This is a genomic window from Marinomonas fungiae, assembly GCF_001418205.1.
In the GTDB taxonomy this organism is placed as follows: Bacteria; Pseudomonadota; Gammaproteobacteria; order Pseudomonadales; family Marinomonadaceae; genus Marinomonas; species Marinomonas fungiae.
Genome location: NZ_LIQF01000017.1, coordinates 1 through 57,671, shown reverse-complemented (window position 1 = coordinate 57,671; position 57,671 = coordinate 1). Strand labels below are relative to the sequence as shown.

The window sequence follows — 57,671 nt, the reverse complement described above, 5'->3', positions numbered from 1 at the left end:
CTGTCACTGGCAAGCCCATGCCTAGGATCAAAGACGCTAGGGCGACTAACGCGAGCATGATAAATAAACTGCCGTTAGACCATTCTGAGACCATCAATGAGAAGGTATTACCAATCCCTGTCATCGCGACGACATTGACCACAAGACCGACTGCGACCAAGAGAATCGCTGTGGTGGCCATGTTACGAGAGCCTTGCGCTAGCGCATCGAGGATATCCTTTATCTTCATCGGATTCTTTGATAACCAAGAAGATACAATCACCGCAATAATGGAAATACCTGCTGCATAGGTTGGCGTGAAACCATAAATAAGCAAAGCCACCAAGACCGCCAGCGGTAATAAGAAGTGCCAGCCCTCTTTGAAAACTTCGCCAAAGCTACGTGTGTCTAGCTCAATAGCGTGTGCATGTGAGCGCATAGCTTCCACTCGCACATAGAATCCAACGGACATGAAATACAGCAAGGCAGGTAAGGTTGATACGGCGATGATTTCAACGTATGGGATTTGTGTGTAAGAGGCCATGATGAAGGCACCAGCTCCCATTACAGGTGGCATTAACTGTCCACCCGTCGAGGCGGCCGCTTCGACTCCGGCAGAAAAACGGGCAGGGAAGCCAGCCTTGCGCATCATAGGAATAGTGATAACACCGGTTGATACAGTGTTTGCAACGGACGAGCCGGACACGGACCCCATCAGCCCCGAACCTAAAACCGCAACAAAACCTGGACCTCCGACAAAGCGGCCCGCAGCACAGCGTGACAATTCAATAATGAAGTCGCCAGCGCCAGACTTAACCAGAAAAGCGCCAAATAGGATAAACATGAACACATAGGTCCAAGAAATACGGGCAATAGAGCCAAACATACCTTCGGACGAAAAGAACGAACGGAACATAACCGTTTCAAGACTTAGTCCCGCAAAACCAAAGATGCCGTTTATGTAAGGTCCCCACCAAAATACATAGGTAAGGGCGACCACAATCAAAGAGGGAATAAACCAGCCCGTCGTACGACGAGTCAGCTCAAGGGCAATCGCAATGGCGACAAAGGAAGCCACCCAATCACTGGTGATAAACGTCACACCGCGATCATACAAGGCGTCTTCAAATAAAATCAGATACACAGTACAGGCAATAGCGGCAACGCCTAAAGCAATATCCAGTGTCAATGCTAAACGCCGACCACCTGCGCTTGAGGCTTTGAAAGCGGGTACCATCAAGGCACAAATCAAAGCGAAGCCGCTGTAATGAATAGCGGATACCCATAGCTCTGAAAGCGTCCCTAAGGTGTTGAAATAAATGTGAGCTAAAGCAAACAATACCCCAGCCCAATATACTAATCGCCCTATCGATGAAGCTTCATCACGCTGTTCCAGCTCCAAACTCTTGAGCTTATCCTGCATTTCTTGGTCTTGGCTAACCTGAGTCTCAGACATAGTAAGGCCTATTACGTCATCACAATGCACATGCATCGATTATTAGAATCACTAAATCGCAATAGGGGCATTTATTCCCCTATTGCTTTGTAGGAAGTACTTTAATTACAGGGTTATGCTGACATTACTCTGCGATCAAGTGAGCAGGAATTGTTAAGCCTGCTTCTTTGTAGTAGCGTGCAGCACCTGGGTGAAGAGGTACTGGTAAGCCATCAATAGCCTTCTCAAGCGCCATGTCTTTGGTCGCCTTGTGGATGCCGTTTAGGAAAGGTAGGTTTTCGTAGATGGTCTTGGTTAGCTGGTAAACATCATCTTCAGACAAATCAGCATTTACTGCTAAAAAGTTAGGCTGCGCCATGGTGTGGATGGCCTTGGTTTGACCTGGGTAGGTGTTTGCCGGAATTTCAAAGCGAGTCCAAAGTTGGAAATTACCATTGGCTTGCTTGATCTGCTCATCGGTAAAGTCCAGCACGGTAATGTCGTCGCCTAATGCCGCATAAGCACGTGTGATAGCGCTGGTTGGTACGCCAGATGGGATGTTCATGCCATCAATCGTACCGTTTTGTAGCGCGTCAGCAGAGGCTGCATAGCCCATGTATGCCATGTCTAGCTTATCTACTGGTACGTTCATGTTATTTAGAATGGTTAAGCCAGAACCCTCAGTACCTGAGTTTTTGGTGCCGATAGAAAACTTTTCGCCAGCAAGATTGTTCATATCTGAAATCGTACCTGATTTCGCATAATCAGTACGGACAACGAATTGCTCAACGTTTTGCCATAACATGGAAATGGAGCGAAGGTTCTTTTGTGGGCCTTCTTTTTCCATACGGCCTGTACCGTCCCATGCCCAAGCGCCGTATAGACCTTGTAGGATAGAAAGTTGTGCTTCATTCTCGCGCATCAATTTGATGTTTTCACCAGAGCCTGCTGAGTTGATGGCTGAGATCGACATACCTGTTGTTGGCTCAAGCTTGACTTTAGTAAGAGTCGCCAAGGCAACGCCGACAGGGTAAAACGTACCACCAGTTGAGGCTGTCGCTAGCACGTAAGAACGATTGTCAGCGGCTTGCGCTAAACCAACAGAACCCACGGCAGTACCCATCACCAGTGCGGCACTCATTGCTTTAATTAATGTACGTTTGGTCATCTTCATTATGTGTTTCCTATCAGTATTGTTTTTATTGAATAAGAGAACTCTGAAAGAGCATCCTCGCTCTCAGATAACAGAGTATAGGCAAACACAATGCCAAGTGTATTAGTAAATGGTAGGAGACTGTTTTATAAGGATTTTTAAGAGTAAATAGATGTGTCGCCAAGGTACGAGTAAGCAAAAAATTGCTCATTGAGGCTTCTGATGATAAGCAATAAATTGCTCATTAAGATCGAAATCGGTGTAAAAGACGGTGCTTGAAGGCAGAAAAATCACCTATTAAGAGCCTGTCATAAAGGAATAAGCAATAGTTTGCCTATTCCCAAGGTTGTGAACTCAGTCAGTGTAGACGCAGAGGATTAATCTAAATAATCGGAGCGATTTAAGCCAAATTTCATCATCTTTTGGTTTAAGGTTCGACGTGGCAAGTCGAGCTCATCCATGACGGCTTTAATGTTGCCTTGGTGGCGCTCCAGAGCGCGTTTTATCACATCTTCCTCAAATGCTGCGACTTGAATGGCAAGGGGCAGAGGCTTGTGATCCACGTCTTCAAAGGCAATCAAGCTTTGTTGGCCGTTAATCAAATCGGCCAAGCCCACTCGATTATCGAGGGCGTAGCGAATCGCGATATTCTTCAATTCACGAACGTTCCCAGGCCAAAGGTGTGAACGAAGAATACGCTCATCCTGTGTGCTCAGCTGACGGCTGGTTTTGTCCCGCTCACTGGCGGCTTGATTGACATAATGCATAAATAACAGCGGCACATCTTCAGGGCGTTCACGCAATGGCGGTAAAAACAGTTGTGACACATTTAGACGGTAGTACAAATCTTGGCGAAAATTCTCATCTTCTCTAAGATCGGCCTTGGAGGCGGCAATCACTCGGATATTAACGGGAATGCTTTGGTTCGAACCGAGGCGCTCAATTTGTCCTTCTTGCAGGGCCCGTAAAATCTTGATCTGTAAATGTGCGGGCGTGCTTTCGATTTCATCTAAAAACAGCGTGCCGCCATCCGCGTGCTCAAACTTACCTATGCGGCGTTTGGCTGCACCGGTAAAGGCGCCTGCTTCATGGCCGAACAGCTCACTTTCAATCAGGTGTTCGGGAATGGCGCCGCAGTTGATGGGAACAAAGCGTTTATTTTTACGCTCACTGAATTCATGCAGACTCTGCGCAACCAGCTCCTTACCACTTCCGGTTTCACCGTAAATGATGACATTGGTGTCCATATCCGCGATCGACAGTAATTCCCGTTTCATACGCTGAATCGCAGGGGAAATACCGATCACCTTGGCATCCAAGCCCGAACGCGCAGCCAGATTGCTTTGCAGGCGCAGGTTTTCGATCATCAGGCTACGCTTTTCACAGGCACGTAATAGTGTCTCGACCAAACGTTCGGGTACGAAGGGCTTTTCAATAAAATCGTAGGCGCCTTCACGCATCGCTTGGATCGCCATGTCGATGTCACCATGGCCTGTAATTAAGATCACGGGCAAGTCTGGAATACGTTCATGGGCGACTTGCATCAGTTCTAGACCGCTCATGCCCGGCATTTTGACATCGGTTAACAGAATGCCACGAAAGTCTTCGCTCAAATAAGGTAAAGCTTGTTCAGCGCTGCTGGCACTAATGACTTCTAAGCCGGCCATTTGCAGCCACTTTTCAGTCGCTTGACGAATCATGGCTTCATCATCGACGAGTAAAACAGTGCCACGTGTTCCTAGTTGCATGGGGACTCTTCTGTAGTGTTTTTATCTAATTGTTTTGACGAATGCTTAGGAGGCATTCTCTGCACTTGGTAATAGGATGCAAAAGCGCGCGCCACCAAGAGGGCTATGGCTGGCTTCAATCGTACCATTTAAATCACGAATGATGGCGGCCACGATAGCGAGTCCTAAGCCAAGCCCACTGCCCATGGGTTTGGTGGTATAGAACGGCTCGAACAGATGCTCTAGCTGAGCATCATTGAGACCTGGACCATTATCATCCACCCGCAGTTCAATTTTACGATTCTCACGCAGCTGACTGGTAATTTGAATACGTTTGTCGGCTTGCTCGCTCAACGCATCACAGGCATTGCTGATTAAGTTTACCAAGACCTGCTCGAGACGCACATTATCCCCAAGCACATAGTGCTGATCATCCAGTTCATCACAATTAAGGGTGATATTCTCTTCCAATAGGCGAGCACGTAGCAGGGTCGTGGATTGATTGAGGGCAGTGGAAAGCTGAACGGGCTGGACCTGTTCGGGCTTTTTATAGGCAAAGGTTTTTAGCTGGGATGTGATGATTGCCATGCGTTCCGTGAGATCATCTAAAATAGTCAGGTTTTCTCTAACCATATCGGGTTCACTTAACAGCTGTTTGCTGATGGCAATGTAGGTGCGCATCGCTGTGAGCGGCTGGTTTAGCTCGTGCACGATCGCAGTCGACATACGTCCAAGTGCCGCCATTTTGCTGGTTTGGACAAGCTCTTGTTGCGCATTACGTAAGGCTTGAGTGCGCTCTTCCACTTTATGTTCTAAAGACTCATTTGCTAATAATAGGGCCTCACGAGTTTCTTGTTGCGATAAGTGCTTTAAATGGCGCTCGCGCAGGAACAGCAGAATGATGCCGAATATCCAAAGCCCAGCCATGGTAATCGCGGCTACTAAATCCGCGTAGCGTTCGTCTAGCCGTGCAGAGACCAGCGAGGTAAAAGTCCAGCCAAGATCATCAAGCCGTACTTGGTGGCTCATATAATGTTGCTGATTAAAGCTCCAAAGCGTTACATGAGCACCATTACTGAGGCTGATTGACTGTACTTTGGCGATGTCTTCAATCGACTGTTTTAGCCACTCTTGTGGACTCGCGATAAAAATTTGCGACCGATCATCGCTGATGGCGTACAGCTCATCCACTGGGGTATCAAGGATTAGGTTTTGCAAATCAATGCGCACGATCGCGGCGCCAATAAAATCAGAACGGTCATAAATGGGTGCGGATAAATAGTAAAACGCCTGTTGGTTCGGTTGATTATCGTAAAAGCGGCCTTCCTCACCTTGCGCTGCAAACTGAAATACGGGCAATTTTGCGAATTCATCAGGATGTAAGGCTTGTTGATCACGCCAGTTACTGTAGGCGACGGTATGACCGCTATCATCAACAATAAACAGTCCTGAAGCCCCGGCAACCAGACTGGTTTGCTCAAGATAGCGAGAGACTTTGGTCGCTTGCTTATCATCGACCTGATCTTGATCGGTCAATAATAATTGCACCACATCTTCATTTTGAGTCAGCAAAAATGGCAAGTAATGGTAGGCATTTAAGGCACCACGAACGCGGTGAATGGAAGCTAACAGGCGATCAGAGACCTCCCGATGGAGTGCTTGGTAGCCGAGGTCCTTAGTAAGCTTACCGGCTCCCAGACCAATTAAAATCGATGTTAAGCACCATGCGATACCTAGCCAGACGATTCGTTTATTGGTTTGTAGAGTCATGGGCATATCCTAAGGAATAAACTGTAAAGTACACAGCATACAATAGAACATGAGAAAGAAGCGTACCTTCTGACGCTCAAATTGATCGCATCAGAAGGTACGAAGAAGCGCTACTTAACGTGAGCTGTTTGTGGGGCTTTGTCCCAAGATACCTGCTCAGGCGCTTGTTGGCAGCCTTCACGGAAGAAGTAGGCGTTTTTAGGCTCAGCAAAAACAATCTCACCGCGTTTGACCGGATTACGGTCGTACTCCGCATGGCTTAAGTCGGCTTCCCAGATTTGTTCGGATTGCCATTCATAAGGCTCAAGCTCGACACGCACTTCGGGGCCGATGGGGTTCACCGCCACAACTTTCAGCGGCAAGTTTGCGACTGACGTCGCTTGGTTGTGTAATGCCAACTCATGAGAACGAATGTATAGCTGACCATTGCTAAGGGGAACATCACTGCTGGGGGCAGTGATCCACGCTTGTTCGTTGTTCAGGCGAGATTGCTCGAGCTTGCCGTCAAACACGTTCACATTGCCCAAGAAATCAAACACAAATCGGCTGTTTGGCTGAGCGTACAGTTGCGCAGGTTCGTCCACTTGCTCGATGTGGCCGTTGCTCATCACTACGACACGATCTGACAGCTCTAGCGCTTCTTCTTGATCGTGGGTCACGAAGACACTGGTAAAGCCAATTTCATCGTGCAGGCTGCGCAACCAGCGGCGTAGCTCTTTACGCACCTTGGCATCCAGTGCACCAAATGGCTCGTCAAGAAGCAGGACGTCCGGCTTAGTCGCAAGAGCACGAGCCAAGGCAATACGCTGCTTTTGGCCACCGGATAGCTGTGATGGATAACGGTTGGCTAGATGGCCTAGCTGCACCATTTCCAGTAAGTGCTTTACGCGACGTTGGATCTCGGTTTTGTTTGGACGCTGCTTGGCGTCCATGACTTCAAGGCCAAAGGCCACGTTGTCGGCTACCGTCATGTGACGGAACAGGGCGTAGTTTTGAAACACGAAGCCTACGTGACGGTCGCGCACGTGCAGGTTGGTCACATCACGCTCGCCAAATTGGATGCGCCCAGAGTCCGCCCCTTCAAGACCTGCGATGATGCGAAGTAGGGTGGTTTTGCCCGACCCCGATGGGCCTAATAGACCAATCATTTCACCTTCGTCGATGTTCAATGACAGCGGTGACAAAGCTTGGAATTGGCCGAATGTTTTGGAAATATTTTCTAAGCGAATACTCATGTTGTCACCTATTAATGTGTTGCTTCTGCTTTTTGAGCGCGCTCTTGGCGCCATTCAATAAAGGCTTTAAAAATCAAAGTAATTAAGGCAATTACTGCCAGCAAGGAGGCACTGGCAAAGGCGGCTGTGGCTTGGTAATCCTCGTACAACAGCTGAATGTGCAGTGGTAATGTGTTGGTTTCACCACGGATATTACCGGACACTACCGACACGGCGCCAAATTCTCCCACCGCACGAGCGTTAGTCAAAATAACGCCGTACAGTAACGCCCATTTAATATTCGGGAGGGTCACACGGCGGAACAACTGCCAGCCAGAAGCGCCCAAAATTACCGCCGCTTCTTCGTCTTCGCGGCCTTGCTGTTGCATCAATGGAATCAGCTCGCGAGCCACAAATGGGCACGTCACAAATACGGTCACCATGACGATGCCCGGCCATGCGAACATCAATTGAAGATCGTGCTCAAACAACCAAGCGCCAATCCAACCATTGTTGCCGTATAGCAAAAGGTACAAGAGACCTGCTACCACAGGGGAGACCGCAAACGGGATATCCATTAAAGTCATTAATAGCTTACGGCCGGGGAATTCAAAGCGCGTAACAGACCATGCTAACAGCACACCGAAGACCAAGTTAATGGGCACCGTCAGTAGTGCGACAAATAGGGTTAGACCAATCGCATGTAGCGTGTCAGGGTCACCTAAGCTGTCCCAATACACGGCTAAACCGTCGACAAAGGCTTGTTGAAAGATGCTGATCAAAGGTACTACCAACAGTACCGCCGTCATTACCAACGTGACGCCAATCAGTGTGTATTTTACCGCAGGGCTGTCGCCCACACGTTGTTGATGACGTTGTCCAGATGCCATGTTGTTTCCTCCGAATTAACGTCCATGAAGGCGTTTTAGGTAACGCGCTTGCCAAATATTGATTGCGAACAAGAGTAATAAAGAGGCCATCAGTACCACCGATGCAATAGCGCTGGCGGCAGGAAAGTCAAACTCTTGTAAACGTACAAAGATCATCAATGAGGTGATCTCACTGATATAAGGCATATTGCCTGCCACGAAAATAACCGCGCCGAATTCCCCCAAACTGCGAGTAAACGACAGCGCCACCCCAGTGACCAATGCTGGCCAAAGAGAGGGCAGAATAATGCGACGAAATACCGACCAATCTGATGCACCAAGGGTAATACCGGCTTCTTCTTCCTCAGGCGAAAGCTCTTCTAATACAGGCTGTACGGTGCGAACTACAAACGGAATACTGGTAAAGGACATGGCGACGACGATGCCAAGCGGTGTATAAGCGACTTTGATGCCCAGCTCTGCCAGCCATTGGCCGTACCAGCCGTTTTCGGCATACAGCGTAGCCAAAGTAATACCTGCCACCGCCGTTGGGAGGGCGAACGGCAGATCGACTAAGGCATCTAAAATACGTTTACCGGGAAACTCGTAACGCACCAAGACCCAAGCCAGTAATAAGCCAAACAAACCGTTAAAGATCGACGCGATCACCGCTGCCCAAATCGTGACCTTATAACTGGCCACAACGCGCTCGTCGGTAATGACATACCAGTAATCGGCCCAGCTCATACCAGCGGTCTGCATAATCAAACCGGTCATGGGAAGCAGCAAAATTAAGCTGATGAAAAACAATGAGCTGCCGAGGCTTAAACCAAAGCCGGGCAGCACTCGCTTATGGCGCGGCTTAGCGCTGGCAGCGCTTAACGTGGTGGACATGGTCATCGCTCCTTGGCGAAATCAGTCGAGTTTTTTCCAAGTCTTAGAAATGCAAACGCCGGACGCATAGCGTCCGGCGGAAAAGCTAACTAAGTCAGTTGATTAGCGACGCTGTAGCTGGTCTAACTGCTTGCCGTTAGCGAAGATATCCTGCATCGCTTGTGGCCAGCCACCGGCGATTTCTTCAACGGTTAATAGTTTCACTTCAGGGAAGCGATCCGCTACTTCAGCCTTTACTGTGTCGTTATGGACGCGGTAGTTAAAGCTTGCTAGAAGACGCTGAGACTCTTCGCTGTACAAGTAGCTTAGGTATTCAGTTGAGACATCAAAGGTACCGTTTTTCTTCGCGTTACGTTCAACCACTGCCACGGGGAATTCCGCTAGGATCGAAGTTTTTGGCACTACGACTTCGTAATCATCGACACCGTATTGCTGACGGATATTGTTCACTTCCGACTCGAAAGTAATCAGCACATCACCGATACCACGCTCAACAAATGTAGTGGTTGCGCCGCGACCGCCTGTGTCAAAAACAGACACGTTGGCTAGGAATGTTTTTAAGAAACCTTCTTGCGCATCCGTGTTGTCTTTACCGAACTGATCTTGAGCGTAGCCAAGTGCGGCTAAGTAAGTGTAACGACCGTTACCAGAGGTTTTGGGATTCGGGAACACGAGACCCACACCGTCTTTTGCCAAATCCCCCCAATCATGAATGTTCTTTGGATTGCCTTTGCGTACTAGAAACGCCGTTGTTGAGTAATATGGCGAGCTGTTGTTCGGCAGCTTCTCTTTCCAATCTTCAGGTACTAAGTTGCCTCGATCCGCCAGAATTTGCACGTCGGTAACTTGGTTAAACGTCACCACGTCTGCAGGCAAGCCTTGCAAGATTGAACGCGCTTGTTTTGAAGAGCCCGCGTGAGATTGCTTGATCTCAACGGTTTGGCCGGTTTTTTCTTCCCAGTGCTTTTGGAACACAGGGTTGTAGCTTGCGAACAACTCACGGGCAATGTCGTAAGAGGTGTTAAGAATGGTTTGATCGGCTGCAGAGGCATTCACTGCAGAGCCAAGTAGTAGCGCGCCAGCGACTGACTTGATCAGTTTAAGCTTTGATTTCATGGGAATACCTGTTGGTTGATACCAGTGATTGATTATTGAGCGATAGCTTAGTTAAAAGATTTAGTTATTACAAGTTTAAAAAATGAAAGATTTTGGAATAAGCGAAATAACGCTAATTTATGGTTATTCGAAGGCGTCATGACAGAAACCGATGACTAACTGACCTGTTTAAGCGGTACGCACCTAGTAAGCCCCTAATTCTTATTCTCATTCACCAAAACAACCGATCTTTACACTTCCTTAAGGAAGCCTGATATGCATCAAGCTATTATCCAGGCTTATAGCGATAATGCTTATCAGATTCACTTGTAAGGTTAGTTGTCATGGTGTTAGCCACTCTTCCTAAAGGCCAAGCGGCCACGGTTCATAAAGTCGACCATCCTCAGTTTGAAATGAAGCAGCAGCTAGAGGCCTTGGGCTTTGATGCTGGTGAGCCTGTGTTGTTGGTGAATATCGCCCCGTTTGGCGATCCATTACAGGTCAAGATTGGTCAAACTCTCGTCTCTATTCATCGTCGTGATGCACAGCACATTCATCTTTGCTCTCCCAACTGTCAGGATAATCATTAAATGTCGCTTCATATTACGTTGGTAGGCAATCCCAACACAGGCAAAACCACCTTGTTTAATAAGCTGGCAGGGACCCGCCAGAAAGTGGGGAATTGGTCAGGGGTAACCGTCGAGTGTAAAACCGGTTATTTTCAAGCTACAGATAAGGTGGCGATGACGGATTTACCCGGAATTTATAGCTTTGCTAACGAGACTGGCGGAGCGGATGAATGGGTGGCTCGGCGCTTTTTAAAAGGTGAGCAGTACGATGTCATTATTAATGTGGTGGATGCCACAAATCTTAAACGCAATCTGAAATTAACCGCAGAGTTAGCACGGCTTAATCGCCCGATGATAGTGGTGCTAACCATGACAGACCTTGCCGAAAGTATGGGGCAAAAGCTCGATTTAGCGCGACTAGCTTTTAACTTAGGCGTACCCGTGATTGATGGCCAAGCCTTGTCGATCAAAGCACTGCAGTCGGCAATTGAGATGCAAGCGCGTGAGCTACTGGAAGAGCCCTTTTATCAAGCCCCTCGACCTGCTAGGCAGTGGCTTGAGGGCGTGATTGAAACTCAGCCACCGCGCCGCACTATGACCGATAAAATTGATACGGTAGTGCTGAATCCTTGGCTAGGGATTCCGCTGTTTTTGTTTGCCATGTACGCGATGTTCGCGATTGCTATTGGCGTCGGGTCTTTGTTTATTGACCCGATTGATGCCCTAGCAGGTTATTGGTTTGTGACCTTGCCTAGCCACTGGTTAAGCGTATGGCACGCACCGGATTGGCTGATTACGATATTGGCGAATGGTATTGGTGGAGGCATTCAGCTGGTGGCGGGTTTTATCCCGGTGATTGGCTTTTTGTATCTGTGCCTTAGTATTCTCGAAGACAGTGGCTATATGGCACGGGCGGCCTTTATTGTTGACCGTTTGATGATGTCGATCGGTTTACCGGGTCAGGCGTTTATTCCGCTTTTATTGGGCTTTGGTTGTAATGTGCCGTCTATTATGGCGACCCGCAGTTTGACCAATACCCGTCAGCGTATGTTAACCATGGCCATGGCGCCGTTTATGTCCTGCGGTGCTCGTTTAGCAGTGTATGCCATGTTTGTAGCGGTGTTCTTCAAAGCAAATGCAGGTCTGATAGTGTTTGGTTTGTATCTAATGGGGATTGTTGTGGCTGTGGGGACTGCATGGCTGTTCCGCAAACAATTGTTTCATCATGTCCAAGCCAGTGTGTTAATGGAAATGCCCCATTATCACCGCCCCCGTTTAAATAACGTCGGCTTATCAAGCTGGCACAAAATTAAGGGCTTTGTCATGCGTGCTGGTAAGACCATTGTTATGGTCTCCGCTGTTCTCACCGTTTTGAACGCTGTCCCTTCATGGCGAGGCGTAGATGAGGGCGGCAAGGTGTCGGCGCTGGCGGAAGTGGGACAAGTGATTGCACCGGTGTTTGAGCCAATCGGTATGGGCGCTGAAAACTGGCCGGCGGCGGTTGGTGTATTTACGGGCGTATTAGCCAAAGAAGCGGTCGTAGGTACCATGGACGCCTTATACTCTTCTGCTGTAGCACTGTCTGCACCTGAGTACACCTCACCACTAGAGAATCTAAGTGAGGTTGGGCAAGTGCTATGGCGCAATCTGTCTGGCATTTGGGATACCGTTGCGGATCCATTAGGTTTGGCCTCTGTTGGCGACGCCACAAGCCAAACGGAGAGTGTCACGGAACAGCAGATGTTGACGTTATTTAGTGGCTGGCAAGGTGCTTTTGCATATTTGGTATTTATCCTGCTTTATACGCCTTGTGCCGCGACCATTGGAGCTTTGGTCAAAGAGGGTGGGATGCTGTGGACTGGGGTGATTGTGGCTTGGAGTACTTCTATTGCCTACATCGCAGCTTTGCTCACCTATCAACTGCTGACAATTTCAGCGCACTGGATTGCATCACTCGAATTTATCCTGGCAGGTCTCGTCACCCTGGTACTTTGGATTGTGTTATTGAAATACTGGATTCGTCCTCGGCTTGACCAATCCATTATTGCGATGGGGTAATCAAAGTTTGATATAGGTCTTCAGTCCGGTTTGTTACAGCACCACTGTTATCTAGGTTCGCTTATAGTGGTGTTTTAACAGGAGAGTATGATGAATTTATCCCCGCAAAAGCTGATTGTGCTGATGGCAGTGAAAGTGATTGTATTGACATTGATAACCTTCGGGATCGTGTTGTGGGCCTAGTGTCGTTCAGCTAAGTAGGCGGTTGGTCTCAACGATCTTTTTAAAGTAGCTCATTAAGTGTTTGTAGTTCTGTGCTTGATGCTCAAAGCATTCCTCTTGGCAGAGCTCAATATTGCTTCGTACTTCTGTTCCCGCTGAATTCTCGTGGAAGTGAATACTAAGTCTACGGCCGTCGCTGAACGCGATTTCGATTAGACGTAATAATTTTAAACGTCTAAAAACGCCACTAAAATCGAGCACCTCGCTGCCATCGAGTCGTTCAATACGGTAATAAAATGTTCCGCCTTCGTGGAGGTCTACCTCGGCTTTAGGGCAAAACCAATCAAAGGCGCCTGAATTCCATTGCTGTATGACCGAGGGAGTGGTCCAAGCTTCCCATACCGCTTCAAGTGGGGCTTGAATCTGTGCTGCAACGGTTATTTCCATGACGTAATCCTTATCTCGTAATCCATGAGAATTAAATTTATAGATGAGATAGAGGCATCTGTCGAGCGCGTTTACTCAAGATCTATGCAATGATTGTGAGAAGAGGGTGTAAATCCAATATAATTATAATTTATAGGAGGTTTTTGATAATAGTTCTTATTTTAGAGGCACTTAGTGCCTCTAAAATCGATAATGCCTTATTCCTTTGGGAGTGCGTAAGGGCCTTCCAGCAAGCCTTTCTGAGGTTGATAAATGGCTTGATTCGTTGCCATGCGAGATACTTCTTCTGTTTGATCCGAGATTGAGTTAGCAATCTGAGCTGCTACGGCCGAGATCAGATTGCCGACTAAGCTATTGCTGCTAGAGTCTGAACCGCGTACTGCGTTAACACTAGCATCCCAAAGCTGAACACCTGTCCTTGCATCGACGAGACGCATGCTTACGTTGACCACGGTATTGGACGAGATGATATTGTACTTCTGCCCCCAATCGTTGATCGTGGTGTATAACACTGCGTCGGCACCAATATGCTGATAAAGTTTATCAAGAGGAACTAGATTCATTTCCTCTGGTGTTGGCAAACCATTTTCCCTCATGAAGGTATCAATCACCGCGACAGGGAAAACATAATAGCCTTTGTTACCTAATGGTCGGGAAATTGTCGACAGATAGATATAAGGTGCGTTCACTTCAAGGGAGTTATTTGCAGGCGGAATAACGAGGATGGAACGGGGCTTCGCCGCGATCAAGGCATCATAGTTATAGGCGGGGGCTGTGGCACAACCAGTTAACCAAAGGCTTAGAAATAGTGTCAAAAGGGGCCAAGGCTTAAATAACCATGTCATTATTTCTTAGCTCCTTCTAGACGCTGTAGCATGCCGTCAATCAGTACGGTTGATTCAGGAAACAAATTCTTTTCAATGGCAAACTCGGACTTGGCTTGGGCTATATTGCCCTCCATGGCATACATATAGCCTAAATGGGCGTGTATCCCTGGGGCGATCCTAATGCCATTGGCCTCGGCTCGTTCGATATCTTCTGTTAATAGCGCGATTTGCGTGCCACTGTCGGCGCTTCCCGGCTCCATATACATACCATAGATTAGGGGCTCGTAATGACCCCAATAAAACGTAGGTTGAGTGGTACTGCAACCACTCACCAGAAGTGTCAGGCCTAGTGTGCCCAACACTTTGTGCAACATCGTTATACGCACCATAGAATCTCTTTGCCTAGTTATTGAACTTGCCAAACGCCGTTTTCAAGATCGCGTACCAGGTTATTTACGGCTTCGGTGATGGCATAGTTCAGTACTTTGCCGTTTAGGGTTGCATCGTAGCCAGCACTTGAGCCAAAGCCGACGACCTCACGATTGCTTAGCTCATATTCGCCTGCTGCTTGAGTGGCGTAAACGATCTCACCATTTTGCACATCGACAATGTTAATACTGACTTTCGCGTAGGCGGTCTGCGTTTTGCCTGAACCTAAAATGCCAAATAACTGTTTATCTCCAGTGACTTTACGACCAAATTCAGTGACATCGCCGCTAATGGTGTAGCGTGCTCCGGTCAGTTTTTGCGTCACACCGTTTAACTCGGCTTCACGCTGTAAGGTATCTAGGTTTTCACGATCAACAACTTTGAAACGGTTGGTTTGTTGTAAATGCGTTTTCAAAATGGTTTTGGCCTGACTTCCTAGCTTGTCAACGTCGCTGGAAAATAAACCTTGCATATAGGACGAACGGTTCTGGAAGTTACCGACCACCAACGTACTCTTTGTGCCGGTATAATCGGTGCGATAAGTCGCCACGGTTTCAGATTCAACGGCGCGGTGTGTTTGTGTCGCCGAGCAACCAGCAAGCGTTATAAGGGCTACTGCTGCCATGCCTAACAGAGCGATTTTTGAAGGTTTAAAGCGATTCTTAATCATGTGTAACTCCATTATTGGCATAGCTCAAAAGATCCATGCCAGATTCTTAATTGACTCTTTAAAGAGTTTATCCCTAGTCAACCAACTCCTCTAGATATTTTTATAAGTAATCATCAGGCCGTTGGTCACATGCGTATAATGCAGAATGAGCATTATATTTGCATTGATTGGTTAAAAAGTTGGGTTATGTTTGAGGGCTCATTGCATATCTAACATTTTCTGCTAGATGTTAGATCTCTAACGACACTTTTGCTTAGTTCGAAAGGGGAATGGAATCCGAAATTAGAAGTAGTATGGGGTTCTTTTAGCCAGTGGGTTTTGAGGGGCTTAGCTGAGCCATAAACTTTTTCTAAATATTATTGTAAGGATGACAACTGTGCTGACGTTTAAAAGGAAGTTATCTCTAGGTTTCGGCGTTTTAATCGCTTTATTAATGATCGTAGGTTCCATTGCTTTTAGTGGATTATCAAGCTCCTCGGGAGATTTTGATAGCTACCGACAATTGGCTCGCTCTACCAAAGCAGCTGCCGCAGTACAAAGTAATTTGTTGATGATGCGGATGCATGTTAAAGATTATCTTATTACGGCGGATGATTCGGATATTAAAGCGTTTCACGGCTATCTTGATGATACGCGAGAAGAGTTAGCAACGGCCAAAAAATCGCTACAAAAGTCAGAGTGGCTTCAACTTTTAGATCGCCAGTCAAATAACCTCGCTCTCTACGTAGAAAGTTTTGAGAAGGTCGTTGAGAATGATCGAAACTTTCAGCACACCTTAGATAATGTCCTTTCTGTGAAAGGGGCTGAACTCGAAAAAATTCTGACGAAGCTCTTACAAGCTGAAAAAAATGAAGGTGATGAGGAAGCGGTTTACAGTCTATCGATGGCGATGCGTAGTTTTCTTCTGGGGCGTTTATCTGTTTTAAAATTTGTCGAATCCGACTCAATTAAAGAGGTTGATCGAGTAAATCAAGAGCTTTCTGCAAGTAAGCAGCTTCTTGAAGTGCAAGCTAATTCAGCAATAGACGCCTCGATCAAAACTGAGATAAATCAAGCGATAGGGCTGCTTGATGAGTACACACAAGGTGTAGGAGATCTGAAACAAGCGGGGGTAATCAGCAATCAGATCATCACTCAGCAGTTAGATGTAGTAGGCCCAAAAATTGCCGCTGAGATCGATAGCTTAATGGTGGAAGTTGAATCTATGCAGGACGCCTTAGGGCCAAAAGTCGAGAAAAATAATGAATTTATCATTTACTCGATCTTGGCTTGTGTCCTAGCTTCGGTTGTTATTGGTGTGCTAACGACATTCTTTATTCTACGCTCAACTCAATCACAATTAGGTGGCGATCCGGCTTTTGTTTCAGGTATCGCAAAAAGTGTGGCAGAGGGCGATCTTGACATTAAGATGCCTGATCTTAAAGAAGAGCAGGGGAGCTTATATGCCAATATTCGTCATATGGTCGCGTCGCTACAGGCCAAGGCCTATCTGGCCCAAAAAATTGCAGATGGAGATTTGAAGGTTAATGTCACCTTGGCTTCCGATAAAGATGTCTTAGGTCAAGCCTTGCAAGTTATGGTGGACCGTTTAAGCCATGTTTTGTCAGAGGTACAGATGGCCGGAGAGCAAATTGCAGCGGGCAGCTCACAGGTCTCAACCTTTAGTCAATCTCTGGCAGAAGGGGCGACACATCAAAAAGACAGCCTAGAGTCAATTGCATCAGCCCTAGAGCAGCTGTCCTCGCAGACACGACAAAATGCAGACAGTGCTTCAGAAGCGAATAGCCTTGCCGAAGAAGCGCAAAAGTCGGTTGCTCAAGGACAATCACACATGGAAGAGATGATACTGTCGATGAGTGAGATTAAAGATGCAGGCGATCAAATCAGTGATTTCATTAAGACAATTGATGAAATCGCAGAGCAAACCAATTTGCTAGCACTCAATGCGGCCATCGAAGCCGCTCGAGCAGGGGAGCAAGGGCGAGGCTTTGCTGTGGTTGCCGATGAAGTACGAAGCCTAGCTTCCCGTAGTACACAAGCAGCTGAGGAAACATCAAAGCTGATACACCTGTCAGAAAGCAAAACAAAGAAAGGTGCTGAAATCGCAGAAAGCACCGCTAAAGCACTAAATTCCATTTTTGATAGTATCAACCAAACGTCTAGCTTAGTCGCAACTATTACATCAGCAAGCCGCGAGCAAGCTCAAGCGGTTGAAGAGGTGTCACGCGGAGTGATGGAAGTGGATAACGTGATTCAAACCAATGCATCGGCGTCTGTTGAAGGGGCTGCTGCTGCGGAAGAGTTAAGCGGTCAAACGCGCTCATTATCGGACATGATGCGACAGTTTAAATTTTAACGGCTAGCCCAAATGGCTCACGTTTTAAGCCTCTTCTCCTAACGGCTGAAGGGGCTTTTGTTTGCATAGACAAAACATATCCTTGTAAGGGCTTGGTAAAGCTTATTGAGAGGCTACTAGGCATTCGATTACAGTGCTGTGCTTGAATGACATTCCTTTGAAATTCGGACTGTTTGAAACATTTGATTAGGTGGGCATTCCCATTCAGGCTAGGAATAAACCGTGGTAAAACATAAAGGCATACGCGTTGGGAACCGTAAAAAAGCCACTCCCCCGAAGCACCCCTATGCTGTTAACTATTCTTTATTCAAAAACCTGGCATTTTTTCTGCCGTTTCTAAGTATTGCGATCAAAGTTATTTTAGGGAATAACTTTGTCACAGAAAAAGAGGTTCTTGAGGTGGCCTTTTGGGGTTCTGTCTTAGTTACACTCGCCGCACTCTGTTTATTTTACGCCTTAGCAAGTCTTAATTTACTTTACCCTAAGCCAAACTTCTCAAGTGATTCAGCATTATGGAAAAGCGTAAAGCTGCTTGGTTATGGGTTAAGTCTATATTGTATTATTTGGCCTTGCCTGTCCTCTTCTGCTCCAATGCTTTTTACCTTGAGCTCTAATACGGTTGAAGAAAAGCTTGTTATTGTTGAAAAGTCCACTCGAACCACCACCCGTGGCTGTAAATGGTTTATCAGAGGTAAAGGATCGTCACAGCACTTTATGCACTGCATCAGTTATGAAGAGTATTTCTATTTGCCTCAAGGGCCTGTCTTAGTCAGCATCGACGTAGCCCACTCTCAGTTTGGCTATTTCGTCGTCGATTATAATCATCTAGTGGGCACCATCGAGTCTAAATGACCATCAAATCGTTAGATGGAGCGGTCTAGCTCGATCATTTTGACAATAGGATCGCTTCGATAGATTTTCTCCCGTTTTGATGTCTTCTTCGGCATCTTGATTAATAGATATATTGAAAAAACAGCGGGTAGTATTGCGTCTAGGCGAAAAAAATTATAACGTACTAGTACATTGATACATCAAGGTACGCCTTTGTGCAGAGTTTGATTCATTACTTGTTAGATACCCCTGATTCAGCGGCGATGGAGAAGAAGCTAAATGCTTTGCTAACGCCCAATGAGATCAGCGAAATGCAGCGCCGCTTACAGATTTTTGCGCTGCTCGAAGAAGGCGTGTCACAACGCGAAATTGCTAAACAGCTAGGTGTGGGGATTGCGACCGTAACTCGCGGTTCCCGCGCTTTAAAGGAATTAAAAGATCATGAGTAACCTTCCGCCACGCATCGAGCTGCCACGTAAGCCTAAATACGTGACCATCAGCTCGGATTGTGACTTTTTCGGCATGTTTAAGAAAGTCGAAAAGCAATTTGCCAACTGCTTTATGTTGGAGTCTTTGGGTGAAGAGAGCTACATCTCACGCCACTCCATTATTGGTTTTGATCCAGAGAAGTTACTGTGGGCTGAGGGCAATACCCTGTTTATCCAAGAGCGTGATGGCGAGACGGCGTCTTACGAATCGGATAATCCATACTACTTGCTGCGCAGCATTGTGCCGCAAAATATTATCTCTCGTGGCTATGCGGGCGGTTTGACGGGTTACATCGGCTACGATGCCATGAACTACTTTGAACCAACGCTGAATCTGCAAACTAGCGATATGTTTGATGGCTTTCGTTTTGGTTTGTATAAAGACGGCCTGATCTTGGACAAGATGACGGGGCAAGTTTTCTACTTCTACTACGATCAAGACCGATCAGAGTTAGTGCAGTCTCTATTGGATGCGCCAGTTCCTGAAAATGGCTCGCTTGTTGTGACACCAGCGGGCGAGTCCATGACTCGCGAAGAGCACGCTCAAGCCGTCGCGAAAGTAAAGCAAGACATTATCGACGGTAAGATTTTCCAAACCGAAGTCGGCTTTAAAAAGTGGTTCGACCTAGAGGGCGATACCATCGCTATCTACGAGCAGATGCGCATTGTTAACCCATCGCCACAGATGTATTACCTGAAATTCGGTGAGCAAAAAGTGATTGGTGCGAGTCCTGAGCTACTGTTCCGTTTACGCCAAGGCGAAATGGAAACCTTCCCGCTGGCGGGCACGGCAAAACGTGGCGTTGACGAAAAAGAAGATGTGGCGCTGGCTCGTGCTCTGCTAAACGATCCAAAAGAAATCGCCGAACATAATATGATCGTCGACCTGCACCGTAATGACATCGGTCGTGTGGCACGTTTTGGTACGGTCAAAGTTCGCTCCTTGATGGACATTAAACGCTTTAGTCATGTGCAGCATATTTCCAGTGAAATTGTCGGCATTATCGCCGACGATCAGGATATGTTCTCCGCATTAGCGAGCAATTTCCCTGCCGGAACGCTAACCGGTGCACCGAAGATCGAAGCCATGAAAATCATCGACGATATGGAAGGCGATGGTCGCGGTCCTTACGGTGGTGCAGTGGGGCAGTTCTCGTTTAATGGGGATTGTCATTTTGCCATTCCGATTCGTACTGTGTTCGCCAAGGGCAATAAAGCCTATGTACAAACCTGCGGTGGTAATGTCTACGATTCAAACGCAGAAGGTGAATACGAAGAGATTCAACGTAAATTTGCTGGCACCAAGCGCGTGCTAGATCAATTCGCACCCGCGCAGTAAGGTTTAGCAGATGAAAGTATTAATTATCGATAACTACGATTCGTTCACGTACAACCTGTACCAATACATCGGTGAAATCCTGATGGCGGCGCAGAGCAAAGGCGAGCTAGAAAAGTTCGATGTGCTGGTGAAGCGTAACAACGAAGTAACGCTGGCGGATATCCAAGCCATCCAACCAGATCGCATTATTATCTCCCCAGGACCAGGCTCGCCAGACGATGAAGCCTACTTCGGTGTCTGTGCTGAGGTGATTCGCGAACTGGGCAAAACCACCCCATTGATGGGGGTTTGCTTGGGTATGCAGGGGATTTGTCACGTATTTGGTGGCAAGGTAGTAAAAGCTCATGTGCCCATGCACGGCAAAGTCAGCCCGATCTCCCATAACTGTGAAGGTATCTTCCACGATATTCCGGATCAATTGGAAATCATGCGTTACCACTCCCTGATGGCAGAGCCAGAAAGTCTGCCTGAATGCTTGGAAGTGAGCGCGGTCGTCGGCGATCTAAAAGTCGAAGACTTTGCTAACCATGCCGTGATTCATCAAGGCGGTGATTACGAAATCATGGGCGTGCGCCATAAGGACTACCCGATCCAAGGCATTCAGTTCCACCCAGAGTCCTTCGCCACCGAGGGCGGCCGCGATCTGATTAAGAACTTCCTGTTTCAGCTCTAGTTAATGTGGGTAAACATTATAAAAAAATGATGGAGGTTAGTTTCCCTGTCTCCATCATTTCCCTAAATAGGGTAACGCCAGAATATGGTTCGTTAGCGCTACCTTTCTCCATACCAAGGTAGATTGACGTAGACTGTTTCGGTGCCCCAAAAGCCTGTAAAGGCGTCAAAATCTTCTGAGAACAATACGTTTAATGTGCCCTGACCATACTTATCAATCCAAGTCATTGAAACTGAGTTTTCCCCAATGACACGTAGGTTAGTCAAGATACCTGGCTCGTTATCATTGTCGTCTTCTACGATGAGGTAGGTGCCAATGACTTCACCTTCCTTGTTCACATAAAAACTGGTGACAGCTGAGGTCATTACGTTGTCGTTATAGATTTCGCCTTCATAGTCCCCCGTAATATTTTTTAGCCAATCGTTATCGGCACTGAAAGCAGGAAGGGAAAATAGAAGTACGCAGGTGAGGTAGAGGTATTTCAAAGCTTCGTCCTTGTTGAGCATGTAATAAGATTGGGTATTTAAACGGCCTATGTCTTAACTGTCTAGTATTTATTTTTTGCCACCGAAGGCGGCCGTGACTTGATCAAAAACTTCCTATTTCAAAATTAATTGTAGACAGCTAATGTGGTACGACTAAAGCCCAGCTCTAAAGCTGGGCTTTGCTTATGCTGGAAACTTCTGCTTCATATGCAAGATACGCAGAATCTTGATGTTGCTTTGATCAAGGTGATACAGCACTGACAGTGACACATCAGGAATGATCAGCATTCTACCTTTTTGATTTGGTTTCACGACGCCCATATGGGGTTGATCGAGAAGCAGTCTGATTTTCTCAACAAGCAGGTCATCAGTTTTATCCGCGGCAATGGGGTTAAACTCGTATAAGAATTCGTAGAGGCGTTTACGATCCTTTAGGGCGTCCTTTTCCCATAAAATCATACTTACACCTTAGCCTTCAGTGCGGCTTTGAAGGCTTCCATTTCAGCGTCTGCTCGTGTCGCTTCGATGAATTCGGACTGTTCCGACTCAAGCTTCTCAAACGCTCGTTCCACTTGTTCAGTGAGCCACTGATCATGCGACAAGCGCTTTCTCTGTTGCTCGGCCAGTTGCTCGGCAAGCGCTCGGCAAGCGCCACTTAAGGTCGTGCCTTGGCTTTCTGCCATCATCTGAGCTAAACGCTTAGTTTCTTCATCCACACGAAATTGAATACGTGTTTCCATCACTTTGCCTCGTTAGAATGGTGTCTGACAAATGTTAGCACAGGATTTATAAGAGGGCGGTTTTTTCTCTCTTTAGCCTGTTTTTTGCATTAAAATACAAACTAACCAATTAGTTAAGTTTTCTAAAAGAGCAAAGCCTTGCTAACTTTTAGAGAGCTATAAAGACAACAATACATTCCATCGAGAAAGCATTAAGTAAGGGGAGAGTCATGACCAGCTCTGAAGCATTATTAGATTTGGCAATGAAAATGCCAAAGGCGGAGCTGCATTTGCATATCGAAGGCACGTTCGAGCCAGAGCAAATGTTCGCCATCGCCCAGCGTAATCACGTGGCACTTAAATACAACTTAGTGGAAGAGTTAAAAGCCGCTTATCAATTTGAAAACCTACAGGACTTTTTGGATCTGTATTATCAGGGCATGTCTGTGTTGCTCAATGAGCAGGATTTTTACGATCTAACCATGGCTTACCTAAAACGTGTCCACGAAGACAACGTCGTCCATGTGGAGATCTTCTTTGATCCGCAAGGGCATCTGAGTCGCGGGGTGAGTTTTGAAACGCAAATCAAAGGTATCTATGGCGCTCTGAAAGACGCTGAGCGTGACTTGGGGATGACGTTTAAGCTAATTATGTCGTTTCTACGTCATTTGGACGAAGCCAGTGCTTTTGAAACCTTGGCGTTGGCTAAGCCCTACTTAGAATGGATCGATGGCGTGGGCTTAGACAGCTCAGAGCTTGGTCATCCGCCGGAGAAGTTTGCTAATGTATTCCGCGAATGCAAAGCATTAGGCCTGCCAGTGACGGCGCATGCGGGTGAAGAAGGGCCACCAGAGTACGTTTGGCAAGCGTTAGACGTTATTGGTGTTGATCGTATCGACCATGGAAATCGTGCTTTAGAGGACACTGATCTAGTGGCAACGATCAAACATAAGGGACTAACGCTGACAGTCTGCCCATTGTCGAATTTGAAGTTGTGTGTGGTCGATACACTTGAAGATCATCCGATCCGCAGCATGTTGCGTCTAGGCTTAAACGCCACGGTAAACTCCGATGATCCGGCTTATTTTGGTGGCTATATGAATGATAACTTTCATGCGTTGGTCACTCAGACAAAGATCACGCGAGAGGAGTTATTTACCTTAGCGTGCAATGCATTTGAAGGAAGCTGGCTGGATACGGAGTCGAAGCAACGCCATCTTAATCGGATCAAAGAGATGTTTGACCAAGTGCCCTAGGCACTTGGCTACTCATCTTTGTAACGTTGTAAGATTTGGTAAAAGTCTTCTTTGACTTGATTGAAATGCTCGACCAGTTCAGGGTCGAATTGGCTACCACTGAGCTCGTTAATATAGGCTTCGACCTCTTCTTTTTTCCATGCGCTTTTATAAGGGCGCACAGAGGAGAGCGCATCATAGACATCGCACAAGGTGGCGATACGAGCGTAAAGGGGAATCTCGTCACCTTTTAAACCATCTGGGTAGCCGCTACCGTCCCATTTCTCATGATGACTGCGAGCAATGGCACTGGCTGCTTTGAGAAGCTCTGATTGGCTGCCATCAAGGATTTTAGCACCCGCTTCGGCATGGCTTTGCATAATGCGAAATTCGTCTTCGGTTAATCGTCCAGGTTTCAATAGGATATTGTCAGGTATGGCAATTTTACCTATATCGTGTAGTGGAGCTGAAATGGCAATCAGGTCACATTCGTCACTTGCTAGACCTATATGACTGGCAATGCAACGACAATACTCACCAACACGAATAACGTGATTACCGGTCTCGTTGTCACGAAATTCGGCGGCCAGTGCCAGACGTTCAACGATCTCTAAGCGACTTAGGGCAAGCTCTTGTGTGCGTTCAAGTACTTGTTGTTCCAACGCTTTGGCGTAGTTAGCCAGCTTAAGTTGCGAGGCGACTCGGGCTTTCAAAATGGCCGCGCTGAAAGGTTTGGAAATGAAATCCACCGCACCTAGGTCAAAGCCACGCTGTTCATCTTCATGGCTGTCCATCGCCGTTAAAAAAATAATCGGAATGTTACTCAGCTTTGGATTGTCTTTAATGCGCTGGCAAACCTCGTAGCCATCCATATTAGGCATCATGATGTCGAGCAAAATCAGGTCTACCTCAAAGCGCTCGAGAATTTTTAGTGCTAATGGCCCTTGGTTAGCGGCCTTAATGTCGTATTGATCACTCAGGATATTGCTAATCACATCTATATTATCGGCAATATCGTCGACAACGAGGATGGTTGCTGTTTCTTCTCGCATACTCATGTGATGGTATCCATTAGTCTACTTAAAATCTGTGCTGCCTCTTCGAAGTTGTAGTCGTTGAGTTGATCTTCGATTTGAGCTAGCTCGTTATATATGTCAGTTTCTCTTTGTTCAACAATAAGCTGACGAATCTTCGCATTGGCCTTGGTATCGAAGGCATCAATTAAGACCATCAGCTCCTCACACGCTAAGCGAGATAAAGTATGAGGGCGCGCGTCGGAAAGCGTTGTCTGTGTTTGCTGTGTCGGTGTTTGATTGATCAAAGTGTCAATGGCTTGGCAAATGGCGCGGATGTCGCTCGCCATATTCTGAAGTGCTGCGGCGTCCACGTTTTGCTGCTTAGCGTCCAATTCCAACTGATTGGCTTGCTCAAATACTGAATGAGCACCTAAGTTTCCAGCCACCCCTTTTATGGTGTGCATAATGCGCACAAGGGTGTTGAAGTCTGAGCGCGCTAAGTTGTCTTGTGCTTCGTGAAGATGTTGTTCGGCACTCTCTTTAAAGGACTTTAATAGTTGTATGTAGAAGTTTGCTTCCACGCCAAGGCGTACCAACGCTTGTTTAACGGCAATATTAGGTAAAGCATTGATAAGTGCCATCTCCAGGCTTTCTAAGGGCTCTGTGGTAGAGGTTTGTTTAGGTGCTGGTTCTGTGGTCTCGGATGCCTGTCCCAAGTGCAGTTGACTCTGGATAACCTCCAGTAATTGCTGACGCTTGATGGGCTTAGAGACATGGTCATTCATACCTGCATGCAATGCTTTCTGAATGTCCTGCTGTGCGGTATTAGCGGTAACGGCGATGATAGGTATGTCTTTAAAGATGCCACCTAGTGCGCGAATGCCTCGACAGGCCTCATAGCCGTCCATAATAGGCATTTGGATATCCAGTAGGACAAGGTCAAAGTTTTGCTGTTGGACAGCTTTTATGGCATCGCGACCATTCTCAACAATATGATATTGAACACCCCAATATTTAAAAATCTCGCTAATGACCAGCTGGTTAATTTCATTGTCTTCCGCGACAAGGATATTAAGGCCCGCTAATTCGCTGGTTTGCGATGTTTGAGCTTCGCTTGAGGTTTGCTCGGCATTTTCCTGGAATGGCAACATGCTTTCCAAAAGTGAAGACTGACTAATAGGTGGCGCCAATACTGTGACTGATGGGTGCCAAGCCTGAGTGCGGCTGAGATCTTCCCCATGGTCGATAACAATGACATTTTTCACGGCTTGGCTGCTGCTAAATTGTGCTAAACGATTCAGTAATGCATCCAGATCTTGGTTGATTTGGTAGCAGTCGACGATCAGATAGTCGTATGTATGGTTGCTGGTTAACCACGTGTAGGCTTCGTCTCGGGTACTGGCGACATTTAACTGCATATTGAATGCATTCGCATAACGAATGTAATTCTGACGGCTGATGCCAACATAGTCGATGAGTAATACGCGGCGCTTGTTGAGTGCTTCTTTCACAGCGCTTGACAGGTTTTCTGCTTCGTTACGATCGACTTTAAGAGAAAGGGTGAAGCGGAAAATGCTGCCTTCACCGAGCTTACTTTCTACGCTAATTTGGCCGCCCATCAAGGCCACAAGGCTCTTACAAATAGACAGACCTAAGCCCGTGCCACCGTATTTACGAGTGGTCGACACATCGGCTTGAGTAAAGGGCGAGAAGAGTTTACTGATTTGCGCCTCGGTCATGCCTGCGCCGGTATCATGAACTGAGAATTCTAACTCGACAAAGTCGGCTTTGGTGCGTAGCAACTTAACATACACAATGACTTCGCCGGCACTGGTGAATTTGAGTGCGTTGCTGACTAAGTTACTTAGGATTTGGCCAATGCGCAGAGGGTCACCAATATAGTGATCTGGCACATTGCTTTCGATCCCCGTTAATAAATGAATGCGTTTGTTTTTAGCAATGCTTTGATGGACATAAGCGTATTCCTCAAGCACGCGTTCTAGTGAGAAGGGAATTTCTTCCACATCAAGACGGCCTGCCTCCATTTTCGAAAAGTCGAGAATGTCATTAATAATGCGCAACAGGTTGTTTGCCGAACTGTTTACTTTGCGCATTAGATCTTGCTGATTACTTTTATCTGGGGAGGCTAGGCAAGCGTCAGTCAGGCCAATGATGGCATTCATTGGCGTTCGAATTTCATGGCTGATATTGGCGATAAAACGGTTCTTTGCCTCTGCGGCTTGGTGCGCTTCTTTTAACGCATCTTCTAAAATACCAGCGATAACACGGCTCTCTGTAATGTCAGTTCGTACAGCAATGTAACGCTCAACTTTCCCAGAAGTGCCTTTGATTGGCAGAATGGTCGCATTGACCCAATAAATACTGCCATTTTTTCGGAAGTTTTTGATTTCTCCGGACCAAACTTTGCCATTAGCTATGGTACGCCAAAGTTGCCTAAAAAAGTCTTTTGAGTGTTCATCCGATTTTAATAGGCGGTGATTCTGACCGACTAACTCTTCGCGGCTGTAACCTGAGATCTCACAGAATTTATCGTTTACATAAGTAATATTGCCCCGTTTGTCGGTGATGCTAACAATCGCGTGTTCATCCAGCGCTTGTTTTTGGTAGCCCACTTCGTTAAGCAACTCGGCAATTTGAGCCCTATTAGTGATGTTAGTTAATACTGCTTTGCTGATTAATTTGGCGAGCAGTAAGCTGGCAATCAATAAGACACCAATAACACCTAAGTCCCAATTACTAACATGGATGGCAGGATACGGTGTTTTCACGGCGAGGCGCCAAGCGGGCACATAAGAGGAGGTTGAATGTTGCAGCGCGGTGGGCAGCCCAGCGCTATTAAGAATATGGGTCTGATGCGCTTCAGAATAGACGGTATTTTCAGCAAAGTGTTCAGGGCTCAGATCAATAAAACGGAAGCGTGTAACCGACAGCAGATGCTCCCATGAATTGGGCGCCCCCAGGTCAATAAGTACTCGGTTAGCTTCGTTAAGTAGATACACCTGATCATTGTTTGGGAAAAACGGCTTGAGAATATCGACTAAATGATTGAAACGATAATTGAAAACCAACAAGCCTTTGCGGTGTTGATCTTGGTCGAAAATAGGCGTGCCTATTTTTAGAACGGGTTTCAAGGGGTATCTGGGGCGAGAGCCTCTTTGCACCAGTGAAACTTGAGAAATAAAGAATTCATCTGCGTCCACTGATTGCCCTAAACGGTGTTCTAAGGTGTAGTTCATGTTGCCAAGATAAGAACCAATCGCAAAGAAAGGCGTATCGTAGTTATCATCCATACGTGCGATTTCATTGCCTTCATGATCCAGTATCGAAATATAGTGATAACGGCCAGAAGACAAATTGTAGCCTTCAAGGAAGTGTTGCAGCCTTTGTCGATAGCTAGGGTCGGCGAGGATGGTATCAGGGTCAATCGCCATGACTTCTTTGACGCGGTGTAGGTCAGAGGTCAGCTTCTCCAACTCTTGATGAATAGCATTGGTGGCGTTTTGAATGCTCACCGTCGTGACGCTACTGTTCTGACGTAAAGACGATGTCCATTGCAACCAAAACATCAGAGTCAATAGTAGTAAAGCCAATGACAGTAATGCGATAAAAGCCTGCCAAAAGATGTGCGAAGATGACCGAGCATAGAACTGATCCTGTACATACTTCAGCTCGCTGCCTAGGTAACGGATGTAGAAATTTGAGCCGAGTAGCACTGTGCTCGCAAAGCTACTTAAGACAGCGATAGTGAGTAAGCACTGTTCTCGTGAAACGGTTATGGCGCCGCGATCAAACTCAGCGAACTCTCGCAACGGCGGATAAATATAGCCCCCTAGTAATTGAGCCATGCCGATGCAGAACGTCAGCATCAGTGGTCGGGTAAAATAGCGATAATTGAGCATGAAGGGCTTGCGGAGCAGGTAGCTGACGAGGTTGCAAGCGTAGAAAGCAAAGGTGATCAAGACAAAGTTCACTACGATTAGCAGCCAAAAGTTTGTCTGCGTAAATGCCGCCAGCAGGCTTTTACCGTTACTGACTAAAATCGCACACGTCAGCAAAGACGTCAGCAAGGCAATCACGGCGCTATTAAGGTTCAGCAATGAGGCTGTTTCTCGACAGTCAAACCGTGAACGTTGAAATAACCAATACAAACTAGGTAGCGCTAGAGCTAGCCAGATAAGCAGAGGAATAGGCTGAAACGTATGGGATTGATGATCAAACAGGGTGTTATGGCTAATAAGAGAGGTGCTACCAAGTCCGATGGACATGGCAACAGCGCTACGAATAGCTCGCAGAATCTGCGACTGGGCTGATTCACTGGTTAGCTCACGAAATGCGGCATAGATTGAGATATAGCCGATGGCCAGCGCGCCCAATATCCAAAGCATTTACACCTAGTCCCTTCTAATCATAAATCATATAAAGAGGAAATTTTGAGGTTTAAATGTAGCCTATTCACCACGGAATTAATGTTACAGATGTGTAAGTTTAGATTATGTTTAGGTGTATGTTTTTTTGAATCACCCACTGCTGAAGCCGCGTAGGATCTTATTGCAGAGTATAAAAAAACCCAGCGAGTGCTGGGTTTTTATTAGTGCTGTGTCAGCGCTTGCAATTACGCGTTGTATTCGAATGGACGATCGCCATGCTCGTCTTTGATGCGAGTGGGTAGCCCCATCTCGTTCAATAGACCTAGGAATGGACGAGGGTCTAGTTGTTCAACGTTACGCATTTCAGCGCAGTCCCAAGTACCGTTCGCCACAAGAATCGCGGCTGCAACTGGCGGTACGCCCGCTGTATAAGAGATACCTTGGCTGCCTACTTCGTTGTATGCATCTTTGTGGTCAGCTACGTTGTAGATAAACACTTCTTTCTCTTCGCCGTCTTTGATGCCTTTGACCACGTCACCGATACACGTCTTGCCAGTGTAGTCAGGTGCTAGAGAAGATGGGTCGGGTAGTACAGCTTTCACCACTTTCAGCGGCACCACTTCTAAGCCTTCTGCGGTTTTAACAGGTTGCTCAGATAGCAGACCTAGATTTTGTAGTACCGTGAAAACATTGATGTAATGCTCACCAAAGCCCATCCAGAAACGAACGTTTGGTACGTCTAGATTTTGTGAAATCGAGTGCACTTCGTCGTGACCACTCATGTAAGACGTTTGCTTACCTACTACTGGTAGGTCGTCGGTACGGCTTACTTCAAACATTTTGTTGACGTTCCACTCGCGATTCTGCCAAGAGTACACAACACCGGTAAATTCACGGAAGTTGATCTCTGGGTCGAAGTTAGTCGCGAAGTACTTGCCATGACTACCTGCGTTGATATCGATGATGTCGATATCACTTACGCTGTCAAAGTAGTGGTTGTACGCAAGCGCTGCGTAAGCGTTAACCACACCTGGGTCGAAACCTACGCCAAGAATAGCGGTTACGCCTTTTTCTTTACATGCTTCGCGGCGCTTCCATTCGTAGTTTGCGTACCATGGTGGTGTTTCACAGATTTTTGCTGGATCTTCATGGATCGCTGTGTCTAGGTAAGCGACGCCTGCTTCCATACAAGCTTCTAGCACTGACATATTAATGAAGGCTGAGCCAACGTTGATCACGATTTGTGAGTTCGTGTCTTTGATCAGTTTAACCGTAGCGGCAACATCTAGAGCGTCAAGAGCAAATGCCTGAATGCGGCCCTCAACTTTCATAGCACCTTTGTCGATGACACTGGCAACGATATCTTCGCATTTCGCAACGCTGCGTGAGGCAATGGCGATATCGCCCAGTGTGTCGTTGTGTTGGGCGCATTTGTGAGCCACAACACGTGCAACCCCTCCGGCACCAATAATCAGTACATTCTTTTTCATGTTTTAACTATCTCCAGTTTAAGAAGTAATGCACAGCCTTAAGACAGGTTGTGCATAAAATCGTCGTAATCAAATTCGCGAACCAGTTCAATTGTGCCGTCTAATTGTTTCACTGCGATGGATGGCATCTTGACGCCATTGAACCAGTTTTTCTTTACCATGGTGTAGCCAGCGGCATCTTCAATAGAGATGCGGTCGCCCACTTTTAGTTCATGGTTGAACTTAAATTCGCCAAAGATATCGCCTGCGAGACAAGACTTACCGCAGATCATGTACTCATGCTCACCGTCACAAGGGGTCATGCGTGCATTTTCACGGTAGATCAAAAGGTCCAGCATGTGAGCTTCAATAGAGCTGTCAACAATGGCTAAGTTCTTGCCGTTGTAAAGTGTATCGAGAACAGTCACTTCCAATGTTGTGCTCTTAGTGATGGAGGCTTCGCCTGGCTCAAGGTAAACCTGAACACCGTATTTATCTGAGAACGCTTTCAAGCGCGCACAGAATTTGTCGATTGGGTAGCCTTCGCCAGTAAAGTGGATGCCGCCGCCTAAGCTGATCCACTGCATTTTTTCGATCAAGTAACCAAAGCGGTCTTCGATCAAGGTCAGCATTTCATCGAAACGATCAAAGTTATTGTTCTCACAGTTGTTGTGGAACATAAAACCAGAGATGTCATCGATCACGCTTTCAATGCGTTTCGGGTCCCATTCGCCAAGACGGCTAAATGGGCGTGCAGGATCGGCGATGATGAATTCCGAGGTGCTGACTTGGGGGTTCACACGCAGGCCACGGGTTTTGTCTTTACTTGCTTCTTTGAAGCGTTCAAATTGGCCAATGGTGTTGAAGATAATTTTGTCGCTGTGCGCTAGTACTTCTTCAATTTCATTGTCCGCGTAGGCCACACTGTAGGCGTGGGTTTCGCCAGCAAACTTTTCCTTGCCTAAGCGTACTTCGTACAAAGAAGAAGAGGTCGTGCCGTCCATGTACTCTTGCATGAGGTCAAATACCGACCACGTTGCAAAGCATTTCAGTGCCAACAAAGATTTTGCGCCAGAGTGTTCGCGCACGTAAGCAATCTTCTCTAAATTTTTAAGAAGTTTTGCCTTATCAATGAGGTAATAAGGTGTCTGTAACATGGCTGCCAGCCCCAAAATTATAAAAGGCGGTATTCTAGTAGAAAGGCCAACTCGTGACCAGCGCGAAAAGCGCGTTTTATGTGCATTTTAACGGTGCTTTTGCGACTTATACGTGCATTCTTTATCTATCCCGTTTCAAGCAATAGAAACTCAAAACGGCGCAATTGGTGTGTGCATTTGCCTCATTTATAGCGTGAAACGCGCCACAGTAGAGAGATGTGTCGATAAGGTTTTGCAGGGCGTGTTTAAGTGCGTGATGGTTTGTGGCTTTTTGCAATGCGGCTTGTCATTTCTGGAAAGGATGTATTATTATGAAATTCTAATATTATAAGCTTATTCCAAATGGTTATTATGTTTTGTTTTCCATGGGGATGGCTATCAGAGAAGAACATGTCGGAGTGAACATGAAGCAGATTAGCGATACTTTCTACGTGGCTGAACAGCTAACCTTGAACCAAATTCCTGAGCTTGCACAAGCGGGTGTGAAGCATGTGATTTGTAATCGACCAGATCATGAAGGAGAGGGACAAACAGACAGTGCGTTGCTGAAGGAGGCTGCCGAGAAGGCCGGCATGACATTTCATTTTCTGCCTACGGCCCCTGGGCAATTTGAGGCAGCGCTGGTGCAGCAGTTTGGAAGCTTAGTTGCTGAATTAGATGGCAAAACCTTAGCTTTCTGTCGCACTGGAACGCGCAGTTTATCGCTTTGGACGTTAGCTAACCCCGAGCATAGAACGCCTGAAGAGTTGCTTAACCTAGCTGAAAATGCGGGTTACAACATGTCTGGTTTAATTGATCGCGTCGCGCGTTAAATAGGTGCCTTGTATGAATAATTCTTATAAAAATCATCATGAAGTTGTCATTGTCGGCGCTGGTGCGGGCGGTTTAGCGGTAGCGGCTAGCTTATTGAAGCGTCGTCCAGATCTAGATATTGCAGTGGTCGATCCTGCGACGGAGCATTCCTATCAGCCGGGCTGGACATTGGTCGGTGGAGGCGTCTTTAAGCGAGAGCAAACACGCCGTCCGATGGCATCGGTTATTCCCAAAAAAGTAAAACATTATCAGCAAGCCGTAGTGAGCTTTCATCCGGACGTTGAAAGTATTGAAATGTCCAATGGTGAACGCCTGCATTACAATATATTGGTGGTGTCGCCCGGGCTGAAATTGAATTGGGATGCGATTCCAGGGCTGAAAGAAACACTTGGTAAAAATGGCGTGACGTCTAACTACCAATGGGAAACCGCGCCTTATACTTGGCAAAACGTGCAACAACTGAAACATGGCAAAGCCATTTTTACCCAGCCGCCGATGCCGATTAAATGTGCCGGTGCGCCACAAAAAGCCATGTATTTGGCATGCAGTGAATGGTTGTCTAAAGGCGTGTTAAAAGACATTGACGTGGAGTTCTGTAACGCTGGCGGAGTGTTGTTTGGGGTCGCGGATTATGTGCCAGCGTTGATGAGCTATATCGAGAAATACGGCATCAACCTGAACCTAGGTCAGACCTTGGTGGCGGTGGATGGTGAACGCCAAATAGCAACCTTTGAAATTACCAATGGCGAGGGACAAAAAGAGCGCATCGAAAAAGACTTCGACATGTTGCATGTCTGCCCGCCACAATGTCCGTTAGATTTTATTAAAAACAGCCCGCTGGCAGATGATGCTGGTTGGTTTGATGTCTACCAAGACACTCTACAGCACAAACACTACGAGAATATTTTTGGCTTAGGGGATGGTACCAATACTCCGAATGCGAAAACGGCGGCGGCGGTTCGCGCCCAAGCCCCAGTGGTGGCCGAAAATGTCTTATCGGTCTTGGTAAAACAGTCACCTCGTGCCGTATACGATGGTTACGGTTCCTGCCCATTGACGGTAGAGCGAGGCAAGATTGTGTTGGCGGAGTTTGTCTATGGCGGCAAGGTGAAACCATCGTTTCCTAAATGGTTTATTGACGGTACCCAGCCGTCTTACTTGGCTTGGCTACTAAAAGAGAAAAGCCTGCCATGGGTCTATTGGGAAGGTATGCTGAAAGGCCATGAGTGGTTAGTCAACCCAGTCATCGCTGCCAAACCTCCTCGTCAGTAAGCCTCCGCATTAGCGCCTTATTCATCAATAAGGCGCCCCTCTCTGTAGTCGTTTTGTTCCAGCGTTAAAAGTTTTTCGCCATCAAACCTCAATCTACCATTGTTATCATGAGTTATTCATTGGCATTATAAGTGTACGTACCGTATATGAAATCACGGCCTTGCAACTGCTTTGCTGTGAGAAAGTGCAGAGACAGGTGAACATTGTATGTCTTCACTTAGGCGTACAGAGTAATTATTCAATCATTGTGAACACATTTATTATATGAGTGATTCTGTAACAAAGACGTTGAGTAGGCGTTCCTATAGCTACAGCGCGTTGGCATTTATCATTGTCTTCGTCCTTGGCTTGTATGCATCCTACAACTGGGAATCACAACAACTAAAGGTAAAACGCGCTCAGGCGTTATCGCTCGCTCAATCTTATTCTTTTCAATTGAAAAGCGTTCTAGATCACAACTTATCCGGCAATTATACCCTAGCCGCTCTGGTACATGAATTTGGCGGCTTTACACGCTGGTTTCCACAAGTCGCCGCTTCCTTGTTGGAAATCTACCCAGAAGTAAACAATTTTGCTTTATCGCCTAAAGGGATCGTCAAACATGTCTATCCTTTAGAGGGGAATGAGCGAGTAATTGGCTTCAATCAGTTAATGGACATTGAGCAAGGTGGTGATGCATGGGATACCCTAAAGCAGCAGCGTCTAATCTTGTCGGGGCCTGTGAATCTAGTACAAGGTGGTCGGGGACTGATAGGACGTTTACCAATCGCAATGGAAAGCCGTTATGGTGAAGCGGGGCAGTTCTGGGGCTTTAGTAGTAGCGTCATTCGTCTTGATGATCTCTTAGATAATATCAATTTGGCTAGTTTGGTTAAGCAAGGTTATGTTTATCAGCTGCAGCGAATTGATACTGAGCAACCCAAGTTAATCGCGGCACAAGAGCCTGAGTTGTTACAGGATCCCGTGCAGGTAGAAATGAGCTTGCCTGGGGTTACGTGGCGTTTGCAGATTGCGCCGAAAGAGGGTTGGTTGCCGAAACAAACAATCGTTTTGTATTTGCTATTGTGTCTCATTGTGGCTGCTGTTATAGCACGATTGGTCTTTACCGGTCTGAAAATGAACCTACAGAAGCAACAGTTAACCACCTTGCTGTCTTTGCAAACTGAGCATGCCGATCAAACCGATAAGCGTTTGTTGAGCACTCTCCAAGCGATCCCCGATCCTCTTTTGGAGCTAGATCAGGATGGTATTGTATTGGATTTACGTACACCGAATGATGAATTGGAGCTAGAGCAATTCTTCATCTGCGGCGAGCATTATAGCAAGGCATTACCCTATGCCGTGGTTCAAATACTGGACAATGTTTTCCTAGAAACCTTGCACTCTCCGAGTCAAAGTCATCGCGGAGCATTGTTTAGCCTAATACCGAACAATGCCTCACAAATGCTATGGTTTGAGTTGTCTATTGTATTTCGCAAGGTTCAAGATAATGATCAGCTAAAAGGGCGCTTTATTGTGCTGTTGCGGGATGTTTCGGCGCGTCAAGAAGCGGAACAGCAGCAGCGTATTGCAGCGACGGCGTTTGAAACTCAAGATGGGATTCTCATTAGCGATCGGGAAAACCGCATTATTCGCGTTAACAAAGCCTTCCAGAGACTGTCAGGCTATAGTGAAGCCGAAGTCATAGGAGAGACGCCTGCCATTTTGCAGTCCGGTAAGCATGATGATGCATTCTACCAGCACATGTTTGAAAGCTTGATGAGCAAAGGAACTTGGGAGGGAGAAGTTTGGAATCGCCGTAAAGATGGCGAAGTGTACCCGGAATGGTTAAGCATTTCGACAGTCCATGATCATCATGGAGAGATCAGTCACTATGTAGCGACTTTCAAAGATATCTCCGAACGAAAGGCTTCAGAAAGACAGATTCGCCAGCTGCATTACTACGACAGCCTGACGCGCCTTGCCAATCGGACTCTGTTGCTTGAAGAAATGACTTTCTTGATACATGAAAAGGGGCTGCGTAATAAACAAAGCGCGGTGCTCTTTATCGACCTCGATCACTTTAAAGACGTGAACGATGTCTGGGGGCACAACATAGGCGATCAGCTGCTCCAGCAAGTGGCCACTCGGTTGGTCGATACAACTCGCTCAAAAGATGTAGTGGCACGCTTTGGGGGCGACGAGTTCCTAGTGCTGTTAGAGCCGACCGATATATCGATTAACGCGGATCGAGCTATTTATCGTGCCAGTCATGTGGCGGAAAAATTGTCAAAAGCATTGTCACGAGCGTTTATTCTAAACGGGGTAGATTATCAAATTGCGGCCAGTGTGGGGATTGCAGTGTTTGATGAGCACTCCCACGAACCATTGGATATTATAAAGCAGGCGGAGCTGGCGATGTATGAGGCGAAGTCTACGGGGCGTTCACGTCATTGTTTCTACGAAGCCGGTATGCAAGAGCGGGTGTTAGAGCGTGTACAGCTGGAAACCGATCTACGCCATGCCATTGACAATGATGAGCTGTTGCTCCACTTCCAACCGCAGTGGGATGCCGAGCGTCGTATGGTTGGAGCGGAAGCGTTATTACGTTGGCAGCATCCTGATCGGGGAATGGTGTCTCCCGCTGTATTTATTCCGCTGGCGGAAGAAACGCGTTTGATTCTACCAATTGGAGAATGGGTGCTGCACAGTGCCTGTCAGTGGTTATCGAACTGGCGGAAGCAGCACCAGATGCAGGGCTTTATCATGTCCGTTAATGTCAGTGCCGCACAGTTTTCACAGGAAAACTTTGTTGAGCAGGTACAGGCGATTCTAGAAAAATATCATGCCCCTGCTGAAGCATTACAGTTGGAATTGACCGAGAGCATGCTGGCCCATGATCAGCAAGATATTATTAGCAAAATGAGTGCATTGAAGGCGCTGGGTGTGCTGATCTCTTTGGATGATTTTGGCACAGGATATTCATCTCTGAGCTATTTACATCGTCTACCAATTGATCAATTAAAAATAGATCAATCGTTTGTTGCCAACATTGAACAGGGCGAGAAAAACGCCTCGTTAGCAGAGTCTATTATCAGCTTGGGTCATAACCTAGGCATGGAAGTGATCGCAGAAGGCGTAGAGACCACGGCGCAGTTTGACTGGCTAGCCGCGCAAGGCTGTGATTTGTTTCAAGGTTTCGGTTTGGCTAGACCGATGACCATGGATGCTTTGCTGAAAAAGTATCAAGACACGCAAACATCATAATTTATAGAGGATAGGCAATTGGCTCGTTGGGGATTAAGGTGGAAATCGCTGTTGGTACTGGTGTTGGCAGGACTGATTGCCAGCATCATTGCATTAACAATGGGCTGGTATGTGGTGGTAGAAGGCCGTCAATATTCAGCACAGGCCTACTCAGAAAACTACACCGAGCTTAACTATCAAAAAATCCTGACGCCGATGTCGCGTGAGTTGGCATTGGCGCGTCGTTTTGCTGAGTTAAGCTCCTTACAGAATTGGTTTAAAAACCCTAATGATGAGCAGCTCAAAGCGTTGGCGATGCGCGATGCGAAAGGGTTTAAATCAAGTTTCGAAAACGGTGCCATCTTCTTTGTTTCGGATAAAAGCCTAGCTTATTACTACTACGATGAGCAGTTACCGCTGGACGGTGAACCGCGTTACTACATCGACGAATCCCAGCAAGAAAACAAGTGGTATGTGCTGACGCGTCAGCAAACCGAGCCTTACCATATCAATGTGGATTTGAACGAGTACCTGCACAAAGCCAAAATTTGGATCAATGTAATGGTGCGCGATGGCGATGAGTTTTTAGGTATTGCCGGAACCGGCTTTGAATTAGGTCGTTTTATCGAAGCGTTTGCCTCCTCGCCACAACCAGGTGTACAGCCATTTGTGGTGAATGCGGACAATCTCAAAATAGAGGCCCACTCTAATACAGACTTAGTGTCTCTTGATGGTATCGCTGGCAACGACAAAGATCAGACACTGTATCAATTAGTGGATGATCCCGCTTCACTGGCGGCACTTAAAACTACGATTTATCAGGCCAAACAGTCTGAAAAGGTAGAAACAGTCAATGTGCGCATTGGTAAACAAGCCTACATTTTATCGTTCCGTTACATGCCCGAACTAAACTGGCTGGTGGCCACCAGTGTCAACTTAGATGAAGTGCGTTTACTGAATACCGATTTGATTATGGGCGGTGGCGTGGTTTTTGCCCTGTTGTTGGCGATCGTTTTAGTGCTGTTTGGTTTTGCGGTGGATCGTTTGGTACTGCAGCCACTGCGCCAACTTCAACTGTCGGCCAAGGCCATTTCTCAAGGCTCTTATGAGGTTCGCTTACCAATAAAATATGACGATGAGATCGGTGACTTAAGTCGCACCTTTAACATCATGGCACAACAGGTAGAAAGCCATACAGCAGAGCTGGAAGAGCGCGTCAAGGCGCGTACGCAAGAGCTAGAACAAAGCAATGCGCAGATTCAAGCGGCCAATCGTAAGATTGGCGACTCGATTGATTACGCTAGCTTGATTCAGCGCGCAATTCTACCTGATCGACAATTGCAGCAATTTTTGGGTGAGCATCATAGTGTGGTATGGCGCCCACGTGATATTGTGGGCGGTGACTTTTATGTGTTCCACAATAATGACCAAGGTTGTTTATTGGGGATTGTGGATTGCGCGGGTCATGGTGTGCCCGGGGCATTAATGACTATGCTCATGCGTGCGGCAATTGACAAAGCAATCAATGAATTGGGAATCGCGGACCCAGCCAAGCTGCTATATGCTATAGACCAAACCGTTCGGTCAATGTTACACGAAGAGAATACCGTTAATCAGGTCGCCACCAATGCGGATGTTGGTCTGGTGTTTATTCGTCAGGCAGGTGATCAATTACGTTTTAGTGGCGCTAAAATCGCTTTGTATGCCAGTGATGGTGAAAGTGTAGAAAAATACGCACCCAGTCGCCGCGCATTAGGAGATCGTAAGCAAGGTGAGTATGAAAATATTGACCTACCGTTATCCGGCAGAACCTATTACATGACCACCGACGGTTATCTTGATCAAGCGGGCGGTGATAAAATGTTTGGCTTTGGCAATAAACGTTTTGAACGTTTGCTGTTAGAAAATGCACAACGACCATTACAACAACAAACGGCGCGCTTTGCTGAAGCCTTAGAAGAGTACATGGGGGATTTACCGCAACGCGATGATATTACGCTGTTGTCATTCCGCTTTGAGCCGTTAACAAGTGAAGAGGGTAAGTAATATGTCGGTGCCAGATTTATACGAGTTACGCCAACGTTTCGATAATGAGAGAATTCTACTGTGTTTTAATGGCCCTATCTCTCGCAGTTTGATCGAAGAAATTGGCAATGCGTTGCGTAACTACATGAAGACTGAGCAAGCGTCTCCTGTCGCGACATTGGATGTGTTTGCTGTGTATATCGAGCTGACGCAAAACATTCGCCACTATGCCCAAACTTCGCAATTAGCAGGAGCGGACACAGCGACCGTCGTCGTCAGTTATCGAGATGGTCATTACAACGTGTCAGCGGGCAACCTAGTGCGTATCGAAGACGGTGAAGCAGTACTGAAACAAATCACGGCGTTGGCTCAGCTAGATAAAACTGAGCTCAAGAAAGCCTATAAAGAACAATTGCGCAAGCCTAGAGATGAACAGGCGACGACTGGTGCAGGGCTTGGTCTAATAGATATCGCGCGTAAAGCCAGCGCACCAGTCATGTCCTCCCTTAAAACTTTGGAAAACGGCACCGGCTATTTTAGCCTGAGTGTACAAATTTGAGTAAGCTAGTATGAATGATCTAAAAATCGTATCCACCCAATCAACGCCACTGATTGAAACAGATAGCAACCGCGGTGTGATTTATATGGAAGGGGATTCCTACCCAGAGAATTCATTTGAATTTTACTCCGAGCTAGTGTCTTGGGTGAGCCATTATTTGGCTACCAACAGTCGTCCACTTGTCGTGGAACTGGCTCTGCTTTATCTGAATACTAGTAGTATCAAGGTGATGATGGATATCTTTGATGAGCTGGAGGACGCGCATCAAAGTGGCCGCGACATTACGGTAAATTGGCGTTACGATGTGGACAACGAGCGCGTTGCAGAGCTAGCGGAAGAGTTTAAAGAAGATTGTAGCTTTGCCTTTAATATTATAGGTCAGCCATGAAACCCGATATCAAAGCCCTTGAACAGAAGGTCACCGCAGTACTCGCTAATACCGAGTACCAAGACCATCCACTGTATGAAGTGTTAAACGACCTTTGGCAGTATAACCAAGGGCAATGGTCTCGTATGGAGCACATGATTCGGTTATCCGATTCGTACCAAGACATGATTCTTCAGCGTGAAAAAACCTTAGGTGAGCGCTTTGATAAGCACCTGCGTCAATTGGAAAAAATTACGCGTATTTCCGACCGTTACCAAACCGCTTTGCGTGAGGCAAATCTAGAGCTTGAACAAGCTTCCTATGCGGATGCTCTGACCGGATTGCCAAACCGCCGTAAAATGCTGCGACGATTAAAAACGGAATTTGAGCTGTGCCCCGAGGGGATTTTTATCGCCATGATCGACATCGATCATTTTAAAAACATTAATGATCAATACGGTCATTTGATTGGTGACGATGTGCTGGTTTCAGTGGGCAACCTGATTGAGCACACGGTCGGGGATTTGGGGCATATTTCCCGCTGGGGAGGAGAAGAATTCCTAGTGATTTTCTCCCAAGCAGAGCAAAACGATGTTGAGCAATGCTTGCAAAATCTCGTCAAGACGATCAGTGCCGAGCGCTTCAGTAATGGTGAAGATTACGTTATTCGTACCACAATCAGTATTGGGGTGTCCCATTTCGAATCAGACGATAGCATTGATAGCTTGATTACCCGGGCTGATAGTGCACTCTATAAAGCCAAAAATTCAGGTCGTAATCGTGTTGTCGCTGGTTAAAGGGAATGGCGGCAACCAATTACGTCATATATTGTCCTGAATCCCTATCTCTAATTAGTAATTACGCCACTAGGGTGGTAAGCCTGCCCCTAGCCACGTATCTTTAAGTCATAAAAATAACGCTAGGTATTATTTTATGGCTGCGATTGATATTCCTGAAGTCCTAAAATTTATTGATAGTACCCCTCCTTTTTCGGGGTTAACTCACACCCAACAAAAACACCTTCTAGGTGGCGTTGAGCTCACCTATGCCCGCCAAGGCGAAAAAATGAACTTGGAGGGCAGTCATGCAACACTGCATTTGATTCGTCGTGGGGCTTGTGAGATTCGCTCCGCTAAAGGCGGTCTGGTAGATAAGCTAGCAGATGGCGACTGCTTTGGTATTGCCACCGTTTTGGAACAAAACCCAGATGGCCTGCAAGTGGTCGTTTTGGAAGACAGCCTAATCTACCGCTTCCAAAAATCTGGCTTTCAACAGCTACTTCAAGAAAGCGAGGAGTTCGCGTTATTTTTTGCGCATACTCGTAGCAGTCGTTTGCGTAAATTATCGCGCGCCCATGCCACGGATTTGGCGGCACCAGCGTTGCAGCTGTCAACGCCTATCAGCCAAATCATGTCGCGAAATTTGATCACTGCCGCGGCACATGACACAGTGCAGCAGGCGGCTGCAACTATGACCGAAGCGCGCGTAAGCTCAATCTTGGTATTACAAGAGCAACGTCTGGTCGGCATCGTCACCGATCGAGACTTGCGCTCGCGAGTCCTCGCGGTTGGGGCTTCCGCTGATTTGCCTCTTTCTGAAATCATGACTCGAGAGCCAGCCTCCATTGATGCTAGAAACCTCGTGATGCACGCTCAGACCCTAATGAGTGAAAAAAACATTCACCATTTGCCTGTCACCGAAGGTCAGAATATTCCTGTTGGCATGATCACCGCAGCGGACCTACTGCGCCATCAGGAACTGAGTCCGTTATTGTTGATTAACCAGATTAACCGTCAGACCGATATCACCAGCCTCAGAGAAGTCTGTCAGCAGTTAAATACCTTGATCGTGAACCTGATCCTAACGGATATGAAAACCACCGATATTGGTAATGTAATTGCCGCCATCAGTGACAGTTTAACGCGCCGAATTATTGAGTTGGGCATGGATCGTTACGGTCCAGCGCCATTGCCATTCCAATTTTTAGTGTTTGGTTCCCAAGCGCGTAAGGATCAATCCCTTGGCAGTGATCAAGACAATGGCATGATGTTTTCGCGTCAGCCTAATGCAGAAGAGAGCCAGTATTTTGCCAAGCTGTCGCAATTTGTCTGCGACGGCTTAGCGCAATGCGGTATTCGCACTTGTCCGGGTGACATCATGGCATCAAACCCGAAATGGCGCATGACCCAAGAGGGATGGCAGCAAGCCTTTGCTAATTGGATCGAAGCCAGTTCGCCTTCAGCCTTACTTAATGCCAGCATTTTCTTTGATATCCGTTGTGTTTATGGTGATGACACGGGGGTGCAACAGCTACTGCAAAATATGCAAGCACGCGTAGCCAAGTCGTCGTTATTTCTCGCTACGCTTGCCCGTGCCGCCACGGTATCGAAGCCGCCGATTGGCTTCTTCCGCAGTTTCCTGCTCGAGTCCTCGGGCGAACATAAGAATCAACTAGACCTGAAACATCAGGGCTTGGCTTTGATTAACGATCTGGCACGTATCTATGGCTTAGGTTGTAAGCGCTATCATGTCGGCACCAAGGAACGCCTTGAGCAAGCCGCCCGCGAGAAGTTGATGGGGCTCGATATTGCCCGCAACTTAATGGATGCGTGGGATGAGCTGAATGAGCTGCGGCTGCAGGCACAGCGCCAGCACTGGCAGAATACTGGAGAGCCCAGCGCCTATTTGGATCCCAGTGAGTTGAGTTCCTTAGAGCGTAAGCACTTGAAGTCAACGTTTGCCATCATTGCCGATGGTCAAACGGCGGCATTGCAACGCTATGCGCGGGGGTATGCGTAAATGCCAAAGCGGATTTTTCAAGCGCTAGACCGTTGGCGTGAGCACCGCGAAATCAAAACCAAACCTTGGCAAGAGCATTCGTATTTTGTCTTGGATATGGAAACGACAGGCCTAGACCCGAAGCAGAGTCATGTGATCAGCTTGGGGTGGGTGTTGATTGAAAACGGAGCCATTCAGCTGGACACAGCGCAGCACTTGCTGCTGGATTCGGCGCAGATCGACGATGTTAGTGTTGGCATTCACATGATCACCGACAGTGATGTACAGGAGCAGGGGCGACGCCACGCCAGTGTGTTGCGCTATCTACGTCAGATTATGAAAGATAAGGTGTTAGTGGTGCATTATTCGCCTCTGGAGCTGGGCTTTCTAAAGTCTCTGTGGCAAACCCAGCCGATGCCTGCCTTGGCATTTGACTGGATTGATACCATGCAATTGGAAATGCAACGCCGCGCGCGCTTACAAGAAGTGATTGGTGAGGGGGGCTATCGTCTGCCCGCTTGTCGTGAGCGTTATGGTTTGCCTGACTACCCAGGGCATGATGCGCTGACCGATGCGATGGCGACCGCTGAGCTATTGCTGGCTCAAATCGCCCATTTTAATGGCCATGAACCAAGCCTTCAGGAGTTAGTGCGCATGGGGGGCGGCCGCACGCGCTTATCTTCCAATCATAAAACTCAGTAGCACTTTTCTAAGCCGGTTAACACTAGGCCAAGGATGGCGTTGACGCGAGCGTTTCATGTCTCGGTTCGCTGGCCAAAAAGCAAGGCTGCTCTGACCAATGCAGCAGTTGCAATTCACCGCTTTCATGTTCGACCAGTGCCGTACAGTGCTCCACCCAATCCCCGTCGTTACAATACAGCACATCGCCTTGGCGCTGAAAACGAGCAAAGTGAATGTGACCACCAATATAACCATCCAGCTTTTTATTGCGGGCAGTTTTCATGGCGGCGCTTTCAAAGCGAGTGATAAATTCTTGAGCTTTGCTGACATGCTGTTTTAAGTAGCCAGCGAAAGACCAATAAGGCCGACCAAAGGCGCGACGAATGCGATTAATGTAGCGGTTTAACGCCAACATCATGCCGTGCGCTTTATCGCCGATAGCGAGCATGATTGGGCTGACTTTTACCATCTGATCGAATTCATCACCATGGCTAACGAGAAAGCGTCGACCATCAGCGGTGGTATGAATTGATTGTCGTTCAAGAGCAATCCCAGAGAGGTTTTGGCCGCAGAACTGGCGGAAAAAGGCATCGTGATTACCGGGAATGTACACCACCTTAGTGCCCTGTTTGGCTAAGCTTAAAATGCGTTGCACCACTTGCTGTTGCACATCATTGAAGTAGGTGCGTTTGCGCATTTCGACCAGATCGACAATATCACCAACCAAATATAAGGTTTTAGTCTCAAGGTGATTTAGAAAGTCGAGTAAGTGTTCAGCTTGGCAGGCTTTTGTGCCAAGGTGAACATCGGAAATAAATACCGCGCGGAATTGCGTGTTCATAGATTGTGGCCTCTATTGCGAATAGTTTTAGGCTAGAGGTCAAACATGACGCTTTCGTGAAGTCTTGGTGTCGAATTGATGAGATTAACTGCAACAACGATCTTGCTGGTCGTCTCGGGCGCAATCTTCTTCGTAATAGTATTGGTAAGGCTGTTGGTAAATCTGGTTGCCACCACGTTGCTTGGCTGATTTCTTGGCTTGTGCAGCCAGCTCGGCAACAAAATGATGACTGTCACAGACTTTCGGGTTGGGGTTTACAACCCCAACAGCGAGGCTGAGGATGTCGAAAAACTGATGCTGCCCATCGCGCCCCTTGGTCCAAATGCCGCCTGCTTCTAACTCTGCGGGCGCGTAAAGCTGAATCACTTCCTGAGCAAAACGATCAAGAATCACCTGACACTGCTGGCACCAGTTGTCGTCGTTGAAAATCACGACAAAATCATCGCCGCCCACATGACCAATGAAGTTGTAATCAGGGCTAACCACGCTGCGTAAAATGCTGCCCAGTAATTGGATGACAGCATCTCCCTTGGCGTAGCCGTAATAGTCGTTAAAAGGCTTAAAGTTGTTGAGGTCAAAGTAGGCCACATAGAAATCTTGATCAGCCAAGAGACGACGATTGATTTCATGGTTAATTGGCACGTTCCCCGGCAATAGGGTCAACGGGTTGGAATAGGTGGCATTTTGAATCTTTAGTTCGGTGATGCGTTTAAGTAGATCTTTTAAATGGCCAATGCCGAGATACAATCCATCGCGCACGATCAAGATTTCATTGTTAAGAAAATCTGTTTCTTGATCGGTAAACATGGCCGACACACTGGCTAAAGAGACGGTGCTTTCAACGATCATGACATCGGTTGAGGTTACTGAAAGGGCTGGCTTGTTCTCATATAAAGCACGACCGTAGGGCGTTGAAAAAAGCTCGTGCAAGGCATGGCGACGAATCAGGCCAATCGGTTTCCCATGTTTCAAAACAGGAAGCGCGAAGATATTTTTGTTCTGTTTAAACAGCTGCGCAACATCACTTAATGGTCGAGTCTCTTCTACATAGATGGACTGTTGGCACAAGGTCTGTACGGTTTCACCGTGCTGCTGATGGAAGCGGCGCCGTTGCTGTGCTTGAGTGATGAGGTAGTCGTTCGGCTTTGTGGCTGGTATTAGGCTTGGAAGATGCAAATAAAAGCCCTGCCCATAGCGCACGCCTAGCTCCAATAATTGATCTAGCTCTTCCTGACGCTCAATGCCCTCAGCGATTAAGGCGCAACGTAAGCGCTGGGCAATATTAATAATGGAGCGAACAAACTCACGCTTCACTTCATCGCGGTCAATATTTTCAATAAAGTGTTTGTCGAGTTTGACAATATTAGGGCGCACTTCAGACCAAAGACGCAGGCCCGAATAGCCAGCCCCTAGATCGTCAATAGCCACTTGAAACCCCATTTCGCGGTAGTGCTCGACGCTTTGGTGGGTTAGGCCATCACGGTCATAAGGGTGCTGCTCAGAAAGCTCGATGACAATATTGCTTTGACTAATACCAAGCTCTCTCAAAATCGCTAAAGTCATGCCTTTCTGGTGGTCTGGTGAGCTGAGTAAAGACGCACTGACGTTAAGAAACAGCTGGCCCGGTAATTTCAGCTCAACAAAACGCGAAATGGCCTGTGAGCGGCATAGAAGCTCCAAGTCATGGAGGCGACCTTGGGATTGGGCAAATGGAAACAAGACATCAGGACGGAAAAGCTCAGAGTCCTGAGGCCCACGTGATAGTGCTTCATAGCCGTAGATATGACCGGTAGTGAGATCATAAATCGGTTGAAAGAGGGGGGTAATTAAACTGTCCTCTAAAATCTGATTGAGTAACGCAGCACTGTCTTGTTGCATTTCCGTATGGCTACCATTTAGCAAAGAATCTGACGGCTATGGTATGAACAAATGATGACAGTTATGTGACAGATAGGCTAAGGGTGACGATCGCCACAAGTATTGTGATGGATTAAAAACAGCTAAATTAGGAGGTGTAAAACAAGAGGGAAAAAGCTTTCGTTATGCTGATCGTTTGTTGTTTTTACTCTGTGATCAGTAACGAATACCGGCAGGGATCTGCCAAGCAAGGGGAACCAGAATTAGTGAGCTGGGTTACCTTGTAGTGGCGCGGCTGTTGTACGTTTGCCAGAAGTTAGGGTCGCTTTGATGCGTGCTACAAGAGATTTAACGGCTGCTGCAATGTAGTTGCGACGTAGTTCGTAAGCGCGTTCAACGTAAAATTCAGTGTCTAGGTTTTCGATATCGTAGTTCATAGTCGTCTCCAAAAAATTGAGTATTAATCGATGATTTGAATGGTACGTATCGGCCATAAAATAGACAAACGATCAATTTTCAGTAGACACATGAGAAAAACTAAACAGTCTAAATGAAAGTATTTTTAATCAATGGTTTATGTCTTTTTTATTTGTGCTTTTCCGATGCTTGTCGGTACTGCCCAGGCGTCATTTCTTCACATCGTTTAAAAAATCTTGAGAAATAGCCAGGATCTTTAAAGCCAAGATCGTAAGCAATCTCTTCGACCGACTTTTGGGTGTAAATCAGATGGCGCTTAGCTTCGAGTAATAAATGCTCGTGGACCAATTGTATGACGGTTTTGCCGTAGGCCTGTTGTGTCAAACGGTTAAGCTTCTTATCCGAGACATTGAGCGCTGAGGCGTAGTCGCAGAGTTTCCAATGTTCCCTCAAATGGTTGTTTACCAAACCCTTTAAACGCTGCAAGGTAAGATCGTCGTGACTTTGTGGCTGAGCACTGACCGAGGCGTGATGACGTTCGATATAAACTAAGATGGACTTTAACAGATGCTCAATGAGCTCGTTTTTATGGCTGTTAATATGATGGAACTCGTACTCCAACAGATTTAAGAGCTGCCATAAATGTTGGAAATCCTCTTGCTCGCCATTCAAGTTAATACAGTCAGGTGCTCTGATGAAAGCGGAGCTGGCGTAATCACTGCCCAATAAAGAATCTGAAATCGACAGTACACGACCGTCCGTTTGCGGCGCGAAACGAAAACCATGCACGGTACCGGGCGGAATAATAATGCCCCAACGCCCTTCTAAAAAGCGCTTGTCCGCATCCATTTGCAATTGCACCGAGCCACTTTTCAGCAACAGTATTTGCAATAGCTGAGTGTGTTGATGTGCCTTAATGTGCCAACCAAGGTCGCTGCTTCGTGCGGCGATGTCTTCGATATGCACAAAGTCGGGGTTATCAATCCAGCGTCCTTCACCATATAAAGCGAACTGAGGAATGGTATGTTTCATCGTTTTTTTAGTTTCGTCAAAAAATCAATGTCATTCTAAAAAATGAATGTTGTCTATAAAAATCAATAAAATCCGCTAAAAAATGGGATTTTGTATTTAAATTCGTCTTATGTATGTATTTTTATTAAATCCTAACCTGTCCTAAAAGTACAATTTTATGTCCAGAAAGTTCCTGCTCTTTTGTTCAGTCTTTATTCACTATTAAGTCACAGCAACACAATACTGAACAAAAATAAGACAGGTATAGCGTAATGAAAACACAAGTAGCGATTATTGGCGCAGGCCCTTCTGGTTTACTACTCGGTCAACTCTTGGCAAAACAAGGTATTGATAACGTAATTGTAGAGCGCGTATCTGGTGAATACGTTTTAGGTCGTATCCGCGCCGGTGTCCTTGAGCAAGGCATGGTGGACTTGCTGCGTGAAGCCGGTGTGTCAGAGCGTATGGATCGCGAAGGTGAAGTCCACACGGGGGTGGAGCTGGCTTTCAATGACAAGCGCGTGCGCATTGCTTTAGACGAGCTAACAGGCGGCGATACGGTAATGGTTTACGGTCAAACCGAAGTGACGCGTGATCTAATGGATGCTCGTAAAGAAGCCGGCCTGACGACGGTTTACGAAGCCTCGAATGTACAACTGCATGATGTGAAAACCGATGCCCCGTACGTAACATTTGAAAAAGACGGCGAACAAGTTCGCTTAGAGTGTGACTACATTGCCGGCTGTGATGGCTTCCACGGTGTGTCTCGTCAAACCATCCCTGATGAAGTGAAAACAGAACATGAGCGTGTTTACCCATTTGGCTGGTTAGGTTTATTGTCGGACACTAAGCCTTGCCATGAAGAATTGATTTACTGCAAAACCGATCGTGGCTTTGCTTTGGCAAGTATGCGTTCACCCACCCGTTCACGTTACTACATTCAAGTGCCTCTAACGGACAAAGTGGAAGACTGGAGCGATGACGCTTTCTGGACCGAGCTAAAACGTCGTCTGCCAGCTGATGTGGCTGCAACCATGGAAACTGGCCCAAGTATTGAGAAGAGTATTGCACCACTGCGCTCCTTCGTGTGTGAGCCAATGCAGTACGGTAATATGTTCCTAGTGGGTGATGCGGCACACATTGTACCGCCAACCGGTGCCAAAGGTTTGAACCTAGCGGCATCGGACGTAGCGACGTTATACAAAATCATGACTCGTGTTTACAAAGACGGTGATAAAGACTGTGTAATGCAGTACTCAGAGATCTGTCTGCGTCGCGTTTGGCATGGTGAGCGCTTCTCTTGGTGGATGACCAATATGATGCACGACTTTGGTGAGGTAGAAGTGAATGGTACAGATTCGCAGACTTTCTCTCGCTTTATGGAGTCGGAACTTAACTTCTACACGGACAACGAACAAGGTCGACGTGTGATTGCTATGCAATACGTTGGTTTACCTTACGAAGATATTAAATAAGTTATATCTGATATTCTTTTTTGATAAAGGCTACTTAAACTAAGTGGCCTTTTTTATAGGCTAAATGCTATAAAAATTAGACGCTCTTTCAGGTATGCAATATTTGTTTTAAATATAACTGTTTAGTATTTCTACTATCCAATTTTTAAATGCTTCACTCTAATAACTAATTTTCAATGCTTGCTCTAGGTTGCTAGTTTTAGGGAGGTTAATGATGGATTGATTAGAACAGTAATAAAAAATAGATATGGGGCGTCATTATGAAAACAATAATAAAGCAAACGGCCGTGGTGGCTGTTGCAACCACTGCGTTAATGCAGGCGAATGTTCAGGCCGCTGACTACACGCTACGCTTTGCGCATTTCTTTCCTGCCGTAGCGGGACAGCAAAAAGACATTTTCGACAAATGGGCGGAAGCGATTGAAAGCCAATCCAACGGCCGTATTGAAGTAGAAATGTATCCTTCCTCTACGTTGGCCAAGCCACCGGCGTTATACGATGCGGCAAAAAACCAAATCGCTGATGTGGTGGTGACGGTGCAAGGTTACACGGCGAACCGCTTCCCACTGACTCAAATCGTTGAGCTACCTGGGGTGGTGCAAAGTGCGGCACAAGGTTCTTGTGTCCTGCAATCGATCTACGATGAAGGTTTCCTAGATAAAGAATACCGTGAGACCAAACCCTTGTTCCTCTTCACTCACGGTCCAGGTGGTATTCATACGGTCGGCAAAGAAATCAACACACCGGAAGATCTAGAAGGTCTACGTATCCGTCGCCCAACCGCGGTAGTAGCGAAGATTCTTGAGGGTCTAGGGGCTCAACCTGTTGGTATGCCTGCTCCCGATGCGTATCAATCGGCACAACGTGGTGTGATCGACGGTGTGTCATTGCCATGGGAAGGTCAGTACACCTTCCGTCTTAACGAGCTAACGCCGCATCATACGGAAGTCGGCGGTCTGTACACACTTTCGTTTGTCGCGACCATGAACAAATCTTTCTACAACAAGCTACCAGCGGACCTGAAGAAAGTAATCGACGATAACTCCGGCATGGATTGGGCCAAAATCGCCGCTGCATCGTTTGACCGTCTAGATGAAGAAGGTCGCAAGCAAGCCTTGGAAATGGGCCACAAAATTAATGTGATCGAAGGCGGTGCGGAAAATCCACTATGGAAACCAGTGTTGTACCAAGCGACAGAAGATTACCTAGCAGAGCTTGAGAAGAAACGCTTACCAGCGCACAAAGTTTATGCGCGTGCGATGGAATTGAGCCAAACAACTTGTAAATAATCTTACCTGCTTGTCCCGACGGTGCTGCTTTTAGGCGCCGTCTCTTTCAATAGCCAACCGTATTTGAGTGATCGTTCGGTTGGCCGTTGTCTTTCTTCGGAGTTAGTTATGAATTCACTTTCTCGTGTATTTGGCAAGCTGACGCTACTAATGCACTGGATTGGTGGCGTTTTCTTGATTGGGATGATGTTCTCAACCCTGCTAGACGTTATCACAAGGGGGTTATTCTCCCTTACGGATGGAGCCGTCGACCTGACCTTTATCGGTGGTGTGGAACTGGTTAAATACTTCCTGCTGTTTACGGTTCTGTTTATTCTGCCACATTCTGTGAGTCGCTCTCAGGTGATTGTTGATTTGTTCACGGATAACTTTAGTGAGCGTAAAAAGCGCTTGTTTGAAGCCTTCTACCTACTGTGTTTCGCATTTTTGGGCGGAACAATGAGCTATGGTTTCTTTCATCTGATTGATGAAGCGGCCATGAGTTATGAAACCACCCAAGACCTACTAATTCCGTTGACGTATTTCTACGCTGTGGCGACCTTTGCGACGGCGATGTTGTGCTTATCTGCCACTTTGAATGCGTTTTCATTAGTGCTAACGAACAACAAGAGTGACGACGCATGAGTACGACAGCTATCGGTTTAACTTGTATTGCAGTCATGCTTATCATGATTGCCCTACGTGCTCCCATCGCTTTGAGTATGGCGGCGATGGGCTTCATCGGTTTTGGAACGATCGTCGCATTTGACCCAGCGATTTCCATTCTAGCGACAGGGCCGTTTGAAACCCTGTCAAACTACAGCTTTAGTCCCATCCCCATGTTTATTTTGATGGGTGTGTTTGCTTCCAAGGCAGGCATGTCTCAAGAGCTCTTTACCGGCGCCCGCACCTTATTTGGCAGCTGGCGTGGTGGTATGGGTCTTGCGGCGGTGACGTCTTGCGGCATTTTCTCAGCAATTTCAGGCTCGTCCATGGCCACCGCAGCGAGTATGTCGCGCGTGGCCTTACCTGAAATGGAAAAGAACGGCTACGCGCCAACCCTAGCAACAGGGACTTTGGCGGCGGGCGGTACTTTGGGGATCATGATTCCACCTTCGATCGCCTTACTACTTTATGCACTGATCACAGAGCAATCGGTCGGTGATATGTTTATTGCGGGCGTTATCCCAGGCATTCTTGGGTTGGTACTCTACGGGTTAACGGTCGCAGTTTTAGTTACCTTGTATCCGAATATGGCGCAACCGGGCGAAGCCACGACCTTTAAGCAAAAGCTGGTCGGTCTGAAAGGCTTGGTGCCATTTACAGGCGTCTTCTTGTTTATCATTGGTGGTATTTACTCCGGCTGGTTTACGCCAACCGAAGCCGCCGCTGTGGGAGCTGCGGCCACTTGGATCATTGCCCAAGTGCGTGGTATGCGCTTTGAGCAATTCCTAGAAGCCATTCAAGAAACCCTAGTGATGTCGGCGATGATCTTCTTTATGATCATCGGCGCGGAGATCTTTGGTTACTTCCTATCGGTGTCCCGTATTTCCTTCACCCTAGTGGAATGGGTGGATGCGCTACAACTATCGCCTTATATGGTGTTGTTCTGCATCCTGATTCTGTTTGTACTACTAGGCTGTGTTATGGACAGTATTGCCATGCTATTGCTGACCGTACCTGTGGTCTACCCATTGGTCGAAGCGGCAGGCTTTGATCCAATTTGGTTCGGCATCATTGCAGTCATCACAGTAGAGCTGGGTTTGATTACCCCGCCGGTGGGAATGAACGTCTTTGTGATTAAATCCGTCGCACCGCATATCTCCATTGGTGCCATGTACAAAGGCGTATTGCCATTCGTGATTTCGGATGTGGTACGTCTGGGGCTGATTATTTTGTTCCCAGCCTTAGCGGTTGGTTTGCTCTAACGGGAGCGATCGAACAGAAAGCGTCATGGAATCAATCATGGCGCTTTTTTGTTTTTAAGGCTTGCGATGACCGGTCAAAAGTTTTCAACAATGCGTGAAAATCGCCGATCTAGTATTGAAATGTGTATAACTAAGTGGCTTTTCAACAGCTTTATAAGGTTACTGATTGAGAAATTGCTGTAGGAAAAGCAGACCGATCATCCCCATACAAACAAGGTACAACAGCAACCAGCGCGCTTTCATACAATAGGGACAAGGTTTACGTTTCTTCTTAGCCATAAGCGTTCCTGCTGAGGCCAACCAAACGCCTCGAAATTTACATCCCACGATCTTAACAACTATTAAGCCCTAGTACGACCCGGCTTCGTCCGGGGAAGCGATCTTGCAACCTCAGTGGGGATAAGTTTTAACTCCGGCTTTTGTGGCTAAGGGAGCTTCCATGCAATTCTATTCGCTTGCGCACATCTTCGGTCGTGCCTCCCTTCGACCGTCAGCGCGAATCAAACGCATGGAATCTCTGTGATGTTTGAAATCATTGGAAACACCGTGGGAATAGCTTAATCTTTAACAACTGCTGTTATGGATGACGGAAAGTCTCACTTTCTATCCTTCTCTGATATGCGCGGTTATTCGACAAAACGAGCATGCTTGTTTGTCACTATAGCGAGAGGGTTACCCTGATTAGTTTTTATTTATAAATCATTTGGTTAGCTTAAATTAAGAAGTGTAATCTAGACAGAATAACGAGCACGCCGGTTTATTGGATAAACGAGCATGCGCATTATTAAAAATGTTGAACTAAGCCGCTTCGCGGGTCCTTTCTCAGACTCTCCTAATTCCCTCGTTTAGAACCACACTTAATCCTCCACTCACTAATGGAGGATTCGTTATGACCCCTTTACGCCAGCAAGTCATAGACAGGATGATCCTTGAAGGTTTCTCTGTGTCGACGCAAAGAGCTTATTTATACCAATTAACGGAAGTGGCTCGGTATTTTCGAGTGCCACCCGATCAACTCAATCAAAACGATATCCAACAGTACTTGCTGTATCTAATAAGAGAACGAGGTTGGAGCTGGTCAAGCTGTCGCCAAGCATTACATGCTCTTAACTTTCTATATCGAAAAGTTGCGAACAAAGAGATGCCACCGGTATCACTTCCTCATCCTAATAAATCTCAGAAAATTCCAGACTTGCTCTATCCCGATGAAGTGCAAGCGATGATCCGATGCTGTCAGCATCCAAAAGTGTATGTCGCCATGGTGTTGGCGTATACAACAGGGATGAGAATCAGTGAGATTAATGCGCTGCGAGTCAATGATTTAGACCTTACTCATCACTGCATCAAAGTAAGGCAAGGGAAAGGGCAGCAAGATCGCTACGTGCTGTTCCCGCAAAGTTTGCAACAGGTGCTAGGTGCCTATTGGCAACGATACGAACCTTGCGATGTGGTGATTTATGGATTGGATAAGCATCGTCCTCTGCATAGTAAGTACTTGCGATTAGAGACTAAAGAAGCCGCTAAGCGTGCAGGGATCCATAAATGCATTCGTTTCCATAGCCTGCGTCATGCGTTTGCTTGTCATCAATTGTTAGCAGGAATGCCGTTACCACGGTTGCAAGCCTTATTGGGCCATAAGCAGATACAAACCACGTTTCGTTATCTGCAGTGGATCGCGATGATGGATCTAAAGCGACGAGATAGTGAAGATTTATTGTCGTCCGCCTGGTGTCCATCATGAACGGGATAAGCCTAGCGAGCGTGATTCATTATTGCCACGAACAACAGCAAATACAGGCGAATGCGAGACAATGGCAGGTCCTACATCATATAGAAGACTGTCGAACCGAGCGCATGGGCACAGGAAAGTATCAATGTCATGGCTGTGGTCATCATTGGTTTTGGCATCATAGTTGTCGAGATAGGCATTGTCCTCAGTGCCAAAAGAAGGCAAGCGAACAATGGCTATTGAGACAGGAAGAACGATGTTTTCCAGTGTCATATTTTCACATCGTTTTTACGCTGCCTCATGAGCTAAACGCTTGGATAGCCAAACACGATCGAGTGATTTACGACGCCTTGTTTCACGCTGCATGGCGAGCATTGAATGAGTTAAGCCAACGAAAACACAAAGGACGGGCAGGTATGACAGGGGTCTTACACACATGGGGCCAAACATTGGTGCGACATGTTCACCTCCATGCCTTGGTTCCCTCTGGCGTGTATAGAGATCAAGGCTGGCATAGTCTGAGGAAACACTATTTTCTTCCGGTGAAACTGTTATCAAATCGTTTTAGAGGTGCCATGGTCAGTCAACTAAGAGCCGCTTTTAGCGAGGGGTTATTGCCATCGCTATCCAAAGCGGAGGTGAGTCAGCTACTGAATGTTTTAATGCAAAAGCCTTGGGTGGTCTATTGTAAATCAGCGATTGAATATCGCTCGACATTAGTCAGCTACTTAGCCCGTTACAGCCACCGAATTGCCTTATCTAACAATCGTTTCCAGATGTGGAGCAACGACAAAATCAGCCTTCAATATCGTGACTATCGTTTTGGCAAGCAGTCTCTGTTAACACTCACACCACAAGAACTGGTAAGACGTTTTCTACTCCATGTCTTACCCAAAGGATTTATGAGAATCAGGCACTATGGCTGTTTGTCTAATGCCATAAGAGCCAAAGTGAAAAAACGGGTAGATAAGCAGTTAGGCAGCGAACCTAAAGCCAATGGAGACAGTGAAAAGACGGCTGAATCAAGTTGTTCATGCCCTGCTTGTGGAGAACGTACAGTTATTTATCTTGGCGATGTATCAGAGAATAAAGTGGCAAAAATGGTCCCTATGTTGTCATGGGACAATAGCAGTTAGCGTTAGCAAACGGCGAGATCAGCGTATAAAAACAGATCGGGTCATAAGGCCTGAGGGAATCGCTTGCCTCTCTGGTCAAATCACGCTACAAAAGGGTACATTAAGAACCAACATAGCGGCGATCAAAGACGCTCTGAAACGGCATAGTCCAAACAGACTTTGGTATTAAGCGAGTTATTAAACAGGGAAGTCCCACCATGAAAAAAGCAAATCCCCTATATAGACAACGCAGCCGTTCAACAGTGGGTTATAGCCGCAGCTACGCTGCCGTATAACCCTTAATTGTTATACGTAAGTGGAATATAAATGAGTCATCAAGAATCGAGAGTGTCCCTGGTTGTTAATGTTTGGGTACCAACTGTATTTGTTGTTATATGTGCTGTTATTGCTTTCCTATCAGATATTTCGGATACAAATGAACTCTATTGGTTTCAGCGTTCTGGGGCATTAATTTGTGCTGCAAGTGTATATATTGCTTTTCATGAGGGCAGTAAACGTTATCAAATGACAGGCGCTAGTCTTAATATCAATACAAAAATTTGGTATCAGTGGCTTGCATTAGTAATGGTAAGCGTCCGGTAATCTACACATTCACTCGTTAATTCAATCACACTAACCTCTCCATTTTTACGGAGATAAATCATGATTGGGTTTTCTGAGTCCTTGCCTGTCATATTGATATGCGGTCCAACCGATATGCGTAAATCTATTGATGGATTGTGTGCCATCGTAGCCTATGAATTGGAGCAGGAACCTTGCTCTGATCGACTGTTTGTTTTCTGTGGCCGCACTCGTAACCGCCTCAAAATTTTGCAGTGGTCTGCAAATGGTTTTTGGTTGCACTATAAGCGTTTGGAAAAAGGGGCCTTTAAGTGGCCAGGGATCGAAGATGATGAGCTGTCTCTCACCATTTCAACACGCCAGTTACATTGGCTGCTTGAAGGATTGCCTCTCGAATTAGAGCAAGCGCATCCACATGTTGTATATCGATATCATGGCTAATACGCTTTATGTTAAGGCCGTTATGGTATAATCCACGCCATGATGAAGACAATGAATGACCTCCCTGACGATATTGAACTGCTTAAGAAAATGTTGCTTGAGCAGCGACAGATGTTGACTGAAAAAGATCAACAGATTGCCAAAAAAGACACCGAAATCACGCAGTGGCAATCACGCTATCAGCATGTTTTAGAACAATGGCAACTGGCTCGTCAGCGTGCGTTTGGCAAAAGCTCTGAGGCCATGCCCGGTCAAGGCGAGTTATTCGATGAACCACAATCTCTGCTCGAAGAAGAGACAGAGCATAAAGCGATTGACACACCAATTGCACAATCTCGTAAGCAACCAAAGCGTCAGCTTTTGCCAAAAGACCTACCTCGTGAAGTGGTGCTGCTCGATATTGCGGACAGTGAAAAAGTCTGTGACGGTTGTCATGGTGCCCTGCATCGTATGGGGGAAGACAAGGCAGAGCGTCTAGAGTTTATCCCCGCTCAACTAAAAGTTATTGAAACCGTTCGCCCGAAATATGCATGCCGACAATGTGATCAAACGGGGACTAGTGTACAGATTAAGCAACGAGCTCCTGAGCCAAGTCTTATTCCAAAAGGCATCGCCACCCCATCATTGTTAGCGCAAATCATCAGTGGTAAATATCAATACGCCTTGCCGCTGTATCGCCAAGAAGCCCTGTTTAAGCAATACGGCATTGAGCTAAGCCGACAAACGATGTCGGACTGGATAGAAAAATGTGCGATCGCGATACAGCCTATTTATGATCGCTTATATGAAGTGCTGCTGGAGCAACCAGCACTTTATGCAGATGAAACCACACTGAATGTGGTCAAAGAAGCAAAAAACACCTGCTACATGTGGGTGTATTGCAGTGGTACTGATCAAGATGTCTCACCCCCCAAATTATTAGCATCGGGGGCTCAACGCATCGTGTTGTACGACTTCCAGCTCTCGCGATCAGGACAATGTCCCAAAACGTTCTTAAAAAATTATCAAGGCTACCTACAGGTTGATGGCTATGGTGCTTATGAACAAACAGACGCACAGCTGGTCGGTTGCTGGGCCCACGCACGTCGCTACTTCATGGACATTGCAAAAACGTCCCCCAAGGGAAAAGCGGGCAAACATACGCTAGCACTGAACCATATTCAAAAGCTGTATGCGATTGAAGCCCGAGCACAGCAGTGTAAGACGACTAAAGAAGCGTTTGCCTATCGTCAGGCCCATGCGCCGCAAGCGCTTGCAGATTACAAAGCATGGTTAGAGAAAACGGTTTCACAGAAGCCACCATCAGACAAACTGACCAAAGCTCTGAACTACAGTCTAAACCAATGGGATAAACTGATCCGTTACGTTGACGATCCCTGCCTCAATATCGACAACAACCGCGCCGAACGAGCCATCAAGCCGTTTGTGATTGGACGTAAAAATTGGTTGTTTGCCAACACAGCAAACGGCGCGCAATCGAGTGCGAACCTTTACAGCTTGATCGAAACCGCCAAAGCCAATGGCTTGATTGCCTATGATTATCTTGTGAAGCTGTTTGAAGAACTGCCGAAGCGGGAAAAGGGAGTGGATCTTGATGACTTATTACCATGGAACATCAAACTGACACACTGACAAATCACTCTCGCCGCCTCCATGCGGCTCAGGATCTTCCTGAAGAAAGGTAGAGCTCCCGTCCTTGGGAGCTTAAACTATCCATAGCTCTCTACCTTAGACATACCATAAAGATATCAGTGTTGGATTGCATCACTTGAGTATCAGAAAGCTGTTTTAGGTCAAAAAATAGACTCAAGGTGTGGATGCCCAGACGCTTAC

The 57,671-nt window shown here is 46.7% G+C and carries 49 protein-coding genes (1 of these 49 running past the window's edge); 26 read left to right on the top strand and 23 right to left on the bottom strand.

What is annotated here, in order from left to right:
- From ASC49_RS17665 to cysP, 8 genes are all read right to left on the bottom strand, one after another.
- Positions 1 to 1,435: the 5' portion of a TRAP transporter permease gene (locus tag ASC49_RS17665; protein WP_055464569.1), read on the bottom strand. It extends 704 nt beyond the left edge of the window; the window shows 1,435 of its 2,139 coding nt (coding positions 1-1,435); the start codon lies at positions 1,433 to 1,435; its stop codon lies off the left edge, out of view.
- Positions 1,436 to 1,559: 124 nt separating this feature from the next.
- Positions 1,560 to 2,588 carry a TAXI family TRAP transporter solute-binding subunit gene (locus ASC49_RS17660; protein WP_211262082.1) on the bottom strand — a complete coding sequence of 343 codons (1,029 nt, stop codon included), beginning with the start codon at positions 2,586 to 2,588 and terminating at the stop codon, positions 1,560 to 1,562.
- Positions 2,589 to 2,944: 356 nt separating this feature from the next.
- Positions 2,945 to 4,315, bottom strand: a complete 1,371-nt coding sequence (locus tag ASC49_RS17655) for a sigma-54-dependent transcriptional regulator (protein ID WP_055464568.1) — start codon at positions 4,313 to 4,315, stop codon at positions 2,945 to 2,947.
- A gap of 45 nt (positions 4,316 to 4,360) precedes the next feature.
- Positions 4,361 to 6,064 carry an ATP-binding protein gene (locus tag ASC49_RS17650; protein ID WP_055464567.1) on the bottom strand — a complete coding sequence of 568 codons (1,704 nt, stop codon included), beginning with the start codon at positions 6,062 to 6,064 and terminating at the stop codon, positions 4,361 to 4,363.
- A gap of 110 nt (positions 6,065 to 6,174) precedes the next feature.
- Entirely contained in the window at positions 6,175 to 7,299 is a 1,125-nt protein-coding gene (locus ASC49_RS17645; protein WP_055464566.1) for a sulfate/molybdate ABC transporter ATP-binding protein, read from the bottom strand.
- Positions 7,300 to 7,310: 11 nt separating this feature from the next.
- A complete protein-coding gene (cysW, locus tag ASC49_RS17640; RefSeq protein ID WP_055464565.1) occupies positions 7,311 to 8,168 on the bottom strand; it encodes a sulfate ABC transporter permease subunit CysW in 858 nt (285 codons plus the stop codon).
- A 15-nt stretch (positions 8,169 to 8,183) separates the two neighbouring features.
- Entirely contained in the window at positions 8,184 to 9,041 is an 858-nt protein-coding gene (gene cysT / locus ASC49_RS17635) for a sulfate/thiosulfate ABC transporter permease CysT (protein WP_055464564.1), read from the bottom strand.
- 102 nt (positions 9,042 to 9,143) lie between these two features.
- A complete protein-coding gene (gene cysP / locus ASC49_RS17630) occupies positions 9,144 to 10,157 on the bottom strand; it encodes a thiosulfate ABC transporter substrate-binding protein CysP (protein ID WP_055464563.1) in 1,014 nt (337 codons plus the stop codon).
- 323 nt (positions 10,158 to 10,480) lie between these two features.
- Here cysP and ASC49_RS17625 point away from each other — a divergent pair, with 323 nt between their 5' ends.
- Together ASC49_RS17625 and feoB are read left to right on the top strand one after the other, a co-directional pair.
- Entirely contained in the window at positions 10,481 to 10,726 is a 246-nt protein-coding gene (locus tag ASC49_RS17625; protein ID WP_055464562.1) for a FeoA family protein, read from the top strand.
- Complete coding sequence (feoB, locus tag ASC49_RS17620; protein ID WP_055464561.1) at positions 10,727 to 12,763, top strand: ferrous iron transport protein B; 2,037 nt, start codon at positions 10,727 to 10,729, stop codon at positions 12,761 to 12,763.
- Between the two features lie 189 nt (positions 12,764 to 12,952).
- Here the strand turns inward: feoB and ASC49_RS17615 are convergent, their stop codons facing one another.
- The 4 genes from ASC49_RS17615 to ASC49_RS17600 form a co-directional block, all read right to left on the bottom strand.
- Positions 12,953 to 13,372 (bottom strand): SRPBCC domain-containing protein, encoded by a 420-nt coding sequence (locus ASC49_RS17615; protein WP_055464560.1) that lies wholly within the window; start codon positions 13,370 to 13,372, stop codon positions 12,953 to 12,955.
- A gap of 197 nt (positions 13,373 to 13,569) precedes the next feature.
- On the bottom strand, positions 13,570 to 14,217 hold the full coding sequence (locus ASC49_RS17610; protein WP_055464559.1) for a DUF799 domain-containing protein: 648 nt from the start codon (positions 14,215 to 14,217) through the stop codon (positions 13,570 to 13,572).
- Positions 14,217 to 14,588: a DUF4810 domain-containing protein gene (locus ASC49_RS17605; RefSeq protein ID WP_072242175.1), complete on the bottom strand. Its 372-nt coding sequence runs from the start codon at positions 14,586 to 14,588 to the stop codon at positions 14,217 to 14,219. Before ASC49_RS17605 ends, ASC49_RS17610 begins: the two co-directional genes overlap by 1 nt.
- Before the next feature lie 17 nt (positions 14,589 to 14,605).
- A complete protein-coding gene (locus tag ASC49_RS17600; protein ID WP_055464558.1) occupies positions 14,606 to 15,298 on the bottom strand; it encodes a CsgG/HfaB family protein in 693 nt (230 codons plus the stop codon).
- Positions 15,299 to 15,674: 376 nt separating this feature from the next.
- On the opposite strand from ASC49_RS17600, the gene ASC49_RS17595 reads away from it, so the two are divergent.
- The 5 genes from ASC49_RS17595 to ASC49_RS17575 all read left to right on the top strand — a co-directional run bounded on the left by ASC49_RS17595 (position 15,675) and on the right by ASC49_RS17575 (position 20,985).
- Entirely contained in the window at positions 15,675 to 17,654 is a 1,980-nt protein-coding gene (locus ASC49_RS17595; protein ID WP_055464557.1) for a HAMP domain-containing methyl-accepting chemotaxis protein, read from the top strand.
- 222 nt (positions 17,655 to 17,876) lie between these two features.
- Positions 17,877 to 18,506, top strand: a complete 630-nt coding sequence (locus ASC49_RS17590; protein WP_055464556.1) for a hypothetical protein — start codon at positions 17,877 to 17,879, stop codon at positions 18,504 to 18,506.
- Between the two features lie 242 nt (positions 18,507 to 18,748).
- The gene (locus tag ASC49_RS17585; RefSeq protein WP_245624756.1) at positions 18,749 to 18,934 is read left to right on the top strand and encodes a Trp family transcriptional regulator; all 186 of its coding nucleotides are present in this window, start codon (positions 18,749 to 18,751) and stop codon (positions 18,932 to 18,934) included.
- The gene (locus tag ASC49_RS17580) at positions 18,927 to 20,312 is read left to right on the top strand and encodes an anthranilate synthase component I family protein (RefSeq protein WP_055464554.1); all 1,386 of its coding nucleotides are present in this window, start codon (positions 18,927 to 18,929) and stop codon (positions 20,310 to 20,312) included. The genes ASC49_RS17585 and ASC49_RS17580 overlap by 8 nt, the downstream gene beginning before the upstream one ends.
- 10 nt (positions 20,313 to 20,322) lie before the next feature.
- Positions 20,323 to 20,985 carry an anthranilate synthase component II gene (locus ASC49_RS17575; RefSeq protein ID WP_055464553.1) on the top strand — a complete coding sequence of 221 codons (663 nt, stop codon included), beginning with the start codon at positions 20,323 to 20,325 and terminating at the stop codon, positions 20,983 to 20,985.
- 98 nt (positions 20,986 to 21,083) lie between these two features.
- Here the strand turns inward: ASC49_RS17575 and ASC49_RS17570 are convergent, their stop codons facing one another.
- The 3 genes from ASC49_RS17570 to ASC49_RS17560 form a co-directional block, all read right to left on the bottom strand.
- The gene (locus ASC49_RS17570) at positions 21,084 to 21,470 is read right to left on the bottom strand and encodes a hypothetical protein (protein ID WP_141656873.1); all 387 of its coding nucleotides are present in this window, start codon (positions 21,468 to 21,470) and stop codon (positions 21,084 to 21,086) included.
- A gap of 183 nt (positions 21,471 to 21,653) precedes the next feature.
- A complete protein-coding gene (locus ASC49_RS17565) occupies positions 21,654 to 21,929 on the bottom strand; it encodes a type II toxin-antitoxin system RelE/ParE family toxin (RefSeq protein WP_055464551.1) in 276 nt (91 codons plus the stop codon).
- Positions 21,930 to 21,931: 2 nt separating this feature from the next.
- Positions 21,932 to 22,210, bottom strand: a complete 279-nt coding sequence (locus tag ASC49_RS17560; protein WP_055464550.1) for a type II toxin-antitoxin system RelB/DinJ family antitoxin — start codon at positions 22,208 to 22,210, stop codon at positions 21,932 to 21,934.
- A gap of 209 nt (positions 22,211 to 22,419) precedes the next feature.
- Here ASC49_RS17560 and ASC49_RS17555 point away from each other — a divergent pair, with 209 nt between their 5' ends.
- Positions 22,420 to 23,445, top strand: a complete 1,026-nt coding sequence (locus ASC49_RS17555; RefSeq protein ID WP_055464549.1) for an adenosine deaminase — start codon at positions 22,420 to 22,422, stop codon at positions 23,443 to 23,445.
- An 8-nt stretch (positions 23,446 to 23,453) separates the two neighbouring features.
- Here the strand turns inward: ASC49_RS17555 and ASC49_RS17550 are convergent, their stop codons facing one another.
- The 4 genes from ASC49_RS17550 to nspC all read right to left on the bottom strand — a co-directional run bounded on the left by ASC49_RS17550 (position 23,454) and on the right by nspC (position 31,454).
- Positions 23,454 to 24,482: a response regulator gene (locus ASC49_RS17550; protein ID WP_055464548.1), complete on the bottom strand. Its 1,029-nt coding sequence runs from the start codon at positions 24,480 to 24,482 to the stop codon at positions 23,454 to 23,456.
- Positions 24,479 to 28,846 carry an ATP-binding protein gene (locus tag ASC49_RS17545; protein ID WP_055464547.1) on the bottom strand — a complete coding sequence of 1,456 codons (4,368 nt, stop codon included), beginning with the start codon at positions 28,844 to 28,846 and terminating at the stop codon, positions 24,479 to 24,481. The genes ASC49_RS17550 and ASC49_RS17545 overlap by 4 nt, the downstream gene beginning before the upstream one ends.
- Positions 28,847 to 29,073: 227 nt before the next feature.
- The gene (locus tag ASC49_RS17540; protein ID WP_055464546.1) at positions 29,074 to 30,318 is read right to left on the bottom strand and encodes a saccharopine dehydrogenase family protein; all 1,245 of its coding nucleotides are present in this window, start codon (positions 30,316 to 30,318) and stop codon (positions 29,074 to 29,076) included.
- A 38-nt stretch (positions 30,319 to 30,356) separates the two neighbouring features.
- The gene (gene nspC / locus ASC49_RS17535; protein WP_055464545.1) at positions 30,357 to 31,454 is read right to left on the bottom strand and encodes a carboxynorspermidine decarboxylase; all 1,098 of its coding nucleotides are present in this window, start codon (positions 31,452 to 31,454) and stop codon (positions 30,357 to 30,359) included.
- A gap of 404 nt (positions 31,455 to 31,858) precedes the next feature.
- Between nspC and ASC49_RS20100 the strand changes: the two genes are divergently transcribed.
- The 9 genes from ASC49_RS20100 (at position 31,859) to ASC49_RS17490 (ending at position 43,195) form a co-directional block, all read left to right on the top strand.
- Positions 31,859 to 32,266, top strand: a complete 408-nt coding sequence (locus tag ASC49_RS20100) for a TIGR01244 family sulfur transferase (protein ID WP_055464544.1) — start codon at positions 31,859 to 31,861, stop codon at positions 32,264 to 32,266.
- Positions 32,267 to 32,279: 13 nt separating this feature from the next.
- A complete protein-coding gene (locus tag ASC49_RS17525) occupies positions 32,280 to 33,539 on the top strand; it encodes an NAD(P)/FAD-dependent oxidoreductase (protein ID WP_055464543.1) in 1,260 nt (419 codons plus the stop codon).
- 264 nt (positions 33,540 to 33,803) lie between these two features.
- Positions 33,804 to 36,785, top strand: coding sequence for a bifunctional diguanylate cyclase/phosphodiesterase (locus ASC49_RS17520; protein WP_055464542.1), 2,982 nt, complete (start codon positions 33,804 to 33,806; stop codon positions 36,783 to 36,785).
- Between the two features lie 18 nt (positions 36,786 to 36,803).
- Positions 36,804 to 38,810, top strand: coding sequence for a biofilm regulation protein phosphatase SiaA (siaA, locus tag ASC49_RS17515; protein WP_141656872.1), 2,007 nt, complete (start codon positions 36,804 to 36,806; stop codon positions 38,808 to 38,810).
- Between the two features lies 1 nt (position 38,811).
- Positions 38,812 to 39,348, top strand: a complete 537-nt coding sequence (siaB, locus tag ASC49_RS17510; RefSeq protein WP_055464540.1) for a biofilm regulation protein kinase SiaB — start codon at positions 38,812 to 38,814, stop codon at positions 39,346 to 39,348.
- Between the two features lie 10 nt (positions 39,349 to 39,358).
- Positions 39,359 to 39,736: a biofilm regulation phosphoprotein SiaC gene (siaC, locus tag ASC49_RS17505; RefSeq protein WP_055464539.1), complete on the top strand. Its 378-nt coding sequence runs from the start codon at positions 39,359 to 39,361 to the stop codon at positions 39,734 to 39,736.
- Positions 39,733 to 40,512 (top strand): diguanylate cyclase, encoded by a 780-nt coding sequence (locus ASC49_RS17500; protein ID WP_055464538.1) that lies wholly within the window; start codon positions 39,733 to 39,735, stop codon positions 40,510 to 40,512. Before siaC ends, ASC49_RS17500 begins: the two co-directional genes overlap by 4 nt.
- 136 nt (positions 40,513 to 40,648) lie before the next feature.
- Positions 40,649 to 42,514 carry a DUF294 nucleotidyltransferase-like domain-containing protein gene (locus ASC49_RS17495; RefSeq protein WP_055464537.1) on the top strand — a complete coding sequence of 622 codons (1,866 nt, stop codon included), beginning with the start codon at positions 40,649 to 40,651 and terminating at the stop codon, positions 42,512 to 42,514.
- Positions 42,515 to 43,195 (top strand): 3'-5' exonuclease, encoded by a 681-nt coding sequence (locus ASC49_RS17490; RefSeq protein ID WP_055464536.1) that lies wholly within the window; start codon positions 42,515 to 42,517, stop codon positions 43,193 to 43,195.
- 22 nt (positions 43,196 to 43,217) lie between these two features.
- On the opposite strand, the gene ASC49_RS17485 is transcribed toward ASC49_RS17490, so the two are convergent.
- The 4 genes from ASC49_RS17485 to ASC49_RS17475 form a co-directional block, all read right to left on the bottom strand.
- The gene (locus ASC49_RS17485; RefSeq protein WP_055464535.1) at positions 43,218 to 44,015 is read right to left on the bottom strand and encodes a UDP-2,3-diacylglucosamine diphosphatase; all 798 of its coding nucleotides are present in this window, start codon (positions 44,013 to 44,015) and stop codon (positions 43,218 to 43,220) included.
- Positions 44,016 to 44,099: 84 nt separating this feature from the next.
- A complete protein-coding gene (locus ASC49_RS17480) occupies positions 44,100 to 45,893 on the bottom strand; it encodes a bifunctional diguanylate cyclase/phosphodiesterase (protein WP_055464534.1) in 1,794 nt (597 codons plus the stop codon).
- 242 nt (positions 45,894 to 46,135) lie between these two features.
- Complete coding sequence (locus ASC49_RS19920; protein ID WP_169787816.1) at positions 46,136 to 46,309, bottom strand: RSP_7527 family protein; 174 nt, start codon at positions 46,307 to 46,309, stop codon at positions 46,136 to 46,138.
- 148 nt (positions 46,310 to 46,457) lie between these two features.
- Positions 46,458 to 47,321 (bottom strand): helix-turn-helix domain-containing protein, encoded by an 864-nt coding sequence (locus tag ASC49_RS17475; RefSeq protein WP_055464533.1) that lies wholly within the window; start codon positions 47,319 to 47,321, stop codon positions 46,458 to 46,460.
- 251 nt (positions 47,322 to 47,572) lie between these two features.
- Here ASC49_RS17475 and pobA point away from each other — a divergent pair, with 251 nt between their 5' ends.
- From pobA to tnpC, 9 genes are all read left to right on the top strand, one after another.
- Positions 47,573 to 48,775 carry a 4-hydroxybenzoate 3-monooxygenase gene (gene pobA, locus ASC49_RS17470; protein ID WP_055464532.1) on the top strand — a complete coding sequence of 401 codons (1,203 nt, stop codon included), beginning with the start codon at positions 47,573 to 47,575 and terminating at the stop codon, positions 48,773 to 48,775.
- A 260-nt stretch (positions 48,776 to 49,035) separates the two neighbouring features.
- Entirely contained in the window at positions 49,036 to 50,064 is a 1,029-nt protein-coding gene (locus ASC49_RS17465) for a TRAP transporter substrate-binding protein (protein WP_055464531.1), read from the top strand.
- A 108-nt stretch (positions 50,065 to 50,172) separates the two neighbouring features.
- Complete coding sequence (locus ASC49_RS17460; protein WP_055464530.1) at positions 50,173 to 50,688, top strand: TRAP transporter small permease; 516 nt, start codon at positions 50,173 to 50,175, stop codon at positions 50,686 to 50,688.
- Positions 50,685 to 51,971, top strand: a complete 1,287-nt coding sequence (locus ASC49_RS17455) for a TRAP transporter large permease (RefSeq protein ID WP_055464529.1) — start codon at positions 50,685 to 50,687, stop codon at positions 51,969 to 51,971. The genes ASC49_RS17460 and ASC49_RS17455 overlap by 4 nt, the downstream gene beginning before the upstream one ends.
- An 889-nt stretch (positions 51,972 to 52,860) precedes the next feature.
- Positions 52,861 to 53,712 (top strand): tyrosine-type recombinase/integrase, encoded by an 852-nt coding sequence (locus ASC49_RS17450; RefSeq protein WP_055464528.1) that lies wholly within the window; start codon positions 52,861 to 52,863, stop codon positions 53,710 to 53,712.
- Entirely contained in the window at positions 53,709 to 54,836 is a 1,128-nt protein-coding gene (locus ASC49_RS17445) for an IS91 family transposase (protein ID WP_072242173.1), read from the top strand. Before ASC49_RS17450 ends, ASC49_RS17445 begins: the two co-directional genes overlap by 4 nt.
- A gap of 306 nt (positions 54,837 to 55,142) precedes the next feature.
- Complete coding sequence (locus tag ASC49_RS17440) at positions 55,143 to 55,418, top strand: hypothetical protein (RefSeq protein ID WP_055464526.1); 276 nt, start codon at positions 55,143 to 55,145, stop codon at positions 55,416 to 55,418.
- Between the two features lie 60 nt (positions 55,419 to 55,478).
- Positions 55,479 to 55,838: an IS66 family insertion sequence element accessory protein TnpB gene (gene tnpB, locus ASC49_RS17435; protein WP_055464446.1), complete on the top strand. Its 360-nt coding sequence runs from the start codon at positions 55,479 to 55,481 to the stop codon at positions 55,836 to 55,838.
- 39 nt (positions 55,839 to 55,877) lie between these two features.
- On the top strand, positions 55,878 to 57,470 hold the full coding sequence (tnpC, locus tag ASC49_RS17430) for an IS66 family transposase (protein ID WP_055464447.1): 1,593 nt from the start codon (positions 55,878 to 55,880) through the stop codon (positions 57,468 to 57,470).
- Positions 57,471 to 57,671 lie beyond the last annotated feature (201 nt).

Coding starts and splice junctions, on each gene's coding strand:
- ASC49_RS17660 (WP_211262082.1), bottom strand. CDS start 2,588: ATGAAGATGACCAAACGTACATTAATTAAAGCAATGAGTGCCGCACTG.
- ASC49_RS17655 (WP_055464568.1), bottom strand. CDS start 4,315: ATGCAACTAGGAACACGTGGCACTGTTTTACTCGTCGATGATGAAGCC.
- ASC49_RS17650 (WP_055464567.1), bottom strand. CDS start 6,064: ATGACTCTACAAACCAATAAACGAATCGTCTGGCTAGGTATCGCATGG.
- ASC49_RS17645 (WP_055464566.1), bottom strand. CDS start 7,299: ATGAGTATTCGCTTAGAAAATATTTCCAAAACATTCGGCCAATTCCAA.
- cysW (WP_055464565.1), bottom strand. CDS start 8,168: ATGGCATCTGGACAACGTCATCAACAACGTGTGGGCGACAGCCCTGCG.
- cysT (WP_055464564.1), bottom strand. CDS start 9,041: ATGTCCACCACGTTAAGCGCTGCCAGCGCTAAGCCGCGCCATAAGCGA.
- cysP (WP_055464563.1), bottom strand. CDS start 10,157: ATGAAATCAAAGCTTAAACTGATCAAGTCAGTCGCTGGCGCGCTACTA.
- ASC49_RS17625 (WP_055464562.1), top strand. CDS start 10,481: ATGGTGTTAGCCACTCTTCCTAAAGGCCAAGCGGCCACGGTTCATAAA.
- feoB (WP_055464561.1), top strand. CDS start 10,727: ATGTCGCTTCATATTACGTTGGTAGGCAATCCCAACACAGGCAAAACC.
- ASC49_RS17615 (WP_055464560.1), bottom strand. CDS start 13,372: ATGGAAATAACCGTTGCAGCACAGATTCAAGCCCCACTTGAAGCGGTA.
- ASC49_RS17610 (WP_055464559.1), bottom strand. CDS start 14,217: ATGACATGGTTATTTAAGCCTTGGCCCCTTTTGACACTATTTCTAAGC.
- ASC49_RS17605 (WP_072242175.1), bottom strand. CDS start 14,588: ATGGTGCGTATAACGATGTTGCACAAAGTGTTGGGCACACTAGGCCTG.
- ASC49_RS17600 (WP_055464558.1), bottom strand. CDS start 15,298: ATGATTAAGAATCGCTTTAAACCTTCAAAAATCGCTCTGTTAGGCATG.
- ASC49_RS17585 (WP_245624756.1), top strand. CDS start 18,749: ATGGAGAAGAAGCTAAATGCTTTGCTAACGCCCAATGAGATCAGCGAA.
- ASC49_RS17580 (WP_055464554.1), top strand. CDS start 18,927: ATGAGTAACCTTCCGCCACGCATCGAGCTGCCACGTAAGCCTAAATAC.
- ASC49_RS17575 (WP_055464553.1), top strand. CDS start 20,323: ATGAAAGTATTAATTATCGATAACTACGATTCGTTCACGTACAACCTG.
- ASC49_RS17565 (WP_055464551.1), bottom strand. CDS start 21,929: ATGATTTTATGGGAAAAGGACGCCCTAAAGGATCGTAAACGCCTCTAC.
- ASC49_RS17560 (WP_055464550.1), bottom strand. CDS start 22,210: ATGGAAACACGTATTCAATTTCGTGTGGATGAAGAAACTAAGCGTTTA.
- ASC49_RS17555 (WP_055464549.1), top strand. CDS start 22,420: ATGACCAGCTCTGAAGCATTATTAGATTTGGCAATGAAAATGCCAAAG.
- ASC49_RS17550 (WP_055464548.1), bottom strand. CDS start 24,482: ATGAGTATGCGAGAAGAAACAGCAACCATCCTCGTTGTCGACGATATT.
- ASC49_RS17545 (WP_055464547.1), bottom strand. CDS start 28,846: ATGCTTTGGATATTGGGCGCGCTGGCCATCGGCTATATCTCAATCTAT.
- ASC49_RS17540 (WP_055464546.1), bottom strand. CDS start 30,318: ATGAAAAAGAATGTACTGATTATTGGTGCCGGAGGGGTTGCACGTGTT.
- nspC (WP_055464545.1), bottom strand. CDS start 31,454: ATGTTACAGACACCTTATTACCTCATTGATAAGGCAAAACTTCTTAAA.
- ASC49_RS20100 (WP_055464544.1), top strand. CDS start 31,859: ATGAAGCAGATTAGCGATACTTTCTACGTGGCTGAACAGCTAACCTTG.
- ASC49_RS17525 (WP_055464543.1), top strand. CDS start 32,280: ATGAATAATTCTTATAAAAATCATCATGAAGTTGTCATTGTCGGCGCT.
- ASC49_RS17520 (WP_055464542.1), top strand. CDS start 33,804: ATGAGTGATTCTGTAACAAAGACGTTGAGTAGGCGTTCCTATAGCTAC.
- siaB (WP_055464540.1), top strand. CDS start 38,812: ATGTCGGTGCCAGATTTATACGAGTTACGCCAACGTTTCGATAATGAG.
- siaC (WP_055464539.1), top strand. CDS start 39,359: ATGAATGATCTAAAAATCGTATCCACCCAATCAACGCCACTGATTGAA.
- ASC49_RS17500 (WP_055464538.1), top strand. CDS start 39,733: ATGAAACCCGATATCAAAGCCCTTGAACAGAAGGTCACCGCAGTACTC.
- ASC49_RS17495 (WP_055464537.1), top strand. CDS start 40,649: ATGGCTGCGATTGATATTCCTGAAGTCCTAAAATTTATTGATAGTACC.
- ASC49_RS17490 (WP_055464536.1), top strand. CDS start 42,515: ATGCCAAAGCGGATTTTTCAAGCGCTAGACCGTTGGCGTGAGCACCGC.
- ASC49_RS17485 (WP_055464535.1), bottom strand. CDS start 44,015: ATGAACACGCAATTCCGCGCGGTATTTATTTCCGATGTTCACCTTGGC.
- ASC49_RS17480 (WP_055464534.1), bottom strand. CDS start 45,893: ATGCAACAAGACAGTGCTGCGTTACTCAATCAGATTTTAGAGGACAGT.
- ASC49_RS19920 (WP_169787816.1), bottom strand. CDS start 46,309: ATGAACTACGATATCGAAAACCTAGACACTGAATTTTACGTTGAACGC.
- ASC49_RS17475 (WP_055464533.1), bottom strand. CDS start 47,321: ATGAAACATACCATTCCTCAGTTCGCTTTATATGGTGAAGGACGCTGG.
- pobA (WP_055464532.1), top strand. CDS start 47,573: ATGAAAACACAAGTAGCGATTATTGGCGCAGGCCCTTCTGGTTTACTA.
- ASC49_RS17465 (WP_055464531.1), top strand. CDS start 49,036: ATGAAAACAATAATAAAGCAAACGGCCGTGGTGGCTGTTGCAACCACT.
- ASC49_RS17460 (WP_055464530.1), top strand. CDS start 50,173: ATGAATTCACTTTCTCGTGTATTTGGCAAGCTGACGCTACTAATGCAC.
- ASC49_RS17455 (WP_055464529.1), top strand. CDS start 50,685: ATGAGTACGACAGCTATCGGTTTAACTTGTATTGCAGTCATGCTTATC.
- ASC49_RS17450 (WP_055464528.1), top strand. CDS start 52,861: ATGACCCCTTTACGCCAGCAAGTCATAGACAGGATGATCCTTGAAGGT.
- ASC49_RS17445 (WP_072242173.1), top strand. CDS start 53,709: ATGAACGGGATAAGCCTAGCGAGCGTGATTCATTATTGCCACGAACAA.
- ASC49_RS17440 (WP_055464526.1), top strand. CDS start 55,143: ATGAGTCATCAAGAATCGAGAGTGTCCCTGGTTGTTAATGTTTGGGTA.
- tnpB (WP_055464446.1), top strand. CDS start 55,479: ATGATTGGGTTTTCTGAGTCCTTGCCTGTCATATTGATATGCGGTCCA.
- tnpC (WP_055464447.1), top strand. CDS start 55,878: ATGATGAAGACAATGAATGACCTCCCTGACGATATTGAACTGCTTAAG.